We start from the raw sequence: 57671 nt of genomic DNA, 5'->3' as shown, positions 1-57671 counted from the left end.
TCACCAGACAGACCGAGCCATCCCATAGCAAGCGAAAAAATATGAGGCACCACGACAAAAAGCCCCAACGCAAATGCAATGGAAGCCGCCATTGTGAGGACAAGCGCCCAGGGTTTCAACTCCCCGCTCTCCTCATCCATGGCTTCTTTGGCTGAATAGTTCAACGCAGAAATGCCGTTAACGAGGGTTTCCAATAATACAGGAAACCCTCGCAGAAATGGCTTTTGCAAAAGCGGCGAACTGGTCAAAGAAAACCAGGGACGCGTCTGGACCACAATTTCGCCATCTGGCTTACGCACAGCTATGGCCAGGCGGTTTTGGGAGCGCATCATCACGCCTTCCATGACGGCTTGACCGCCAACCGATGCCTGAGCCGCCAAAAGCATGCGCAAAATCCAATTCATAGGCAGGTGATCCTTTTTCGAGGTCGTACCACTCCGTCGAGCAAACGAAACTCTATTTGCCCTTACCGAAATTGGCGTACTTTTTCCGGAAGCGGTCAATGCGTCCGGCGGTGTCGATCAAACGCTGCTTGCCCGTGTAAAACGGATGGCAGTTGGAACAAATTTCAACGAGGACTTCTTCGCCTCGGGTTGAAACCACTTCTGATTCCATGCCGCAGTTGCAGCGCATTTTGGCCTTATACACTTTGGGATGAATGTCTTGTTTCATCTGAAAATCTCCTCATTAATCGCATGGCAAAGCGAAATCAGATAACGCCTCTTTCCCGGATTGGCAAGAGGTTTATTCATTTGTTCCATTTTTGAACATCACATATTTTCAATTTCGACTTTCATCCTTTTCCCTGACATGATAGACTGAGAAAGTTAATACTACACGCAAGAAAGGAAATAATCATCTATGCTGCAAATTGAACACAACCCCCCTCTGTCGGCTCTTTTAGAAAAACAAGCCGATACGATTGCCGCGAGAGAACATCTCGATCCCGCGTTTCTCCGCCAGGCCGTTGGGAATGGAACCATGGTCATTTTGGCTAACCCTTCCCACACCAACGTTATGCCGACGGTCATTGGCCAACCCGCTCCCGTTAAAGTCAATGCCAACATTGGCGTATCTCCCTTGGTCAATGACCCTTCTGAAGAAATAGATAAATTGCGCGCCGCCGAGGCCGCTGGAGCGAATGCCGTCATGGATCTGTCGACAGCTGGCGATCTTGCCGCCATCCGTCGATCCATGCTCGCTGCGACAAAACTTCCTTTGGGGACGGTACCATTGTATGCCGTTGCTGAAAAATATATCGCCGAAGACAAAGACCCAAGTGACTTCTCCTTCGAGGAACTCCTTGAAGAAATTCATGCACAAGCCGAGGCCGGCGTCGATTTCATGACCTTGCACTGCGGCGTCACACAACGTGCTGCCTATCTTGGTGCCGAGACCGACCGTACGATGGGGATCGTATCCCGTGGGGGCTCCATCCTTGCCCGCTGGATGCGACGGCATAAAAAAGAAAATCCGCTTTATACCCATTACGATGCCTTGCTCGACATTTGCTGCAAACACAATGTCGTCATCAGCCTGGGTGATGGATTGCGCCCCGGAGCCGGATGCGATGCCGGAGATGCCGCCCAATGGGAAGAAGTCATTATTCTTGGCGAACTGACGAAAAAAGCCCATACTCGCGGTGTCCAAATCATGATTGAAGGCCCTGGACACGTGCCTATGCACCTTGTTCAATCACAAATTCAGGGAATCAAACGTCTGACCGAAAACGCCCCGCTCTATGTGCTTGGGCCTTTGACGACGGACACCTCTCCCGGTCGCGACCACATCGGAGCGGCTATCGGTGGAAGCCTTGCCGCCTATTACGGCGCCGACTTTTTGTGTTATGTCACTCCAGCCGAGCACTTGACTTTGCCCGATGCATCCGATGTCCATGAAGGTGTTCTCGCATCGCGCATCGCCGCACAAACGGCCGAAACATCTTTGGGCCGACCGTGGGCTCTTGAGCGCGAGAAGAAAATCTCTGAAGCGCGCGCGGCTCTCGATTGGAAAACCATGGCGGATGTTTCGCTGGATCCCTGCCTTGTACGCACACGCCGTGAACCCCATGAGACGCATGAAGAATGCGCGATGTGCGGTAAATTTTGCGCAGTTAAAATGCTCAAAGATCAACCTGCAACTGAACCGTCACACCAAGCAGGCACAATGCCTCAGCATTGTGCAAAGCACCGTTAACGACATCATTCAAAGGAACACGGACCTGGAGGGATCATGTTCACACTCGTGCTTATCCGACATGGCCAAAGCCAATGGAACCTTGAAAACCGGTTCACCGGATGGACCGATGTCGGGCTGACCGATCAGGGAGTTCAGGAAGCCCATAGCGGAGCCAAACTGCTGCTTGATGGCGGTTACACCTTTGATAGCTGCTATACGTCGGTACTCAAACGAGCCGTCAAAACGCTGGATATCGTACTTGAAAGCATGGATCTTATGTGGTTGCCCGTCACCAAAACGTGGCGTCTCAACGAACGCCACTATGGTGCACTGCAAGGGCTGAATAAGGCCGAAACTGCAGCAAAGTACGGAGACGAGCAAGTGTTCACCTGGCGACGCAGCTACGACACTCCGCCCCCAGCGCTGACTTCGGATGATGATCGCTATCCCGGCCATGATCGGCGATACGCTGATTTATCTTCGGACGAACTCCCACTGACCGAGTGCCTTAAAGATACAGTCACTCGCGTCATGCCGTATTGGCACGATGTTCTTGCTCCGGAAATCAAGACTGGCAAACGACTGCTCGTTGCGGCGCATGGTAATTCTCTGCGCGGTCTCGTCAAATATCTCGATGATATGACAGACGACGCCATAACCGGGCTGAATATTCCGACCGGTGTTCCTTTGGTGTATGAACTTAACGATGATTTGACGCCTATCAAGCACTTTTACCTGGGAGACCCGGACGAGATCGCCAAAAGCATCAACGCCGTGGCCAATCAGGCCAAAGCCCAATAAAACTCTTCAACATACGCCTTCCCCGGCCCTCCCGGGGAAGGCTTCTGTTCTCATGAAATCCGAAATTACTGCTCTGCTTCTCGATTGGTTCAATCGAAACAAACGTCCTTTGCCCTGGCGAACTGCCTACGATCCCTACCATGTTTGGATATCGGAGGTTATGCTCCAACAAACTCAGATGGATCGGGTCGTAAATTATTTTGAACGATTCATTCTTCGTTTTCCTGACATTATGACACTGGCTCACTCCCACGAAGACGATGTACTCAAACAATGGGAAGGCCTTGGGTACTACTCCCGTGCACGCAATCTTCAGAAAGCCGCTCAAGAACTCCATCGCAACGGCTTCACCACTGTGCCCGACGATCCCGCCGTGCTCCGGACTCTTCCGGGCATCGGCGACTATACGGCCGGGGCCATCCTCAGCATTGCGTTCAATCGCCCGGTACCGGCTATCGATGCCAATGTCATGCGCGTCTTCGCACGTCTCTTCGACATTGACACGCCCATTAAGGAACGGCCTGGACGCCAACGCGTTCAAGAACTCGTTACGGAGTTGATTCCACAAGATAACGCGAGAGATTTCAACCAAGCACTGATGGAGTTCGGCGCCGTTATTTGTCGTCCGAAAACGCCACAATGCGATACCTGCCCACTGCTTCGACATTGTGAAGCCAAACGTCTCGATATTTTGACGGATCGTCCTGTGTTGACTCCTTCCCCCGAGATTATTCGCCTCAACGTTTGCACAGGAGTTCTTTCACATAACGGATCGATTTATATCCAAAAACGTTTGCCACAGGGTGCCTGGGCCAATCTTTGGGAGTTTCCGGGAGGCCGCATCGAAGAGGGGGAGACCCCGGAAGCGGCAATTATCCGAGAATTCATGGAAGAAACAAGCTATACGACGCAAGTGGACCGCAAAATAGGCATTATCAAACATGGATACACGAAGTACCACGTTACACTGCATTGTTTTCATCTGCGTCTCGACCACCCGACGAACGCCAGTCCTCCGCCTCCTGTCCTGACGGCAGCTACGGCTTCGCACTGGTTGCCGTTCGACAAACTCGCAACGTTTGCCTTCCCCGCCGGACACCGTAAACTCATGGATATCCTGAAACGGGAAGCCAATGTATTGCAGTGGTAGGCTTCTCGTCTGAAAACCGTTACGCCGGAGGCCGAAGAATACTTCCTCTCCGGCTTCCGGCGCAACATCAAACAGCGAGGAGAGCTTGACGAGCAGATGTCGACATTTCTCCCTCGCTAAGCAATGCGTTGTAAAAGCTTACCGCACGAGGGAACCTCGGTATTCATCGAGGTCCGACAATCCTAGTTCTTGGCCAAGTGCTTCCACTTCATCAACGAGGTTGAAGGCAAAATCAGGACGAAAGAAATTGGCTGTTCCAACTTGGACAGCGCTCGCTCCAACAAGTAGAAATTCGTACACATCCTCCGCCGAAGCAATACCGCCCAGCCCGATAATAGGGATGGAAACGGCCTGTGCGGCCTGATAAACACAGCGCAAGGCGACTGGCTTGATGGCCGGACCGGATAGGCCTCCGATAATATTGGCCAGTCGCGATTTCCGCGTATGGATATCGACACTCATTCCACTCAGCGTATTAATCAACGATAAGCAATCGGCACCGGCCGCTTCCACGGCTTTCGCGATGGATGCAATATCAGCCACGTTGGGACTAAGCTTGACGATGACAGGTGTATTTCCCGCCTTGGCTTTGACAGCTTCCGTAACCGCCGCAGCCATGGCCGGGTTCTGACCAAAGAGGATCCCCCCAGCTTTCACATTGGGGCACGAGATGTTGACTTCAAGAGCGGCAATGCCCTCCTCGCTGGAGAGAATAGCAGCAAGTTCGGCAAATTCAACGGCATCACATGCATAGAGATTGGCAATAATGGCCGTATCGTTATACGGCAATAAAGGGAGTTTTTCCTTCAGGAAGACTTCAACACCGCAATTTTGCAAGCCAATGGCGTTGAGCATGCCTGCTGGAGTCTCGGCGATGCGCGGCATGGGATTCCCGGTTCTCGGTTTGAGGGAAAGCCCCTTTACCGCAAGGCCACCAAGCTTTTTGAGGTCGCCATACGGAACGAATTCAAGACCATATCCGAAAGTTCCCGAAGCCGTAATAATGGGGTTGGAAAGTTCCATCCCTCCAAGCGTGACGCGTAAGTCCATTTATTCCCCCTCGTCGAAACACAACTCTGTAGACCAGAAAACCGGTCCCTTGGTGCAGACCTGGGTATATTGCCCTTCGGTCGTCTTACAAACACAACCAAGGCACGCCCCAACACCGCAGGCCATTTTGTTTTCAAGCGACAGTTGCGCACGAGCACCACAGGCTTCGGCAATGCGTTTCACCGTTCGTAAAAATGGTGTCGGTCCGCATGCTAAAACAAGTCCATCGGCATGATCGCGAATATGTGTTTCCATATCCGCTATGAAAACATCAAGATCGGAGGGCTCATGTTCCTGACAGGCGGTTTTCAACGAACACGTTTCCAGTGAATCAAAGGGATAACAAGACAATGGGATGCGATGACCAAATAACAGCGTCAAATTTTCTGGATTCGGGTGTGTTTCGCTATACAAGGCAAAAGGAGCCAACCCGACCCCACCGGCAAGCATGAGCGTCTTTGTGTCAGCTTCGACGGCAAATCCATTACCGAGTGGCCCCCACAAAGTAAGCGTGTCTCCCGGGGAAAGTTCAAGCAAATCTCGCGTTCCACAACCCACGACTTGAAAAAAAATCTCAAGGCTGGATTCACTGATCCGATGAATGGAAAACGGTCGGCCCCACAAAGGACGGCTTGACCACGACGGACGTCGAATCATGACAAATTGGCCACCCAAAGCGGACGAGATTCCTGGATTTTCGAGTTCAAGTACATAAAAGCCATGGTCGTCGCCAAGTGGACCATACGGAGAAAGGCGCTGCACGACGACATCGGCGCACAAGGGGTTGTTCATTTGATATCCTCAAGGTAAATGCTTAACGTTAGTAGAAATGCCTGTACTATACTTGCAAATGACGGAAAAGCCCCGAACCGCGTAGAACCTGAAATCTGAATACGCCTTTATCCACAGGCTTTCTTGAATTTCATAGCATAAACGCGTACTTTTCATCTGCGATTTTTTGCTCACTCCCTAATTTCGAGGACCAACGGCACTCTTGGACTCATGCGAAGGATCTGGACCAAGCTTACAGCAATATTCCGTGCCTTCAACCCCTGTGCGCCCCACGTAAAGGAATGTTTCTCATGACGGATTCTCCCCAGAAAAGTGCTGCAAGAAGCACGGCATTAAGCAATAAACTCAAAATATTTCATCAGGGTCAGAACATTTACCGCGTTGGTCAACCTAGCAATGTCGCATACATGATCAAAAGCGGTAAAGTCTCTATCTATAAAATCGTCAATAACAAGCGTGTTGTGACGGCGACACTGGGGGCAGGACAAATTTTTGGTGAGATGGGTGTCATTTCCGGAGAAAAGCGCACAAGTAACGCCGATGCCTTGGAATACAGCGAGGTACTCATCCTGGATCAGGCAGTTCTGCATACCTTGCTGCTCAAAAGCCCGCGCCCTGTTCAAATCATTACTGGCTACCTTGTCGAGCGTGTCAAATCGCTCAATGAACGCATCACCGACAGGCCATCGGGAAATGTCTACCTCAGTGCGTGTCAGATTCTAGCTCTCCTATACAAAGCTGCCCAGAACGCCCCAGGGGGGCGAACCAAAACCCAGACCGTTGAACTCAGTTATGTTGAAATCAGCAAAAGCATCAAAGAAATCTTACTCATTTCGCAACTTGAAATCGATGAACTGTTTGATCGTCTGGAAAAGTTGACTGTCATCGAGTTTGTGGACATCAAAGGCGCATTCTATAAAACCGACCCCTTGCTTGGCACCAAGAAAAAAACAACGGATTATATCAAAGACCGCACAGTTTTTATTCCGGATGTCGATAAGCTCATGGTCGTCGCACGAAATATGTTCAAGGATATGCCCGCTGAACAGTTCCCGTTTCTCAGCGATCTTGAATTTATCGATATTGGACGTTTTTCCGACATGGTCGGTTCTACACCGGAAATGATCTATAAAAAAATCGCATATCAGGAGATTCCTCCCTCTCTCTTTTTCTTTCACAAATCCGATATTACCGCCTTCGCCAAAGAAAAAGGTCACGACTACTTCCAACGAGCGCGAAAACCCCGAATGAAGGCTTCGGAACTTGAAACTTTGGACGACATTGAGGGTATTGATGATTCCACGCTGGAAGATGCCCTTGCCAAAATGAGTTTCCACAAATTGCCTCTCCTCGTGTCTCTTGCCGGAGGGGGAGCCAGAGAAAAAATATTGGCCAATCTTTCGAGAAAAATGGTAACGATTGTTCAGGATGAGCTTTCTACCAATCCCCATTACGACGAATCAGCCGCATATGACGCCGAGGAAGAATTGATCGACATCATCAAAGAACTCAAAGGGATTCGAAAGTGAACGTCGCGACCGTCATCGGCATTTTTTTCGGTATAAGCATTCTTGCAACTGCCACCTATTTTTCAACTGACAATGTCCGTGTCTTTTTAAATTTGCCCGGGGTGGCCATTGTGCTCGGTGGAACGCTTGCGTCCACGTTTATCTGCTTCCCTCTCAAGGAAGTGATGCGCGTTTCAAGCACATTTCTCATGGCACTCAAACGTGAAGAACTTCCCATCGGAAATTATATCGACGCAATTGTTTCTATTGCACGGGAGGCGTCATCCAAGGGCAAAGTTCACTTGGAAAAAAGCCTTCCCGGCATTGAGAACGAATTTTTGAAACATGCCCTACAAATGCTCGTCGATGGATATAGCGCCGATGAGATCAAAGAAATTCTCGATACTCGCATAGAACAAACCTATGAGCAGGAAATTTCGTCTGCAAGCATTTACCGAACCATGGCCAACTTATCCCCGGCGTATGGAATCATCGGGACGCTCATCGGACTTATCGGTATGATGCAGTCCATGGGGAGCGACATCAGCAATATCGGCCCACAAATGGCCGTTGCCCTGACAACAACATTGTACGGCATCCTCTTTGCCAATATGCTCTTCTTGCCTATCGCCATCAAAGTGGAAAAACGCATTGATGAACGCGTGTTACTCATGCATGTCATTCGTGACGGTGTGCTTTTTATTAAAGACAAGACTCCGGCAGCCATTGTTCTCGATAAGCTGAGGGCCTACTTGCCTCCAAGGCGTTGGGCATCCATCGAAAATAAAAAATAGCTGATTGAACGCATCATGCGCAGAGTACAGCGCACGATGAAAACGTTGTATTTATTGCACACCAAGCAGGAAAAGACACAGAGCTTCTTGTCATGACCAAACTGTCAAAATTGCGCAAAAATCATCATGATACCGGAAACTGGCAACTCAGTCTGGCTGACATGATGACGTTGCTTCTGTGTTTCTTTGTCATTTTACTCTCAGTTTCTCAGTTTGACCCTTCGCGTTTTGAAGAAGTCGCGCAATCGATGGAAAAGGCTATGCAGAAAAAAAAGGGGCAAACAACTCCAACACCACAACCGCAAGTCAAAGTCACGCCAACTCCAATTCCGGTTATTCAAGCAACTAACCAATTCAGAGCTCCTATTTCATCCAAGGAACGAATGAAGAGTTTGCCCGAATTAAAAAATGAACTTTCGCGCAAGCTCGTATCTCAGAAAGATGTTGTTGAAATTCATGCCCGCAGGAACGTTGTTGCTATTGATCTGCGTGGTTCGGCATTCTTCAATTCAGCGAGTGCAGACCTTGCCAAACCAGCCGTCAACATACTCAAAAATATCGCAAATTCACTTGTCGGTTTGCCATATATTATTACTGTTGAAGGCCATACCGATGATGCTCCGATTACATCGTGGATCTATCCCTCAAACTGGGAATTATCTGCGGCAAGAGCCAGTCGTGTCGCACGCTTTCTTATTGAAAGCGGGATCCCCAAAAACCATATCAAAGTTCTTGGATTAGCAGATACGGTTCCCCTTGTTCCCAACCTCGACACCAATGGCGTTCCTATTATGGAGAATCGGGCTCGCAATCGTCGTGTTTCCATCCTGGTCAGTCCTCAAAGCGTCTCGCAATAGCGTTCTTGGACCGCTCTTCTATGTCTCCATCACCATCCGACCATCGCACTCACGAGGATGAATTCGTCCAAATTAAAGGGATCTTCTCAAAAATGTCGGAACAGGACTGCATACCAGGCCAAGCCAACACACAATCCAAGCTCTGGTTTGGAAAAAGTATTGATGCCGATACGGTAATGTTACAAGAACTTGATGCCAACCAGACACCGACCGGGACACAGATCGTCAAAAAGCGAAATGATTTTTTTAGAGAATTCGTGTTGGAACCCGAACTTGGTTACAAATTTCTCACTCAACGGGTTGCACAAGGTGATTTTTATCGCAAACAACAGATGCATGCCGAAGCACAGATTGAATATCAACATGTCCTCAAAATCGACGTCGAGAATATACGTGCCATGTTCGGCCTTGGGCTCGTGTATCTCTCGATGAACCAGACGGGGAAGGGAAAATATATCTTTAAACGTCTCGTCGCACTCGATGAGAGCTTTGAAGAACAACACAAGCATCTCTTCAATGAATTCGGCATTGGATTACGCAAAAAAGGCCTCTACAATGAAGCGCTTGAATATTACTCTCGGGCCTTCGCTTTAAGCCCCGATGATGAACATCTCTGTCTCAACATGGCTCGGGCCAGCTTTGAAAAAGGCGCGTTTGACGATGCCTTTCTTCATCTCAAAAAATCCTGCGAGCTGAATCCTCACTTTGAACAAGCCAAAATGTTTGTGTCCTACCTTAAAAAAGCGGGACATGCCCCAACTGACCCGGAACTCGCCAATTTTTTTGGAATTCGCCCACGAAAAAGACGAACTCGTCAACGAACATCGCGCATGGATTGATGGACAGAGGGGAAGAAGCAAGTACGTTGTGGTGCCTAAATATCTTTCCGGGACTGTGACGCCGTCTTTGAACACCTCCGAGACTCATCTGGTCGATGGGTGCTTGGCGCCCAATCCATTCCAAATATTTTTTTAAACAATACCTTGGCCTCTTCAAAATGAGAATTCATCTCCAGGCATCGCGTGATATGGACGTTGGAGTTCTGCAAATCGCCAAGGATATAATATGCCTTGGCTATGTTGTAATAGATATTCTCGTCGTCCGGGGTGAGCTGTAGTGCTTGCTGATAGGCGTGGAGCGCACCGGGAAGGTCGCCAAGTCGCCTGAGCTTAACTCCTAATGAATTGAATGGATTCGGTGTTTTATTATCGTATTTGAGAATATCGACAAACGCTTCTTTGGCTTCCTCTAAGCGGTTGAATTCGGCAAAAATCTCTGAAGCTTTCTGCAAATAGTAGCGATAATTTTCCGTATCGCTTTTTGCCATATATGCCTCTGCAAGCCCTTTATAGGCATCAGCATATAAATCATTTATTTTAATAGCTTTTTTAAATGCTACAATTGCTTGTCCATAATTTTGCTCTACCAACATTCTGCATCCTAAGTCGTAGAACTGCTGGGCTTCATTGTGTTCGGAGACAATTTCTTCGAACGCTTCAATGGCATCATCGTATTCACCAAGTTTTAACAGTTCTCGAGCATCGCTGAGCTGCTCTTCCTCAATTTCGTTGATGCGATCGATTTGCAATGCCCATGAAAGGTGACGCTTGTACGTCTCAAGAGAATATGGTCGGAGAATATACCCATCACAGCCAGCTGTAATGGCGTCCAGGACTTTATGCTTGTGTCCCTCATTCGTCACCATAACGACAGGAGTACGTTTGAGTTTCATGTTTTGACGAAGCAGCTTCAGCAACTTAATTCCATCCATGTCTTCCAACATGGTATCAAGCAAAACCATATCAGCTGTTTGGCTATTGAGAAAATCAATAGCCTCTGTTGCACTCGTCAATGCGACAACCTGTCGAGGAGCAAACATTTTGATACTCGTGCGATCAAGACGTAAATGCTCTTCTTTGTCACTCAAGAGTAAGACGGTATTAAACTGTAACGAATAATCTCGCATGGCCATTCAAATAATAGAGTCCTTATATTGCAATCAATTACGCGGCTGCGGCTTGCTGTTGAAGATCATGCACAAGCGCACTTTTCAGATGCCCTAATTCTGGGGCTTTGGGAAGCAAATCCGTCAAGCTCTCCAAATATCCTCGTTCAAGATATATTCGACTGCTCTCCGCAAAATTAAGGTCATACACCCAACTCAAGAGCAGCAGTTTAAAATCATTAACATACTGCATCATACTGTACTCACCAATCGCTTTCTTTTGAATTTGCTCCACAATACAGGATGTAAAACGCTGTGGATTATCTTTCACACCAAGCACGACAACATCACTCTTTTTCCCGTGAGGATCAAAATGCTCCAACATGATACTCACGATATCAAGTTTGTCTGCATCTCTGACAACGCCTACCATCGTTTCCAGTTCATGGCCGGACAAGGGAGGAACACAACGCTTGTTGTGCATGGCAATAGAAGACAAAATATATCCACGCTGGCGACTATCGAACATATCAAGTAAATGTGTTTTTTTGAGAACGGAAACACCAAGAATGCCATGATTTATCGATTCAGAATCCTTAAAAGTTTTAAAACGGCGATATTGAGAAAAGCGACCAATGTCGTGATACAAGGCTGCGACACGGCATAATAAACGAATCTCTTCACTCAACGGCAAAGAATCAAGAATACGCGTCGCCTCTTTCATCACACGAAGAGAATGGTCGTACTTCAGTTCAATGTGTTGAATATCTTCCGTCGATCCCTGACGAAACTCTTCAACGTACTCATCAAATCGTTGAACGAATCCATGGAACTCACAAGACATGTCCTCACCGGAGAACAGCGAGTCAGTGATGTTCATTTTCGTTTCTCCTCGAATTCTTGATCAAGTTTTTTCAGTTCTTCCGGAGGGAGATCGAATTCCTTATCTCTCAAAGGACCTCCCGGCCCGAAAAGGAAACGGAGCATCAGTGCGATAAATGCAAAAATTATCGCAATAAACCCATATTTGAGGACAACAGACCAAAAACCTTCGCTATACCCGGGACCAAAAGGCCACGTGTTGGGAAGACTGACATCGGGGAGGATGCTTTTTGACGCCTGGGCTAAGAACTGCAGCATGATATCATATCTCCATTTTCCCTGTGCGTAAGAGAATAAACACAGTAGGCACCAGGGAAATACAAACTGGCCCACTGGCTGGCAAGGGTGTATCCTGATATTGATTTCGATTTCGAGAGCAGATAGTCTGACTAACAGATGTGTCTTGGCTCTCCTACCCAATTTTTGGGGAGCAATAATTTGCTCTTCTCATATCCGATCACTGTATTGAGACCCTTTTAAGTTGCAAAAAGCATTTTTTTCTATCATAGAAACAAAAGGCATTATGGGCTGAAATGTGGAGGATACAATGCGAGCCTTGGTCGTTGAAGACGATTTTACGAGTAGAAAGCTTTTACAAAAAATACTTTCTCCCTTCGGAGAAGTGGATATCGCCGTTAATGGGCTGGAAGCCATTGACGCGTTTAAGCTGGCTCTGTCCGAAAAGAGGCCATATGATCTTATTTGCATGGACATTATGATGCCTGAAATGGATGGCCAACAAGCCCTCAAACAAGTTCGGGCGATCGAAAAAGAGCGAGATATTGCGCCTTCAGACGAAGTCAAAGTTGTCATGACCACCGCGCTTGATGACCCCAAGAATGTGGTTGAGGCCTATTACAAAGGAGGTGCAACCTCCTATGTTCCCAAGCCGATCGACAAACATATGTTGCTTCATCTCCTGAGAAATCTGAATATTATCGAATAATTCATTCGATCGAAGATATGCATATATCAAAAAAGCCGAAGGCCTTGACCGTCTTCGGCTTGTTGTTTTTGATAGGACATCCCAAACGCGTCGGGAGGATAGTATCATGAAAAAACATCCCCTCTTTATTACTCTGCAGTTTCATAACTTCTGTTCTGCTTTTACTGGCATCAATGACAATGCCAAATCCAAATCACGGAACGAAAAGAGCTCTTTTAACGTGAAGCGCTCCCCGTTTCGTTCTTCGATGTTGCCCAAAGCGGAAAAAACGTCATGCATTTCAACTTCGAGCCTGCCTCAAAACGCTCCAGGTCAACACGGTTTCACGGGCACAGGGATGCTCGGAAGCCTGCTTGCTGGCAGCTTCATTGGGTCTTGGCTGTCCGGAGGGGAATTTACAGGAATAAGCATTGTGGACATCGTTGTTGCGGCGCTTGTTATATTCCTCCTTTTTAAACTGTTTTCCAGAAAACGGCCGCAGCCACCGGAATCTCCCTACGAGACAACAGACCATATCCAAGAAAACACGACGCACGAGGAGAAACATTCTCCACCCCACTCCCCGCAGCAGCCGAGCCAGAACGTTTCTCCACCTCTCGACCCGGAAAAAGAAGCAGACCGCGAAGGATTGGAAACAGCGTACCGTGTTGCCGAATCTATGTGGCAACACTTGGAAACGCCGCAAAAACGACGTCCTGAAGACGGTACTCAGATGCCGGCGGGATTTGGTTCCGAACAAGAAACAACATACGATGCTCATCAATCGCAGACATCGATCAATGCAACGGGTGTGAAGGGATTTGATGAAGATGATTTTTTGCGCGGAGCCAAACTCTTTTATGCCAAGCTCCAGGAAGCATGGGATAGACGGAACCTGGAAGACATCCGTCCATACACAACCAATGAAGTTTTCCAAGAACTCTCTCAACAGGCCAAACAAGATCCTAAGCCGGGTCAAACCGATGTACTTCTTGTTAAAGCCAAGTTGATCAACTTGGAACAAAAGGATGGGGAAACACAGTGTGCGGTACAATATGATGCCATGCTTCGTGAAGATCCAACACAAGAAGCAACAAGCAATGTGAAGGAAATATGGCATTTTGTCCGCAGTGAATCTGCTCCTGGGGCGCTTTGGTTACTTGCTGGAATTGAGCAAGCTTAGATTGTCTTGCCGTCTTACGCTGGGGAGCGCTTTCAAGCCTCCCCAGCGAACAATATCTCACTCAAAATATCTGTAATCCGTTGACCACAAGGTCGTGCTTCAATTTTGATCGGAGGCCTTTACTGACGGGACCAGGCGCACCGTCCCCGATGGGCTTTCCATTGTATGTTACAATGCTCAACGCATCGGCGGTGGTTCCAAAAATAATAAATTCCCGAGCAGCGTAAATTTCTTCTTCCGATATAGTATGATAGCGGACGTCCATATCCTCTGAAGCTAATTCCAGCGCACGCATAAGCGTTGTGCCGGTCAGCGAATTGGTCATTTCCGGAATCACAAAGACACCATCTGCATCCACAATACAGACATTTTCGGTTGCGCCTTCAGCCAAAAAACCTTTTTCATCGAAGCACAGCGGGAAATCCGCTCCCTTAGCGTTGGCTTCTTTTTTCATGAGGACATTAGGCAGGTAATCAATAGATTTGATTTTGGCTAAATAGGTTTGTTTGGCTGGAATCGAGGCACGAATAGCACTCACACCACGAGTATAGATGGATTCCGCACGAGGAGTATATCGATAGGCCGCAATGTACAAACTCGTTGTTGGACATTCTTTGGGATCAATGCCGAATCCACCGGGCCCCCTGCCCAGCAAGACACGTAAAAGTCCGGTGCGTTCTTCCCCAGCTCGTGCAAGCTCGACGATAAATTCTTCGAGTTCTGAAAAGGAGCATGGCGGCTCAAGATCAATGGCTCGTGCAGACCGCTCCATGCGCTCCACGTGTTCACGCAACTGATAGAGGCGCCCCCCAACGTATTTCAACGTTTCGAACACTCCATCCCCGCGGTGAACAAGGTGGTCGTCCAACGGGAGCAGCATGAGTGCCGGATCCTTGCAAATACACCCCACTCGATGTTCGTAAAACGCTAACACCTTATCACCTCCCGGTCGGGGAAGGGAAAGCATGCGATTCAGATAGGTCTGGCTGTCGACGATGGTGGTCATACCCGTTCCTTCTGCCGTTGCATCTGCAACGCTCGGTCTTGAAATGAACGAAGGGCAGGCCCATTCGAAATCATCTTCGAATAGGACTACCCTCCGCATACACAATCATGATCTAAGCATTTTCCACAAAGAGAAAATGCCCATCATGATGGCGTTGATTATCCAAGAAGTTTCTTTTGCAAAAGAATCTCAGCAATCTGGACGGCATTCAAGGCTGCCCCCTTACGAATATTGTCGGCAACAACCCAGATGTCGAGTCCATTTTCCAGGCTGCGATCTTCGCGGATGCGACCCACAAAGACCGGATCCTGCCCTGCAGCGGTCAGCGCCATCGGGTATTCATTATTGCTGGGGTCGTCCATGACAACAATGCCCGGAGCCTTGGACAAAATGTCACGTGCTTCAGCAGCCGTCAATTTGCGTTCTGTTTCGATATTAACCGCTTCGCTGTGGCCGTAAAATACCGGGACACGCACCGTGGTCGCTGTGACCCGGATGCTATCGTCGCCCATGATTTTCTTCGTTTCCAGCATCATCTTTTCTTCTTCAAAGGTATACCCATCGTCGAGGAAACGATCGATGTGCGGCAAACAGTTGAATGCAATACGATGCGCATAAACATTCACAGGGATATCGCGATTGTTGTACATGGCACGAACCTGACCATCGAGTTCATCAATGGCTTTCTGCCCGGTTCCGGACACGGCCTGGTAGGTCGAGACAACAACGCGCTTGATGCGGGCAGCGTCATGAATCGGTTTCAGTGCAACCACCATTTGAATGGTCGAACAATTGGGGTTGGCAATGATACCTTTGTGGTTATCGAGATGGTCAGGGTTCACTTCGGGCACAACCAAGGGAACTTCCGGATCCATGCGCCACGCACTTGAATTATCAACAACAATACAACCCGCTTTTGCAGCATGGGGAGCAAAGGTTTTGGATGTACCTCCACCGGCGGAAAAAAGAGCCAAGTGAACGCCCTGAAAGGAATCTTCTTTCAATTCGGAGACAGGGAGTTCCTGACCTTTGTAAGGGACGGTTTTACCAACTGAACGTGAAGACGCCAGGGGAATAACCTTCGTTGCAGGGAAATTACGCATTTCGAGCGTCTTCAGCATTTCTCGGCCAACAGCGCCCGTGGCTCCGGCAACTGCCACCACTAATTCGCTTGCCATGTTCCTCTCCTTTCTATGGGAGGCTCCAACAATGGAGTCTCTAAATGATGATAGACGATACGCGGCTTCGCCGAACATTCCCTTACGGTGCTTTCTCCGCCTACGGCCGATTTCGTCTTTTTCCGTCTTTTCCGATATCGCCGAACTCGTCCGCAAGCAGTGCGACAACGGCCCGGTCGGCTTCAAGAAACGGCAACAGCGGTAACTGTCGTGGACGTTTCCAGCAGAGTTTCTGTCCTTCAAGCGCTTGGGGTTCTCCCGTGAACGCATGAACGTGAAAAAAATGCAGGCGAACCGCTACGTGGGCATAGCAATGCGTTATTTCTCGCCAAAAGGCAAACGTATCTACAGCAATACCGAGCTCTTCATGTAATTCGCGACACAATGCAGTGGAAAGCGCTTCACCCGGTTCCACCTTTCCACCGGGGAATTCCCATGCTCCAGCCTGCGATTTTCCGGGGGGACGAGTCACCGCAAGAATCTCTCCATGACGCCACAACACCCCTGCAACGACATCGATATACCGAGAAGACGATGACATCCTCACTCCGCTCCTAAGGCTTCCCGTTGCATTTCCAGGCGTTTCATATCGCTTTCAAGTGCATCCATACGCTCAAGGAGTTGTTCACTCTCTTCTCCCAGCGCATGATACGATTTACTCAGTTCCGTAAATCGGGCGGCATCGGCATATGTATCCGGATCAGCCATAATCTCTTCCATCGATGTTTGTTCCGCAAGAACGGTTTCTAAACGAACTTCGAGCTTTTCATATTCCGAGCGCAGTGGTTTCAGTTGACGATATATAGCATTACGCTCTTCGGCAATGCGACGTTTTCGTTCTTTATCATCCTTGCGTCCACCAGGACGCCCAGAATCGGTCGCGGTGTTTTGTCCATCGTCAGCCAAGGAACAGGCCCCAGCCGCTTCCTCCTTGAGCGCACGTTCATAATCGGCAAATCCACCCAGATGAACATCCACTCCATGAGGGCTTATGGCCCAAACTTCTTCAGCAACTTCCGACAACAAGTATCTATCGTGAGCAACAAATAAAATTGTTCCTTCGAAATCCAGCAACGCCTGCACCAGCCCTTCACGACTTTCCAGGTCGAGATGGTTGGTCGGTTCGTCCATGACGAAAAAATTCGATCGGGACAAGAACAGACTTGCCAGAACAAGCCGGCTTTTTTCTCCTCCGCTCAAACTCGCCACTCTTCGTTCAAAAAAAGACTCGCCGAGTAAAAACAATCCGAGGACTGAACAGAGTTCTTCATGCGTGGTCTTCGGGTCGGAAAGGCGTTTTATTTCCGACATCACCGTGGCTTCTGTATTGAGAATTTCCGTCTGATGCTGGCTAAAATACGCCATGTCGGTATTCGAACCCATTCGAATTTGTCCGGACCACGGTTTCAGATGTCCGCTAATGAGTTTGAGCAGTGTTGTTTTCCCGGCACCGTTTTTCCCAACCAGTGCCACTTTCTGACCACGGTACAGATTGAATCCGAAATTCGACCAGAGTGGCTTTGTGGGTTCAAAGCCGAATTCAAGCTCGGCAACGGATAAAACTGTTTTGTCGCTACGTCGAGGTTGTGGCAAACGAAATGCAAGTGTCTTTGGTGCTTTCGTTGCCGCTTCCTGCATTTTCGCAAGTTCTTCGCCAAGGCGTTCCGCATTTTTGAGCTTGCTTTGTGCCTGTCGAGCTTTGGTTGCTTTGTATCGAAACCGATCGACAAACATCATTTGCCGTTTGATACGTGCTTCCAGATTGGCGGCTTCACGCATCCGTTGCTCCTCGGTCTCTTTTCTCCAGGCAAGAAATTCTGTTAAATTCCCGGAACGATAAATCGGTCTTTCTTCTCCAAGAAATAACGTCGACGTTCCGATGCGATCCAAAAAGATTCGATCGTGAGCAACAAAGACCAAGACACCTTTGTAACACAAAAGGTATTGTTCCAACCATTCCACGGCTTCAAGATCAAGGTGGTTGGTCGGTTCGTCAAGAAGGAGAATATCGGCTCCAGCAACGAGAACACGAGCGAGCTTGGCCCGTTCGCGCCATCCCCCACTGAGATGCCGTACTGGTTCGGCTTTGGTTTTGTCTTCAAATCCCAACCCGTTCAGAATGGCCATGGCACGATGTTCGGGATTGTACCCAAGCATTGTTTCCAGCCGCGTTTGTTCTTCCGATAAGGCTGCTAATGTCCGTTCATCCTTGGCAGCCACGGCTTTATGCCACTTTTCCCAAAAGGTACTCCATGAGGGAAGACCGGACAGGACGAAATCGCACAAATTCGTTTCAAGATCTTTTTCCGTCAGTTCCTGAACAACATACCCAAGCCGAGCACCGGCCGAAAGGCTGATTCGGCCGGCATCGGCTTCAGATTCCCCGGCAATAAGCCGCAAGAGTGTACTTTTTCCGCAACCATTCGGTCCAACAACACTCACGCGAGAACCAGCCGCGATCTCCAGGCTAAAGTCGCGCAGGACATCACGGCCGCCAAAGCTTTTTGTCAGGGATTGAATACTAATTTTGGCCATAGCCTAGATCTGCTCAACGACCTTCTGGCCCATTTCACGGCACCCAATAAGGGTTTTCCCCGATTCCATGATGTCGCCAGTACGGTATCCGGCATCAAGCACGGCCGATACAGCATTTTCCACGGCCGCAGCTTCCTCTTCCAACGCAAAAGAAAAACGCAACATCATGGCGATGGACAAAATCGTCGCCAACGGATTGGCTTTATCCTGATCTGCAATATCCGGAGCCGAACCATGGATAGGTTCGTACAGCGCCAGTGTGCCATCCCCCATGGATGAGGACGGCAACATGCCGATGGAACCGGTGATAACAGCGGCTTCGTCGGAGAGGATGTCACCAAACAGGTTTTCCGTCACAATAACATCGAACTGTCCGGGATTTTGCACAAGCTGCATCGCTGCGTTGTCCACATACAGATGCGACAATTCGACATCGGGATAATTTTTGGATTCGTCGATGACGATCTCACGCCAGAGCTGGGAAACATCGAGAACATTGGCCTTATCGACCGAGCAAAGACGCTTGTTGCGCTTTTGAGCAGTCTCGAATCCAATCTTGGCGATACGACGAATTTCGGACTCGGAATAGACCATGGTGTTAAAGCCAAAGCGCTCACCGTTACGCACTTCCTGACCGCGAGGCTCACCAAAGTAGGCGCCACCGGTCAATTCACGAACGACCAGAACATCAAGGCCATCACGAACGACATCTGGATGCAAACGGCAGGCATTTTTGAGCTGGGGGAACAACTTGGCCGGGCGAAGGTTGGCGAACAGCCCCAATGCCTTACGGATGCCAAGCAGGCCTTTTTCCGGACGAATTGCAGGATCAATCGTATCCCACTTGGGACCACCGACTGCTCCGAGCAGAACAGCATCGGCTTCCTTGCATGCAGCAACCGTCGCGTCAGGCAGAGGGACGCCTTCGGCATCAATGGCTGCACCACCGATCAGGGCAGACGTCGTGGTAAAGGTGTGACCATATTTTTTTCCGACAGCATGCAGAACCAAAACGGCCTGTTCCACAATCTCCGGTCCAATACCGTCGCCCGGAAGGAGGCAAAGAGAAAATTGCATAATCGTATTCCTTAAATTGTTATAAACAGGACGCGGTCCTTCAAGGACCGCGTCCGAAACAGTTCTGGCAACACTTGGCTAGGCGCTGGCTAACCGATTTTTTACATATGGTACCAGCCCACCCTGATTCAAAATTTCCTGCATGAATGGGGGAACCGGTGCAGTCTTGATTTCAATGCCTTTGGTCAGGTTTTTGATAACCCCAGCTTTCGCATCAATTTCAAGTTCGTCGCCGTCGTCAATTTTGTCGATATCGTCGCCGAGTTCAAGCAGAATCAGCCCCATATTGAAGCCGTTTCTGTAAAAAATTCGGGCAAAATTTTTGGCCAACACCACTGGAATGCCCGCACCAAGGATGGCCAGAGGGGCATGCTCACGCGAAGAGCCGCACCCAAAATTTTCATCGGCAACCATGATGTCGCCTTTGGAAACGCGCGACACCCATCCGGCTTCAAGGCCTTCCATCAGACTTTTGCCGAGAACTTCGGTGTCCGTGGAGACCAGGAACCGGGCCGGAATGATGGCGTCCGTATCGATATGCGCGCCCACTTTATGGACTTTTCCCTTATACATGTGATCCTCCATTGGTCCCTTGGGCGGTTAGATGTCTTTCGGGTGGGTCAGATGTCCGGTGATGGCACTTGCCGCGGCAACAGCCGGGCTGGCCAAGTACACTTCACTTTCCAAGCTGCCCATACGTCCCTTGAAGTTACGGTTCGTCGTGGCCACAGCGCGTTCGCCGCCAGCCAGAATCCCCATATGACCACCTAAACAAGGACCGCATGTCGCAGGACCGACAACAGCATCGGCTTCCATAAAGGTTTCAATCAGTCCTTCTTTGAGCGCCTGCTTCCAAATGGCCGGCGTCGCGGGCAGAACAATGAGGCGAACGTTTTTATTCGCCTTCTTGCCTTTCAAGATGGCAGCAGCTTCACGCAAGTCTTCAATGCGGCCATTCGTGCAGGAACCGATGACAGCCTGATCAATGGTGATATCCGTGACATCTTCCACCGGTTTGACATTGTCGGGCAAGTGCGGACAAGCAATTTGCGGAGAAAGATCGGAGACGTCAATGGTCACTTCGCGGGCATAGACGGCACCTTCATCAGGAGTAAGCAGTTCCGTATCGTTGCGCCCGGCCTGCTTGGTGTACTCCAACGTTTTGGCATCAACCGGGAAGATACCGGCTTTGCCTCCGGCTTCGATGGCCATATTGGCAATGGTCATACGACCTTCCATGCTCAGTGCATCCACGACCGGACCGACAAATTCAAGCGCCATATAGCGAGCGCCGGAAACGCCGATTTCGCCAATCAGTTTGAGGATCAAATCTTTGGCATAGACATGTTTGGGCAGCGTCCCGGTAAATTCTACCTTGATGCACGGTGGTACCTTGAACCAGGTTTTACCCAGTGCCATGGCTCCAGCGATATCTGTCGAGCCCATGCCTGTCGCAAATGCACCGAGGCCACCGTATGTGCACGTATGGCTATCGGCACCGATGACGACATCATACGGGCCAACCAGGCCGATTTCAGGCAGCAGTGCGTGTTCAACTCCAACATTGCCGCCTTCGTAGTAATGGGTAATTCCCATCTTCTTGGCAAAATCACGCACGACTTTGACCTGTTCGGCCGAGTCGATGTCTTTGTTGGGTGTGAAATGGTCACACACAAGGGCTATTTTATCTTTATCGAAGACTTCCTTGGCTCCCATACGCTCAAATGACTTGATTGCCAAAGGAGCTGTGATGTCGTTGGCCAAAACAAGCGACACTTTACAGGACACAATCTGTCCGGCGCCGGTCACTTCGTCTGTCGTGTGCTTTTGCAGGATTTTTTCTGCCATAGTACGCGGCATTAGCGTTCCTCCTCTTTATTTACCAGGCTATTCAAGGCGTTGATATACGCATTGGCACTGGCCACAATGATATCGTCGTGAGAACCCCGTCCCACTGCGGTTCGACCATTTTCCTCAACCCGCACCGTCACTTCACCTTGGGCGTCAGTTCCACCGGTTATGGCGTTAACGGCATATTGCAAGAGTGTCGGAGTACGGCCGGTCATTTCTGCTATAACTTTAAAAGCGGCGTCAACCGGTCCGGCGCCGAAATTGGTATGCTTTTTTTCAACGCCGTCAACTTTCATCACAACAGCCGCATTCGGCGGCATGGGCGTATTTCCAGAATGCACGGCGATGTATCCGAGTTCGAACTTCTTGTCGGCTTTCTCTCCTCGGTAGACCTTCTCCAAAATCAATGCTTCGACATCTTCGTCATAGATTTTGGCTTTCCGGTCGGCCAATTCTTTGACAGCCTCAAAAACCGTATTGAGATTTTCTTCTGTCAGCCATTTGAATCCCAACTCTTCGACTTTCGATTTCAAGGCATGGCGGCCCGAATGCTTGCCAATAACCAAATCGGTTCCCTTGCGACCGATGCTTTCGGGAGTCATGATTTCGTAGGTCTGCCGATTCTTGAGCATTCCGTCTTGGTGAATGCCGGATTCGTGAGCAAACGCGTTGCCACCGACAATGGCTTTATACGGCGGAATGGGCTGCCCGATAATGTGTGACAACAAGCGACAAGACGGAAAAATCTCATTTATTTTAATGTTATTTTTCAAATTGTATGTGTCACGACGTGTGTCGAGTGCCATAATGAGCTCTTCCAATGCGGCGTTTCCGGCACGTTCTCCGATCCCGGTCAGCGTGACTTCAGCCTGTCTGGCCCCGGCATGAATAGCAGCCAAAGAATTGGCTACCGCCAACCCGAGGTCATTATGGCAGTGTACGCTGATCGTGGCTTTGTCGATATTGGAGATGTTCTTTTTCAAATATTGAATCAATTCCGAATATTCATGCGGCTGAATGTATCCGACCGTATCGGGAACATTGATCGTCGTCGCACCGCAATCAATCACTTCAGTAAAAATTCTTACGAGAAAATCCCAATCTGAACGAGAAGCATCTTCCGCTGAGAATTCGACATTTTTCGTCAAGGATACTGCATGGGAAACAGCCGCCTTGGCCATTTCAACAACCTGATCAGGCGTTTTGCCCAATTTGTGTTTCATGTGAATTTCAGAAGTCGCAATAAACGTATGAATGCGCGGATACTTCGCTTCTTTGACAGCCTCGTAAGCCCGGTCAATATCGTTTTTAAGCGCCCGGCACAAACCGGCAACCTGCGGTTTGGTTACAGCCGCGGCAATGGCCTGTACGGCTTCGAAATCTCCCTCACTGGCAGCAGGAAACCCGGCTTCGATGATATCGACACCAAGCGATTCGAGTTGCCGAGCCAAACGCACTTTTTCTTTTTGGTTCATCGTGGCGCCGGGAGATTGTTCGCCATCACGCAACGTCGTATCAAAAATCAAAACGGTATCAGACATGATTATCCCCTTTCTGACATTTCAGTAGATAGGTACACGTAACGTATGGACACAGCTGACTAGCGTGAAGCAGTGTCCGTACGTAGCCGACGGACGGTCCAATGACAATAGGTCACCGGTATGGGTGGGGTAATGTTATGAGAGCTCGCTGGTGAGCCCCCGTAGGAGCTTACGGCAAGGTAGGATAATATACGCCCGGATGGGACCGGACAAGAGGTAGCCCAGGAACAGGGCGAAGCCCAAAACAGCAGGCTGTGAGGCAATGAGAACGAAGAGCAACAACACCGAGACCATGGTGCTGAATGGATGAGCTTTGATGAGACCAAAGTCCTTGAAGGAAAAAAACCGAATACGGCTGACCATCATGTACGCCAAGACAAACACCAGCGCGAGACAAAAACCCGAAATATAGCTTTCCGGAATGTCTATCGATGTCTGCCGCAACCAGGAGACAAAGAAAACGAACGAGGCCAATGTACATCCGGCTGCCGGAATGGGCAAACCGACAAAGTACTTATTACAGCCTTTGGTCGTTTTTGATGCTTGAACATTGAACCTCGCCAAACGCAAGGCTCCACATGCTACCAACAAAAACGAAGCCATTACACCGAGACGACCATACGAACCGAGCATCCATTCGTGAACCATAACCGCGGGCGTGACACCAAAAGCCACGACATCAGCTAAAGAATCGAATTGGACACCGAATTCACTTGTCGCTCCAGTCAAACGCGCAACTTTACCATCCAGCCCGTCGAACAAACAACTTGCCAAAATAGCTGCGGAACACCACTCGAAATGGCCTTCAAGCGCCCAAAGCAACCCGACGAAAGCCGCAAACAGGCTTCCAGTCGTGAGCAAATTTGGGAGGATGTAAACGCCACGGCGTGTCGGGCGTTCGGCCAATTCGTGCATGTTCAACTCGTTTTTACGTTTTTCTCGATCAGACTTTTTTTGCAAGGACAGTCTGACCGGCGACTACATGTTGTCCAAGTGTTACAGCCTCGTGATAACCATGTGGCAGATAAACGTCAACCCTTGATCCCAGTTTAATCATCCCAAAACGGCCTCCACGCGAAACGATGTCCCCCACCTGGGCATGACATACAATACGACGGGCCAGAAGACCGGCAATTTGTACTACGGTCCAATCCTGATCGTCTTCGTCTCGAACAACGATCGTATTCCGTTCATTGTGCTTGGAGGCCTTATCAAGAGAGGCATTGAAAAATTTGCCAGGATGATACCGGATATCGGCCACGGAACCATCTACAGGCGATCGGTTTACGTGGACATTGAAGACATTCATAAAGGTACAGATCACCGTGCGTTCTTCGTTGCTGATGGGGTCGATTTCGCGTTCGATGCGAACGATCTTCCCATCGGCAGGAGCAACAGCAAGACCTGCCCCATGCGGAATGATCCGTGAAGGGTCACGAAAGAAGTTAACCATAAGAAGCAGGCCAACAAGAAGGATAACGGTCAAAAATGTCCACCCGAGCAGGGCCGAGACGATAACGGCCGTCGTCAACGTAAAAACAGGCCTTGCGCCTTCAGGAGCAAACTCGATGGATGGTTTTTGCATGGATCCTCCGGTTGTAGACGTCAGATACGCTTATTGCGCGCACATGCCGCCAGATCAAACAAAGCGAATGAGGCGGACATGCCGCCGGGACCGCTCTTGTATGTATGATCGGGCGCGTTGACAACCCAAAGGAGACAAAAAATGCAAAAAACGTCACGACTCGAAAATTCTTCCGAAAAGACGAGGCACGTATTCCCCGACAATGCGAGGACATATCTGTTCAAAATCGGGCTCATGAAGAGCGGGCACCGTGTTCAAGTCGTCCAGTAACGACGCCCACCCTTTCATCGTAAGAAATCCTACGGAGTCGCTGCCGACTCGCATCAATCGAAAAAACTTAGTAATATCCTGCAACATGCGCATCGGGACGGCCAGACTCTTCCTGCAGCGCTTGGCAATGAACGCACAGCATTGCCGTAGGTTGCGCTTTGAGGCGGGCCAACGCAATATCGTCTCCACATTCATCGCATATTCCATAAGATCCTTCATCGAAGCGCGCCAAAGCATCTTCGATGCGCGCGGCCATTTCGCGATCGCGTTCCCGTAAAAGTAAAACAAAATTGCGGTCAGACTCATAACTCGCCCTGTCATTAGGGTCTGCGCATACATCTTGCGGCGAAGATAAACCAAGCAGGGACTCACTCCCCTTTTGCTGAATTTCGTCCAACTTCCCCTTAAGGATACTGCGCAAAACATCAAGATCATCACGGACCATGTTGTCCTCCCAGGCAGACGGTTGAAAGCCCAATTCCCATGAGCGCACCGAAAATTACGGTACTGTCCTTTTCTTTGCCTTAAAGGATTTGCCTACATTCCGTGATGAGCATGTTTCAAATGAATGAAGACTCTGTTACGCTCAAAAGAATTTCCTTGGATGTATCTCTCGACAGAAACACCTTTTTTCCTTGGAACTCCTTAAGTCAACTACATAATTTTCGGTTGCCATTCTATTAGAAAGTTTTTAATTTACTAAGAATGTATTCCAGATTCACTAAACTTGTTCTTTCGCCCATGTTCCTCTTGAAAATACTTATCATTCACCATAAACGTTTTTTTCTGGCTTCATAGCTCTTTTAAAGCCTCATGCCGGATTACTCTTGATTGAATATGACAAACGAATGATCGAAAAAACAGCGATTTTCAGAATCATTCTACTCGAAAAGAGACGATATGCGCCCCAAACAGTATGACGAAGACGTTCGAGATTTCATTCAGAATCGGCGAGGCATCCTTCTTGTTCTGAGCCCAGATCAACTATTTATTAAAAATCTACGCGCAACCCTTGTTCGGCACCTTCTCATCAAAGAAGACTGTGTTCGTAACATTGCAGGGCCGGATATGTTACAGAAGGAACTCAAAAAAGCTGCATCGGAATCACGAAATATTGTCTTTTTCATTGAGCGTGAGTTCAATGGTCGGCCAACAACCGATCTCATTCAGTATATCAAAAACGATTTTCGGGAGATGTTTATTATTGTGTTAACGAATGAAGTAGCCCGGGAAAAACTCATTCTCCTCCACGAGGTGGGCGCCGAAAATTTCATTACCAAACCGATTTCGCCTGATACACTCATAGAGAAAATTGCCTTTACGGTACGTCCTCGAGGTCAGATCGGAGAACTCATTGAAGCGGGCAAACAGTTTCTCGAACTGCAACAATTCGAACGCGCCGTTGAAATTGGAAAAAAAGTCCTTGAAATAAAAGAAAATAGCCCATCGGGATATATTTTGCTCGGCGATGCGTTCCGTGGACTTGGCAAAAAAGATCAAGCCCTCGCCGCTTACACGCAGGCATCGAAAAGCGCGAAACTCTATCTTGAACCCCTCAAGCGCATTGCTCTCGTCCATAAAGAAGAAGGAAACGTTCAAGAAGAACAAAAGTATCTCGAACAACTCGATAAACTCAGTCCACTCAATATTGAACGCAAGGTGAGTATTGGAGCCAATTTTATCAAGCTTGGGCAAGAGGACAAAGCCAAAACCGTTTTCGATTCTGCTCTCAAACTCGCCACGAAAGAAGCGATGTCTTCCATTAGTAAGGTGAGCCGAGCGATTGCAGAACAATGTATGCAAACCAATCCGAAATTGTCCGAACATTACTTACGCCAGACGCTTGAAGCCAAGGCCAATTTCCTCGATAAGTCTGACATCGATACCTTTAACCGCTTAGGCATCACCTTGCGCCGACAAGGCCGTTGGGAAGATTCCATTACGGAATATCGCAAAGCGCTCAAAATTTCGCCGAATGATCCCGGGCTCTATTACAATATCGCGATGGCATTCACGGAAGGAAAAAACTATCAAGAAGCATATAACCATCTGGTCAAGGCGATCAAAATCAATCCTCAAATCCATCGAACAAGCGAGACGGTATGCTACAATATCGCTGCGGTGTTTCATCGTGCAGACAAAAAAGACCTCGCCTTGGAATATGCGCAATACACGCTTAAGATGAAACCCAACTTCACCAAGGCCATGACCTTATTACGCGAAATTCAACAATCGCAATAGCCCGTCTTTCTTCTTTTCGAACCATACCGGCCAGTTCGTGCTATGGGCGGAGTGCGAACGATACATAACGTCATACTATCACGTCGCCGCGTGTGCACGGACTCCTCGTTATGATTCTCCGGACACTTTCCACCGCAGTGGCAGTCCTTCTCTTCACCACAAGTACTGTGCTGTTATGCCTACTGGCGTTATTACTTTTTTCTCCACAAAAAGCAGGACGCCTTGCAACCGAAATTTGCACATTAGCCGGTGCCGATGTGCGAATGGAATCCTTGGCTCTTTTAGCGAACAATCCGGGCGTGGTCATTGACGGTGTGCATATCCGATCGGCCAACTCGTTTGCCTTAAATGCCCACAGTATCCATGTGCACCTGATACAATCGGAATCACATTCCATTCTTCCCGATATCAACATTACTCTTTTTTCACCGCAAGTGCGGCTCTCTCCAGGAGCCCCGCATCAAACGGCACCGGCCGCTCTCCCTATTCCGCGTTTCATCTTGTCCGCCATTCACTCTGTTCAATTCGACAACGCCGGTCTCGACTTGCGTACTCCTGCCGCCTTTATCACGGCCGAAAAATGTACCGGCCAGATTCGTACTCGTCCGGGTGACGAGATGGACACCAACGGCATGTCATGGGATGTCACAGCAACTGGTCGTCTCCACACCAGAAGCGCAAACGAGATCGAACTCGTTCTTCCGGTCTCTTTGGAAAGTCTCCTGACCGTTACGCCCGAGACAGGACAGTTTCATGTTCTTCAGCTCTCGGTGCAAAGCCACAACGCAATCCTTTCGACGCCATCAGGCCGTGTCCCTTTGAAGCTCAATGCGAAACTCCAGCCCTCGGAAGACAGCTCAGGGCAATTTGAACTGCATGCAGTGGCACAGGCTCCCACCATGTTTCTCAAGTCCTCCCCACACGCGCAACATCTCATAGACCCGATATTTCCATTAGAAATACATGTAATCGCGAATGCGCAGCCCAACCCAAATTGGACAGTACAGCTAACTGGAACGACGCCCCACCAGACTTTTATGTTGCATGGTGATGGGGTGGTCTCTCCTGACTTGCATTTCACCGCCGACGCCAACGCAACAATTCAGGCGCCCTTCCCTCAGGCATTGCTCGAATTGTTTTTTCCTCCATCGCTTACCGCCTCTTCAACAGGGCAAATTGGGGTTCATCTCCATGCCGAATATGACCAATCCCTTCAGACGTCTACAACAGTACACTTTGATCGTATGCAGACCGTATTGCAACACCATGCACAAACTCATAATGTATATGGAGCACATTCCTCGTTGACCGGTGCTCTCCATATCAAAATGCAAGCCGATTCTATGACGCTGCTTGAAGGTGATGTCACCGTTGACGGTAACCTCGAATCAAAGCAGGACAAGACCAACGCCCATCACACCACGTCATTCCATATCGAACGTGATGAGGATACCGGAAACCTGACAGCCGCAGGACATACGCAATTCAATATATCTCACCCCTATATCGCTCTCACATCAGGAGAACTTGAATTCTCCGTATCCAAAGATGCACAACAAGAATGGGGAGCCAATCTCAAGATACGTGTGCCCAACTGGAAAATAAAATCAGAATCCGACTCAATTGCGATGCCTGCCATAACACTCCGCAGTCACGCCCATCTGGATAATGCCAATATTCTATCATTGGACGAGCTCCGCGTGGAAAGTCCCAACATGCTTTCTAGTTATGGCAACGTACGTATTCCCCTCTTCGATCCCTTGTCGGGAAATGGAAAAATGCACGTTTCGCTTCCGCTTCGCGGATTCCCTCACATCGTGGGGGCCGCCTTGGGTGAAGAAGGTCTCAGGCGTGCACAAACACAGGGAGAACTTGTCGGACAAATCGAATTGACGAAACAAAACGGGCGTCCCGCGGCGCTTGCGTCACTCACAGGCAAAGACCTTGCGATCAGTACACAAGACGGGCGTCTCATGACGGCAGGATTGGGCTTGCAGATGAAAGGACGATTTTCACAAGAAAAACTGTCCGCAACGTTGACAATGCCGACCGGTGAAATGCTCTTCGACCAGTATTATATGAATCTGGAGCATTTTCCTCTTCATCTCGACATCCAGTATATGTTGAACAAACGATCAGGAAAAACTTCACTAGTTTTTGGGCAAGCCATGCGCACATCCTCAACGTGGTCGTTGAATGCGGCACACAACCTCCAGCATGCCGAGGTCACCCTTGAACACGCCAACATTGATCCCCTTTTTCGTTTGATTGTGCGTGATCCATTTGCCGATTCGACTCCTCTCTTGAAAAAAACCGACGTGGGTGGATATCTCACAGCTCGAGGTTCAATAACTCCGCGTAGGAACGGCTTCGTGACGTCAGGACAGCTCACCCTTCACAACGGTCTACTTCGCGTTCAGCAAGATGAAACAAACCAGGTGAATCTTCGACAAATCAATCTGGACTTGCCATTTGCCTATGCATTCGGAGAAACCGGGCCCATCGAGAAAATATCCTCTCCTCAGGCTGGACATTTCAACGCACAACTCGTTCCACCGCATGGAGGCCCCGAAAAACCGATTGACCTTCGCGTTATACTCCAACCCGAGTTACTGACGGTGCACCCTTCGCATGGCGATCATTTCGATGTCTCCTACTCCGGCTTTCACGGACAGGTTGGCCCTTTGTATGTTCAGCATCCTCTTTCCCGGAAGTTTAGTGCGCGCTCAAAGGCTGTACTGGACGTAAACCTTGACACCTTCTCCGTGGGAGATATTCGGCTTACGGGAATGCTACACGCCGACTTTCCCGAAATCATTCTCACTCCCGAACGGCTGCAACTCCATGGCGATGTCACTGGTACAGTCTTTGGAGGAAAACTCATGGTAAACAACCTTTTTGCTCTTCACCCATTGAGTCAAGACCGTGTCTTCGGCGCCGATGCTTCGATAACCGGCTTGAATCTCGCGGAGGTATCTCAGGCCACAGGCATCGGTCATGTCACCGGACGTTTGAATCTCGATCTCGACAATCTCACCATCGCGCATGAAGAACCGGTAACATTCATCCTCCGTGCCGAAAGTCCTGAAACAGCAACGGATTCCCGTTCCATCAGTCTCAAAGCTGTCAATGCCATCTCCATTCTGGGAACAGGGTCAGCAATTACCGACGCAGGTGCAAACATCTTTCTCGGTATCTTCAAAGAATTTTCGTATTCGCGTATAGGATTTCTGTGCGCCTTGAAAAATGATGTCTTCACCATCCGAGGGTTGATTCAGGATGACTCCGTGGAGTATCTCGTCAAGCGCGGGCTCACCGGCATCAACGTGGTCAATGGCAATCCCAACAATACGATTGGCTTTCATGACATGGCCGAACGCGTTGCTCGTGTCGTGTCTCCACCGCGCATCGAGCAATAAAAGCAGTCCTATTTTCACCCCATAACAAGGAACAAACACTATGCGACTTTTCATCCGGTTGTTTGTGACAGCCCTTGTGGCGACGCTTGTTGCCGCTTGTGTAACGGTCAATGTCTATTTTCCCGAAGCAAAGGTGGAAAAAGCGGCGGAACAAATCGTCAACGATGTCTACGGGCAAGACGGACAACAATCGAGCATGCTCAATATTTCGTCGTTCCTGCTTTGCATGTATGAATACCTTGGTCCATCATCGGCATGGGCTCAAAATCCGGCCACAGTCGAAAACGCGACCATCAGATCCATCAAAAATCGTCTGGCCAACCGGCATAGCCAACTGGTTCCTTTCTATCTCTCCGGTGCGGCCGGTTTGGATAACAAAGGATTCGTCGCCTTTCGTCAAAATGGAGCACGAACATTGTCCCTGGCGGACCAAGCAAAATTGCGCCGCCTTGTCGATGCTGACAATGCCGATCGCCGCCAACTCTACGCCGAGGTTGCCAAAGCCATGAACCTTCCCCCCAATCAGACGTCACAAGTTCAGCGTGTTTTCGCCGATGTCTGGCGCAGCAAAGCCTCTGCTGGCTGGTTTGTTCAATCAAACTCGGGAAGTTGGAGTCAGAAGTAGCATACCTCTCCGGAAAGACCGGATCACGGATACGTGAAGACGAGTGAAAACCGTCTCCCGCAGGCTCGCCGAACAGCCTTCAAGTGGGAAGAGGAACACTCGTTCTTCACGGTCAGATTTTTTTGCCCAACAGTTGCCCTTCAACACCACTGTCACGAGAGAGACTCATGATTATTTATCCCCAAATTGATCCTACAGCGATCAGCATTGGCCCTCTGCATGTTCGCTGGTATGGCCTTATGTATCTTATCGGATTTCTCGGCGCATGGATGCTCGGGAGATATCGTGCATCCAAACCCGAATCAGGTTGGACAGCTAACCAAGTCGATGACCTCATCACATATTGCGTCTTGGGTGTCGTGGTTGGAGGAAGATTTGGATACATCTTTTTTTATGACCTCCATGCATTTCTTCAAGATCCGCTTGTCCTCTTCAAAGTCTGGCAGGGAGGGATGTCGTTCCATGGCGGTGCCATCGGCGTTGCGATCGGTTTTTGGTTATTTGGCCGTAAAACCGGAAAAACATTTTTCACCGTCGCCGACTTCATTGTTCCTCTCGCTCCGCTCGGTCTTTTTGCAGGGCGCATAGGCAATTTTATCAATGCAGAACTCTGGGGAAAGCCTACCGATCTCCCATGGGGCGTTGTGTTTCCCGGACCGTTGGCTGGCGGTGTTCCTCGCCACCCTTCTCAACTCTACGAAGCATCCCTTGAAGGTCTGGTTCTGTTTACCGTCTTATGGCTCTATTCCAGTAAACCTCGTCCTCGGGGTGCTGCCTCCGGGTTGTTTCTTCTTTTATATGGATGTTTTCGTTTTTTGGTGGAATTTGTGCGGGAACCGGATGCGCACATCGGGTATATCGCATTTGGATGGCTGACGGAGGGACAAATTCTGTCCTTCCCCATGATCATTCTTGGAATTGTGGTTCTTGCCTGGTCAATCTCTGCCAATAAACAACGGACAACCAAGTCAGTCACACGATAGCTGGGAATGCGCGAAGCAATCTAATCTTCTTTATACAACGGTAACTTCACGTAATCTCCACAAATATCACCGGCTGTGGTTTCCGGCCAAATGGTTATATATGTTTTCCCCCGTGCAGCCTCGACTGGCACCACTGCCGGTCGAGGTGCATGGCGTTTACAAAACCCAAACTCCCCGCGTAAAACTTCTTCTGGAGGGCAGTAGCGAGAAGCGGGGTCAATGGGCCCTTGCCAAAATTTGCACGTCATGCACCGTTTTTTCATGGAGCTCATGGTTTATTTCCGGTGGTTCTACATTGGTTGTTTGTCAGTGCATCAAGGCCATCGACAGCAATGACATAAATCTGTGGCCACAACTTGCCGGTTACATACAAAAGACCATGATTCTGGTCGTACGCAATACCATTCAGTACAGCTTCAGCAGATCGTCTTCCCGGTTGCAGACCTTCCAAAAAAGACAGATCAATCCAAGCAACAACCTGACCATTTTGGGGTTCAATGACTGCAATATCATTCTTATGCCAAACATTCGCTAAAATGTATCCACAAAATGATTCGAGTTCATTAAGTTCCAGCACTGCCACATCACCATCGTGGACGTGTATACTCTTCATGAGCTGAAATGTGTTGGGGTCATAAAACGAAAGGGTGTCGCTGCCGTCGGAAACGACGACCATATCATCAAACACCGTGGCTCCCCACCCTTGCGTCGGCAAGGGCCACTCGCCTACAGGCTCCAAGTCCTTCAGTCGATATTCAAAAACAACACCTGCACGCCATGTCAGTTGAAACAAGCGATCACGATACAGAGTCAAGCCTTCTCCAAAAACATCCCGAGACAGGCGGTATTCTTTTTCTTTGTTTCCTGTGATCGGATCAATCTGGCGCACGCTTGACCGGCCATACCGCCCGGTCGATTCAAAAAGCTTTCCCTTATGGACAACCAATCCTTGGGTAAAAGCTGTTTTGTCGTGAGGTAACATCTGTATGACTTCTGCCGTATATCGCGGTGCGCCCCACGCCATGTTCCCGCAAACGACGAGGCTCAATAGCCCGCTCATCCCCCACACACATCCACAAAAGGCAATCTTTCGTAAGGTCGTCCACCAGGATTTCACGCTGAAATTCCTCATTTTTCCGATCAAGTGAGACAGTTATTTCGTAATAGTCTTGGCTAAATCCACGCCGTACTTCCGCATACGATTCAGAACGGTTCCTCGGCTGACACCAAGCAACCGCGCCGCCTCCGATTTATTCCCATGCGCTGCTTCCAGCGCACCGACGAGTGCTTCTCGTTCGTTGAGATCAGATGGAAATACGCGGGTCTCAGGTTGAGAACAATCCTGTGTATCTCCAAATTGAATCGGTAAATCTTCAACTGTGATGCGATCTCCTTCACATACCACAAATGCATATTCTAGAACGCTTCGCAATTCACGGATATTTCCCGGCCATGTCCATTGCGTAAATCGACGCATGGCCGCAGAATCAATGCCGTGAATGGGCTTTCCCGTTTTTATCTGAAGTTGCTTGACGAAATGATCGACGAGGAGCGGCAAATCTTCCAGGCGATCTTGAAGCCGTGGCAAGGCAATAGGAATGACGTTGATACGATAATAAAGATCCTCACGGTAGGTGCCTTCTTCCACGAGCTTGGCAAGATTTTTGTTCGTCGCAGCGATAATGCGCACATCAGCCGCGATAGGCTGGTTATCCCCCACGCGTTCAATGTATTTCGTTTCGAGGACGCGAAGAAGTTTCACTTGAATCGAAAGGGGAACATCCCCAATTTCATCAAGAAACAAGTCTCCCTTATGAGCAGCTTCAAACCGGCCTATGCGGTGACGATGTGCGCCTGTGAACGCTCCTTTCATGTGCCCAAAAAGCTCGCTCTCCAATAATGCCTCATTGAGCGCGGCGCAGTTGAGCTGAACATACGGGCCTGCTTGACGGCTTCCAAGTTCATGAATGGCTCGAGCAGCCAGTTCTTTCCCAGTCCCCGACTCTCCAAGAAGAAGAATCGGTGCATCACTCTTCGAAGCTTTATCCAAAAGGGTAAACACACGGAGCATAACTTCGCTTTGACCGACCATGCCGTGAAAACTTCCTTCGTGTCCAAGCCGCCGCGATAAATCTTCAATCTGACGTTCTCGTTCGTCGAGGTCGGAAACATCGAACAAAGTTTCGACCGCGCCAACAATGGCTCCTTCTTCATCAAAAAGATGTGCTTGGTTCTTGAGGACAGGTAGAAAAGAACCGTCCTTACGTCGAATCGCGCAACGTTTCGGCATGGATCGCGATACCGTAAAAAGTTTACACCATGCCCCATCCAACGATCGCTCTTTTTCACAGACATCACACTCGAATATATGACATGTTGTCGAAAGGAGTTCTTCACGTGAATATCCGGTTAACGAGCACATTGCATCGTTGACGAGCAGTATCTTTCCGCTTGTACTCACAACAAACACGCCTTCAACCATCGCGTTGACAATGCGTTTCCAGTGTCGATCCAGGTCCACGAATCCTCCTCCATATATTTGTCTCATATTGTCCAAATATACAATTGTTTAAGCAGGTGTGCAATCACCTGCTCATTTGTGTACACGATATTGTTCGGTATTTCTCTCTATTCCCCATGTTTCAAAGGGGTTTTGTTAAATCCCTTCAAACGGCACGAAATCTGCTTATTCGGCGCAGAAGAAAGCTCATTCGGTTCGCCAACACTTTTTCCATCGAACCACAAGCCAGGAAATGAAATAACGAATATGACAACCCCATCTTCGCCTCTGCTTTCACGACGATCTTTTCTCAAGACTTTGGGCGTTTCTGCTGCCGTCACTGCCATGCCGAGCGTTGCGGCAGCTGCAACCGATAGCACTTCCAGCTCTCAAGAGCTGGCCACAGTGCTCGACCTGGAAAAATGCATTGCCTGTGGCGCATGCGTCGATGCCTGCCACGAAGCCAATGCGGCCAAGTTTCCCGAGCCCCAAAAGCCTTTTCCTACAATGTATCCGCCGCGTGTAAAAGTGTCGGACTGGTCAGATAAACGTGATGTCAATGACCGGCTGACACCGTATAACTGGCTCTTCATTCAGTCTGCTCAGGTGGAACATGAAGGCCAATCCTATGACATCAATGTCCCCCGCCGGTGTCTTCATTGCACGAACCCACCTTGTGCCAACCTATGCCCTTTTGGCGCAGCCAGGAAACAAGAAAACGGCGTCGTTCGTATTGAAACCGATTTGTGTCTTGGTGGAGCCAAATGTAAAACGGTCTGTCCTTGGGACATCCCCCAACGACAAACCGGGGTCGGGCTGTATCTGCGATTACTGCCTAGTTTTGCGGGCAACGGCGTCATGTACAAATGCGACCGGTGTTACGATCGCCTGACCAAAGGTGAAAAACCGGCCTGCATTGAGGTATGTCCACAAGAAGTCCAAACTATTGGACCGCGCGACGAAATGCTTGCCTTGGCTCAACGCATGGCCAAAGAAAAAAACGGATACCTGTATGGCGTTGAAGAAAACGGCGGGACCAATACATTCTACGTCTCTCCTGTGCCGTTTGAAAAACTCAACGCGGCAATTGACAAAGGGCCGGGAAAACCGAGTTTGTCTGTAGTTCCAAACTCCATGGAAAACGAAGAGAACATTGGCTATGCCGTTATGGTTGCTCCTGTCGCTGGTATGGTTGCCGGATTATGGAAAGTGAAAAGCTTCTTATCCAATCAAGGCGGGAAGGAGAATCATCATGACTAATACGGTGGTCAAGGCAGAGGCGCTGGTTTCCCCTGCAATGATTCGGGTGTGGAAATGGCTTGTTTTTGGTCTTGCACTGACCGGCTTTGCCCAAATGCCCATTTTCAAACGGTATTATATTGCCGACATTCCCGGAATGGGTTGGTTAGCCGATTTTTACCTGACGAATATCCTGCATTATATCCTCGCCGCGGTGTTTTTATACATCACTTTTAATCTCGTCACTCGGTATATCACCGTCTTGAAAACACAGTTCGCTGTGACGTCCGTCGGGATAGCGAAGTTTAGTCTCATCGGTCTTATCATTGTCACAGGAATTTTCCGAGTATTGAAAAATGAACCCAATATTTTCTTTAGCCCAACAACAACCTTGTTGATCGACTGGATTCACCTCTTTTCCGTTATTATATGGGGAGTACTGTCACTGACAACACTGCTCCTGAAAAAACGAAACTTCCGCGTCATCACTTCCTAATATATTTTCTTCGCCTCCCAACCTTCCAACCAAAGGGCCGGGCATCATACGATGTCCGGCCCTTTGGTTGGAAACACATGGCAGTACGTCCAAAAGAAACAGCGTGCTGCCCCATACATATCAAAAACGGCCGCCATGCTTTAGGCATGACGGCCGTGATATTTGTTACACAACGACTATTCCATTCAACATCTTGTCATCGTTGATTTATTTTTCAATCAATTGGGCTTGCGGAACGACATTTCGCCGTAAGGTTTTCTTCCAATCCGGGCCATCAGTGCGTTCAGCAAGATATTCCAACGAATGCATGACCGTATTTTTTCGCTTCATGTCAATCAAGCTTCGTTTAATACCGATCTTGCACGAGGGGCAACCGACGATCACAGGCCCCGACTCCGGAATCTTTGTGAAATCCTTTTCGAGTTGTTCCTGCTTTTTCTCACGAATCTTGTTGTAAATTTCCGGCGACGTCATCGCACCAAGTCCGGATTCTCCGCAGCACCCCGGAGACAGGAAGACGTTATCTCCCGTCAGATCGCTCAATGTCTGGCGATATGCTTCCGGAACTTTGGAGGAAGAAATACCGCTCCACTCACTATGACAGGACGCATGGTACAAGATGTCTTCCGCAGAAAAAGTGCTCGGTGCGTCAAGTTTCGTCATAAGATATTGCGTGACATCCTGATGAATAAGGTCAACGCCGGCATCACCCTTGAAGTCATAATGCGACAGACCTTCGCGGCAGGTTCCACACGACGTCAAAACATATTTGGGTCGCAGGCCCTTGTTTCCAGCCTTATGAAACAATTCAAGAAGATTTTCCAAATTACGCCGTTTATTCTTAGCATAGGCTTCTTCGCATCCGCTCACGAGCAACGGATAGCCACAACACAGATGCACATCGGGCATGATGACCGACGCACCGACTTTGAGCAACAAATGCAATGCAGCCATGCCAATGGATCGATAAAACAACCCGGCACCGCAACCAGGAAAATAAAAGACCGTTTCCGACAACAGTGCAGCATTCTCTGGAACAAAACACGACCCTTTGTCCAGATGCAGTGTCTCGGAAAGATTCTTGAATCCTACAAGCGGACCGGGACCATGTAACATGGGATTTTCAAAGCGGTTCCGCCACGCTGCCGGTATCAAACCAGTGATACGATTCTGGAAGGCTTGTCCCCATGCAGCCGCTTTCGCTGCTTTTGGAATGCGATTGGCTGGATCATCGGCCAGAAAATTCAAAACACGCATTTTTAGCGGATGGCCAGCGGCCCCTTTTTCATGCAAAAAGGCACGCATGTGCAGGGTTGCATCCGGCGTATTAATCTTGACCGGGCAGGCCGCCACACATTTTCCGCATCCTGTACAATGTTCTACCAACTCACGCAGCTTATCGAGCAAAAACGGGTCAGGTCGACCGTGCTGTAATTGGGAATAATACACGGCTTCGATGAGTGCCCCTAAACTGATATTTTTATTCCGGGGATGGAACATGAGGCCGCGTTCAGGGTTGTACATGGGACAAACCTGTTTGCACTTCCCACAACGCGTGCAGACTTGAATATTTGTCAACAGTGCAATGAGCCTGTCTTTTTCCGGCAATGCCGTTTTCTTCAAGTCGCGGATAAGACGGTTGAACGAAAAAGTATACGGCTCGAATGCAAGTTCACGTGTGACGAGCTTTCCCGGATTGAGCACATTATTCGGGTCAACCCTCTCCTTGTATTCCCGAAGAGCACGAATCTTGTCCTCGGCCAAAAATCCAATTTTCGTGATGCCAATGCCGTGTTCGCCCGAAATCGCACCACCAAGCTCCGTAACTTTTTCAAAAACTTTGTCTGCTGCTTCCAGAGCCTGACGCATCATTTCCGCGTCATTGGAATTGACCGGAATATTCACATGGCAGTTGCCATCTCCGGCGTGCATATGGTTGGCCACTTCGATTCGCGTTGCCAGCATGTTATCAAAAATTGCAGCAATAGGCTTGGCTTCTTTGGGATAACGGCTTTGCAGATCTTTAAAGAAAAAGGATGTCTGCACTTGCAGCTCGGTATCGCTTAAGTCTTTGGCGTTATGGGTTCCGCGTAAGATACCGGCCGCGAACTGCATTTCCATACTAACAAACTCGTCCGAAGGCGGAATACCGGCAAGTTGACTGACCTTCTGCAGGGCCAGACGATATGCTTTGGACGTATAATACAAATTGAGTTGTTCAAGAAAATCGGAAAACTCGGGAACAACACTCAAGGGAATAACGATATCTTCGTTAATCTTAAATCCGGATGTTCTCTTGGAAATAGCAGACAATTTATGCCGGTCTTCCCAAAACAGTTCCGACTCTTTTTCGTCATGGGCTACAAAGATATCGACCTGCTCATACGGAGTGGCGATATCCACAATTTCACCGACGGCTTTGTCCAGTGCTTCTTCGTCATTGGAATCCAGTTGCAACAGCAGAACGGAGATTGGATCCCCTTCGTACTGGCCGGACTTCTTTTGGTAATCAATGGCAGTGACATATTTGGGGCCAAATTCTTCCAAGGCCGATATTTTAACCAAATCGCCTTGTGTCCGAATTGTATCGCGAAGGCCGACAACGTCGCGAATAACAAGCATGGCTTTATGCATGCTTCGACCATAGAATTCCAAGCAAAGCGTCCGCGAGTACGCAAGTTTTTCATACAGCGTAAAGCATGCTTCGCAGACAATTCCATCCACGCCTTCTTTTTGGACAATAGGTAGACCGCCAAGAAATTTGTTGGTAACGTCTTTGCCCAATGCTTTTCCGCGAATTTCATCGCCACTCAACCGAATTTCATCGATAATCTCATCCGACTCATTGCGAACATCAAAAATCGCCGTTTCATCAGGCATGATTTTGTGGCGAGGATGGTCGCGACGTGCCACGGAAACAAGCGACCCATCCGGACGTACGACTTTGTAGCTTTCGATATTGTCCAAAGTGGTCCCATATTCAAACGCAAAGGGACCACCCGCATTTTCCGAAATATTCCCACCGAGCGACGATGCCGCCTTGGATGCCGGGTCCACCGTCAACAAAAGATTTTTCTCAGCGGCGGCATTGATGGCATTCAAGGTGAGAACACCAGCCTGCGCGCATAATAATTTTTGCTCTTCGTCGATATCCAAAATCTTTTTTAAACGAGAGAGACTCAACACCACGGCACGACCATCTCCAGGAATGGCCCCACCGGTCAAACCGGATCCGCCACCGCGGGGAATGACGGCAAAATGCATTTCATTGGCCAACCGCAGTATCGCTTGAATCTGATCAATAGAATTCGGGGTAAGCACGGCCATGGGAAGTGCCATACGAAGATCGGTGGCATCGGTGGCGCACTCAACACGATGATTCGCACTGGTGAGAATATTCTTTTCAGGAAGATGCTCGCGAAGCCGTTCAATAACACTCGTAATGAAAGCCCGGTCTTCTTCGTACTGCTTCCAAAACAATGCCACGCTTTGCCGCAGAATCTTCATATAGTCAGACGACGTCACATTGCTCGCTTTCTGCAACCGTTTATTGGCACTGGCACGAACGTCTTCAGCATCAATAAAGGGATTGTAAATCACGAGAAAAAGTTCGGCAGCCAGACGTTTCGTGAGTTCAGCTACGTCTTCAGGGAAGGCATCGACTTCTTGCAGCGAAATCCCGAGAACTCTCGGGATCAGACGTTCCAAAGGAAGAGAAATATGAGGTTTTTTTTCTGGCATGGCATTTTGCCTTTTCGCTTAAGAGGTGTGGAGGAGAAGAAATAAGGACCGAAGCGGCGAAGGACAAGATATCAAGAAGATCGGCAACACGAGCCGGTCCACCATGAATCTTGGAGGCAAGCAGATGAATAGTTATTCAGACAGAGCGTGCGCATAGTGCTTCGGATACGGCTTGAATTGTACATGAAAGAGGGGGGAACTCTATCCGAAAAAAAAATGAACTGCAACCCAAGGTATAATGACATGCTTCCAATGCTCCTGAGATATCTCAGGTCCGATGACATCGGGCACTCTATGCATTGCATGTTTCATAACGGAAGAAACAAAAGAAAAGGCCCGGAACAATGGAGTTGTTCCGGGCCTTCAAGAGGACTTAGACGTCGTGAATCTCAAGATACACGAGCGTTTGATTTAATAATTGGTAAGCGATTTCGCCGAAGGTGATTGGCCCAACCATGGGGTCAGTCTTTTTACCTTCAAGTTCCGAGTAGAGGTAATTGAGGATGCAGTTGCAGGAAAAAAGAAGGCGATTCTCATCCAAGCCGCATTCACTTTTAAGTTTTTCCGTGAATTCATTAACATAATCGCCAACAGGTTTGGCGTGCTTGTAACGAATAGAGCTGAAAACCGGCGCATAGAATTTCACTTCACCGGCGTCTGTATCAACGGCCTGAAAGCTAATATTCACCGAGGCGCCGTAATAGTCTGCAACCAAAGGCAACTTCGTATCAAAATTATTTTTCGTCAGATATTCCGCAAAGTTCTGCTTTTCGCCATTGACGAAAACATCGGTGGCAGAAAATCCATCCTGCGGAAAAGTCAAAATGTCGCCGTCGCCTTGCTCAAACAAATTGATGATGCCGATATCAGCGGCTTTGCCTTGAGGCAACTTGGCTTGCATCACCAAGGCTGCATCTTCCAAAAATTTGCCTGTTTCACCATTTATGACTTTGGGAGCCACTTTCCCCAAATCGTCCAAGTGCACACCGGTAATCCAGCCGATCAGCGGGCGTACACCGAAATCTTTATAATTCGGGGCGTTCAAAGCAAAGGTCAAATGAGTTTGAGACAGTGCGGGGATCAAAACAAAACAGAATCCATCTTCCGGAGCCTCAGAATACACTTTGGCCAAAGAGTTTTCATTATATTCTATGATGTTGGCACTTTCAACCGCATCGCTTAAATCAGTGCAAAACACCATTTCCTTGGTGGAGATTCCACCGTGTTTCTTAGACATAAAATATGGAATGGTTCCCCCGATCCACTTCCCTTGAGGCAACTGTCCAAGTACGGCTTCGTCTCCGGAGAGAAGCAGGATCCGGCCCTTTTCAATAAGTCCCTTCACCTCATCGATCGACATGATGGCCTGGCTCATAGCTCCTCCTAGCCAAAAATAGTTTTAATATCTTCCTGAACGTTCGGCATATGGGCGTTTTTAGAAAACAATGCATGCAGTTGATCGATACTTTTTTGGATGTTCCCAGGAGAAGGGTCATCCTTAACAGCATGTGTCAGTCTTCCGAGAAGAATCTTTGCAGCAAGAAACTTCAACTGATACGTCTTCTTACCCGTTACAATGTCTGTCCAAGTCTTGTTTGACTTGCTTGGAACACTCATGGCCATCCCTCCGTTAAGTCGGCGTTGTTAAAATCCGAAAGGGGAATAAACTCCATTTATATCTACCATTATGCAATAATCCTGTAAAGATAGAAGCGAAAAAAAAGGAACGCTACAACACTCTTTTCCATCAGAATAATTTTCAAATAATGTGTACGACATACTCAACAAAAAAGTGAACATTCCAGTATAGTATTTTTCTTTTAACAGAACATCCCCGTGAATACTATCAGAATTCTTCTCAAGCTGAAAAAATAATTTTCAACTTACACTACCATAATATATTCGACGATGAAAAGTGCGTAATACGACTCAAGAAACGAGGTGAAGCGCATACCAAAGCATTCTCATTTCAATCCTGTCATACTACCTAATAAGCGAGTAAATAACTCTGAATTCATGAACAAAACAACAGAGTACCGACACGTCAAGATTGACAAAAACAGCATTTTTTCTATTGGAGCAGTTCCATTCGGCATCAATGCTCAAGAGAGATGCTCGTTTTCTAGATCAATATGACAAGAAACAACCAACTCTAATCCCAGTAAAGGCTTAAATCGTTACCGAGAGTAGACAGAATCGATCGCAATCGGTAAACCGAGTCAACGCTTTGATCTTCAAACTCGTTTTATCGAGATGTTTGAATCTCATGAAACAGGTCACTTTAGGACATTTTCCATCAACGCCTTGGATACGGCATGAGCAAAATACTTTCTCAAGATGAAGTCGATACCCTATTACGAGGGTTGACAGGCGGCGAGGTCGAAGCCGAAAGCGACATCCTGGAAGATGAGTCAGGGATTGTTCCTTTCGATTTGTCCAATCAGGATCGTATTATCCGTGGGCGTATGCCAGTTATGGAAATTATCAACGACCGCTTCGCCCGGCTAGCAACCAACGCGATGGCAAATGCTATGCGGAAGCGTGCCGATGTGAACCCCATATCCATCGATATGTCCAAATTTGGCGATTTCATGCGCTCTCTGCCCGTGCCGACATCCATTAATATATTCAAACTTGATCCTCTGCGCGGCAATGCCATCATGGTCGTGGATTCGCGTCTCGTTTTTGCCCTTGTCGAAAATTTTTTTGGAGGAGCCGGCTCACAACCCAAAGTCGAAGGACGAGACTTCACCCCTATTGAGCAGGCTATTATAGGCAAGGTGGTCAAACTCGCCCTGGCCAATCTCGAGGATTCATGGCGTCCAGTGCACGAAGTGCACGTTGAATTGGTGCGTTCGGAGATCAACCCCCAGTTTGCTGCCATTGTCCCGCCATCAGACGTTGTCGTTGTCGTGACGTTTGAAGTGGAATTGGAAAACGCTATCGGCTCGCTTATTCTGTGCCTTCCTTACGCCACTATTGAACCTATTCGATCAAAGCTCTATGCATCGTTCCAGACAGAACGCCTTGAAGTAGACCACGCATGGATAGCCCGCTTCAAAGAACGTTTGATGGAAACGCCGGTTGAAATGGTTGTCAGACTTGGACACACACAAATTACAGGACGTCAACTCTTAAGTTTACACGAAGGCGATATTCTGTTGCTTGATACCGATGTCGATGATCTGCTTGAAGCCGAAATCCAAGGTGTTCGCAAATTCCAGGGTATGCCTGGTCGCGTCAAATCAAACAAAGCAATCCAAATTTTCAAGGAAGAAGAAACCCATTTTTAAATTTTCATTGCCGATATCCTCAGGCTTTTTGCAAAGAGTGCGACAGGGCAAATTGTATTACACTGCAATCAATAGAATACCTCTTTTCATGGCCGTGGACATTCGTTTCTTTTCCTGACATTTCAATCTATACACAGTGTACACAATAAACGAACGACGGCACCAATAGCCACAAGATCCTCAGTCTACCTTCCACCACAGATACAGGTCCGGCATGAGCAAAATTCTTTCTCAAGACGAAGTCGATACGTTACTCCGCGGGTTGACCGGTGGCGAAGTTGAGGCCGAAAGCGACATCTTGGAAGATGAGTCGGGAATTGTTTCATTTGACCTCTCCAACCAAGACCGCATCATTCGTGGCCGCATGCCCGTATTGGAAATCATCAACGATCGATTCGCTCGATTGGCAACCAATGCCTTAGCAAATGCTATGCGAAAACGTGCAGATGTGAATCCCATCTCCATCGACATGTCAAAATTCGGTGATTTCATGCGGTCTTTACCCGTACCGACATCCATTAATATTTTCAAACTCGACCCTCTGCGTGGCAATGCCATTATGGTCGTGGATTCGCGACTCGTTTTTGCCCTGGTTGAAAGTTTTTTTGGTGGAGCCGGCTCGCAGCCAAGAGTTGAAGGGCGGGATTTTACTCACATCGAACAAGCCATCATCAGTAAAGTTGTCAAACTCGCACTGGTTAACCTCGAGGATTCATGGCGCCCAGTCCATGAGGTCCATATCGAATTGGTCCGTTCGGAGATCAATCCCCAGTTTGCTGCCATTGTCCCACCGTCAGACGTTGTCGTCGTCGTCACCTTTGAGGTGGAGTTGGAAAATGCGATAGGTTCCCTTGTTGTTTGTCTCCCATACGCCACCATCGAACCCATTCGCTCCAAATTATTTGCGTCCTTCCAAACCGAACGTTTGGAAGTGGACCATGCGTGGATAGCTCGTTTCAAAGAACGACTGATGGAAACACCGGTTGAGATGGTTGTCAGACTTGGGCACACACACATCACAGGACGACAACTGTTAAACCTGCATAAAGGTGACATCCTTTTACTTGATACTGATGTCGACGACCTGCTTGAAGCGGAAGTTCAGGGCGTACGCAAATTCCAGGGGATGCCCGGCAGGGTCAAATCGAATAAAGCAATTCAAATCATCAAGGAAGAGGAAACACACTTCTAACCCTGTGAAGTGCAAGATTTGCTTGTCATCTTAGTGTAACCATTCAAAAATATCAGTATTTTTCTATACCCATCCCCTCAACGTAAACCAACCCGTTGAGCACATTTATGAATACGATAAGTGTCCTCTGGCTAAACATTCACATACGCAAGGTATTCCCTCTGAACATAATGAAGGGCGCGATGCAAAACGTATGGCGTTTTTTCTTTCTATTGCGGTTGGCTTGCGAACAGCAGCGTGGTCATGTTTGCAACCAAAATTGTCAGCAATCAGAAGATTTCACGCTTCTTCCCCCCTGCCTTGCCCGGCAGGGCAAATCAACGTATCTTCCCTAAAAAACCGGCTAGGGTTTGTACGTTCAACTTGCCGCTAAGGATTATTCCTATGAAACAATATGCATTCTTGCTTCTTTTCCTCATGACGTTTGGTATCACATCTGCGTTTGCCGGAGACTGCGCACTTTATGGCACTGTAGTGGAACGCAAAAGTGAGACGTGTTACCTCCTCAATGTTGACTATGGCGTCACCGATATGCCGGGTTCAGCTCCTGCCGGAACAGCTCCCTTACCATTTGAGGAAAATGGACACATCGAAGTCTGCTCCGATGACTCCAAATTGCAACGCGCACTCAATAAAGCAATGACGAAAAGCAGTTCTGTACGCATAGAAGGAAATTGCGTGTATTCGCCCAAATATCTTGCAGTAGAAAGTATCAAAGAGAACAACTAGGGCGTGTTTCCAAATTACCGCAATCAGATGAGACATGAGGCGATAGTAATCATTGCCAAGAAAGTAATCTGCAATCTCTCGTAACGAGTAGCAATTCGTCTAAGCCTTTGAGTTTGCAAAAAAAAACACTCTACGAGATGTCGTTCTTTATAAATGTGCTTGTCGTATTTCCGCTGGTTGGGACGCTTCTTCTTGGGCGGAATAACGGGCTTGGCATTTTGTCCGATAATGAGACTTATGAAGCTGTTGCAGTCATAAGCCTTGTCGGCGGCAACGAATTCAGCCTGAAGGCCCTGAATTAACTCTGGAGCCGGAACGCTGTCATGTACCTGCCCACCGGCGAGTTTGATACGAAGGGGATTCCCCAACGCATCGACGACGGCATGGATTTTGGTTGTCAGCCCACCGCGGCTACGACCGATTGCTTGGGCATCGTGCCCCCTTTTGCCCTGGCCGCATGCTGATGAGTGCGGACATAGGAGGTATCCAAGTGAATCACTTCGAGGGCCGCTTCTCGGGGAAAAAGTAGCAAGAACTCTCTGCCCAATATGAGGCTTGGCTAAAGCATTGAACCATTTATAAACAGTTTGCTAAGGGCCAAAATCCCCCCTGGGAGATCACGCCATGGGGCTCCGGAGCGAAGAATCCACAATAAGCCGTCGAAGCTATAACCAATCCCAATATCTAGGATTTTTAGAAACACGTCGTAATGCAATCCAACAATTATCATAAGCAATAAAACGATGCATCTGAATTACGACAAATATGTGTCCAATCATTTTGCATTTTTTTGATTGAGCTCTTTGTTATTTCCTTAAGGGAAAGACCAAGTCCTCTCTTCATTTTCCACAATGTTGGACTGTGAAGCAAAGTCAGAACGATTGCCTTTCCAAGAAATTCAGAACCGGGTATACACAAGTTACCGTTCAATATTATGAAGGAGCCAACGTGTTACATACCCTCTCCGCTCTTGTACGCAATCGTCCCGGCGTATTGGCCGATATGGCTCTGGCGTTCAAGACCCAAGACCTCAACATTACAAGCATTGCCTGCGGTGAAACGGAAAATCCTGAAGTCTCCCGCATGGTTTTGTGCCTGGAAGCTGAAGATGGCCAAGTCGACGCAATAACCAAGGCTATTGCCGACATGGATTTCATTATTCAAATGGACGATCTTGCCCGTAAAGAGTTCGTCGATCGCGAATTACTGCTCGTTAAAGTGGCCATGGAACCAGAGAGCGTGAGCCGGCTTATGCAAGTACTTGAAGTCTTTCGAGCCTCTGTGGTCGGCATGGGGGAAACCTCCATCACTGCCGAAATGACCGGAGATCGGGAGCGGGTTGATGGACTCATTCGACTCCTCAAACCATTTGGCATCAAAAGTCTCTGTCGCACCGGAATGATCGCGCTCAAGCGTGGCGACGAATAAGGGGCATCATGCATATTACCTGCCTCGACGATCTTATCACGGCCTGCGCGGGGCTGCCCGAGATGCCGCGTGTTGCTGTTGTCAACCCGGTGGATGGTTTTGTTCTGCGGGCTGCGGTTGAATCCATGCAACGCAATGTCGCTATCCCTGTGTTTGTTGGCGATCTAACCACTGCCAAGGCCAAAGCCAAAGACATCGGTTTAGATATTGATGGATTTCAATTTTATGATGAACCTGATACGGGGAACGCCCTACGGTTTGCGTTGCGTTTATATCGGCAGGGTGAAGTCGGCCTCATGATGAAAGGGCTTGTTCCCACGGCTGACCTCCTCAAAGCGGTCCTGGACAAAGAAACAGGCGCCCCTCCACAGGGAGTTTTAAGCCACGTGGCGCTCTTCGAACGCCCAATGACACACCAACTTATGATTTTGACCGATGCTGGAGTCAATATTCGTCCGAACCTGCAGCGCAAAGTCGATATCGTCAAAAATGCCGTTACCGTCATGCGCGCAATCGGTGTTTCCCGTCCCAAAATCGCCTTTTTAGCCGCAACGGAAAAAGTCAATTATCCGGCGATGCCTGCCACCCTTGATGCTGATCTGCTCACCAAAATGGCCGAACATGGTGAATTCGGCGAGGTAGACGCGGCTGGGCCCATGGCCTTGGATATTGCCGTGTCGCATGAAGCAGCCCAGATAAAGGGAATAACCAATTCTGTAGCTGGATCGGCCGACATACTGGTCGTACCGGCTATTGAAAGCGGCAATGTCCTGTATAAAAGCCTCAACAGCTTTAACAAAGTCCCGATTGCCGGAATTGTTGCCGGGAGTGCCGTGCCATTGGTGGTACCATCACGCGGTGACAGTGAAGCAACCAAGCTCCATTCTTTGGCTTTGGCAGCCTGCCTGACAAAACCGGAGACATTGCAGGCTTTATAACCACCAACGACCTTGTTCCCGGCTTCTGCTTCAAAAACAAAAAATCACCACTCAGAATGTCATCGCAAAACCGGGCCCTTTCGGACCCGGCTGCATCTGTATGAACGAGTTTATACTGCGAGAAGCTAGAATTGATATTTCAATCCCAAGGAAACTTTCCACATATCACTGGCTTGATTGTAAAAACGTCGTCCCCAAACGTCCTTATCGAATTCACCGTGCGCCCAACCCGTTTCAGCAATGAGGGCTAAATTTTCGTAGATCATATATTGATGATCGAACGATAATCCGAGAACATATTCGTCTACTGTAAGGTCCTTGCCCATGATGAAAAAGTTGTTGGTTCCAAGGATAAGATTAGCATCTCGTAAGGCTGTCTTTGAATTGGTCCCGCGAGCATACGTGAAGGTCAGACGGTGAGTCAGGTCTTCGATAAACGAAATATCATTCAGAGACGCCGTAATTCCCCAGCTTCCGATGGGATTGACCCCAACAAAACCATTTTCGAACTCCTGACCACCGTCAAACAGGAACGAGGTAGATGAATTCCATGAAGAAACAAGATAAGGCATGCGCTCGGAACCATTTCGCGTGCTTCCATCTTCACCAGAACTCCACCAAGCGGACAATTGCGGCGTCAGCATATCGAGTCCGGTGTATTCAATGGCGCCATCGATAAACCAGCCCCATCGCTTGCTTTTGTCACGATCACCAGAATTACCTTCACCATAAAGAACGTCAGCATACAATTTGATCGGATCGAGTGCGTCCACTTCAAACGCACCTCCAACCCACCAATACACATTCTGGTTATTCTTCAGCCCAACGGGAGCGATCATGTACGTGCCAGCAGTGAAGAGTTCCGCACCATTGCCGTCACCAAACGCACCGTAGTTCCCATTGATACCAGCAACGGCAACCATGCCCCACGGCACAATGGTTGCGCCGTCAAGTGTGATGGGCAATGCCAGAAAATAGGCATCGAGCTCATCAGCGACTTGCGTCGTAGTGAAATCATCCTGGCCATTATCCAAAAAACGAATGAAACCAGCATTGATGGCCAATGTATCGTCGATTAACGGCGAAGTGACGACCAAAGCAGCAGCTTCGGAATCAAAAACAATGCTGCCATCAAAAAAAGCGCTCTGAGGCAAAGCCAAAGGTTGGTAACCTGCGGTGATCTCAATATCCGTATCAGGCCATTTAAATTTCAGGTAGGCCTGATAAACTTCAAGCGAGACATCCGAATTGTCTGCCGTAAAAGTTCCGTGTCCCCAAACTTCTTCTACTTTAAGTCCTAACCGGAACTTCAATGATTCGTTTGCAATAAAATCGGTACGCAAACGAAAGCGTTCCCAAATCGTGACAGGATCAACGGTTTCGGTTCCATCACGGTTCCAGCCTGTAAATTGATAGTTTGCATACCAGTTCGCATGAATGCGAGCATCCCCTACCATACGAATCTCTGTGGTAGCACTGGCAACAGTGAACATGCCGAAAAGAAGCGTAAAGAACGAAGCAACGAACAGTAGTCGTTTCATAACAAACAATCTCCTTCAACATACTGAATTGACACAGCATAAACTAAAAAATGCCATCACTTGAGAATGATAACTAATCTCAATTAAAAAGGAAGTCAAAAATTTTTTACTAAATCAAATAATTTTCTCTATTCTCCATCATGACGGAGACACCATCCTGATCACTCACCAGGTATCATTCTCCTACGAGACGGATGCCCTACATACTGAAGATTTGGATACCACGACGAAAACCACCTTTCTTTGACTCGCTCTTTTCGACCACATTTTTCACGCACAGTGGTTCATATTAATAAACTTGAGACACCATATACAAAACGGCCGGGAAATATAATTTCCCGGCCGCCATTATGAATTTTACTTCAAGTATGGATATTTATTTACGCTTCAGGTCGAGTTCGGCTCTCGATAAGCCGAATTGATGTTGCCTGAAGCCCCTTTTCTCCCTGTGTTACCTCTAAAGCAACGCCGTCGCCTACTGTCAGATCTTCAAAGTCGCCATACACGACACTGTTGCGATGAAAGTACACATCACGCTCATTCAAGGTGCGGACAAATCCGTAATCCTCTCCAGGAAACAGCTTCGAGACAACAGCTTGTACTTCATGCTCGGGATGGGGCTTAACCCGTCCCCCTTGCTTTTGATTCAGCTTGCTTGCCTTTCTCTTCGCTGCGTCAAACGTTTCCCGAACAAGCAGATAAAGGTCATCGTTTGCGTTTTGACCGGTGGACTCCCTCTTTACACACAATTCATGTCCCGGAGGTACAGTAAAATCCAGGCGTACCCGGAAACTCATCGTGGAGCGTTGTCGCTTGTGATCAACCTCAAGAGCGACCCGAAGACTGTTAATCTGATTGCATACCTGCTCCAACTTGGCTGCCTTCTTATGAATAAGTTCGTCAATGGCAGCCGACTTTTCCATGCCACGGTAGGAGATATCAAGAGGCAGTTTCATCAGTCGTAATCCCTCCTTCTGGAATGGAGTCCTTGCAAGGCCTTCCCTGCGTCTCTAATGACATTACCGCTGATCCTCTTTTAGGATGCGAGCTTAATTTAACAATAACGCCGGTTTGCCCTTTCGTCCAATAAAACTGTCATAAAAATGAAAACTTTTTGACAACACGCTGTAATATTTTGCCTTTTATTCTAAAATACCAATTTATATCTCAATCAGAAGAACCTTCTGCAAGAAAGGACTGCTCAATTTTCTCTGAGAACAAATACAAACAATCAACCATGAAGGCATATTCCGGACACTCCTCACGCCATAACGACATAAGATCTTTAACAATCTCCCGAGCCGAGGCAAGTTCTTCCGCAGATTGGGCATTGTTTACGTGTTCCAATGCCTCTAAATACTCGTCGCTCATATATGCCAAAACAACACCACGAGATACCCGTTCTTTGTCCAACCCATCCCATACGCCTTTCATCACTGATCTCCTTCCAGATTTACGATACATTTTGCTAGGCTCATAAAACATGTCCATTTGCTCTGTTCATGAGAACGAGACAATATGTATTCTTTCCTCGCCATTTTTCCTCAATTCCTGTAAGAGACAACACAACTCGTTGTTTTCACAAGAGTTCGCGACGCCATAAACTTTGCCTGAAATTCATGAAGGCTCACATTAAATTCGCGGAGCATAGGGAGACAACCCCACTCTCAATGACGCTTTATCGCATGTATTGCTCAACTATTTCATCCCAATTTTTCCCAAGGAGGCGAAATATGAACGTTTCAATGCATTTGCAACCTGTCATTGCTATTATTGCCGGTATCGTCATTCTCATCAAGCCAACCATTCTCAATTACGTTGTCGCAGCATACCTCATTATCACGGGAATTCTCGCCCTGCGATAAAGAGAATCACCACGTCATTCCTTCAATCCATTCAGGAAACTTCACCCTATGTAGACCGTCTGTCCCGTTCTTGATTCACGAAATGTGATTCGCGTCATGCGATGTAACCGTAAATAAGCTCGACAAACAAACGGTATATGGAGAGAAGGAGCCTGAATGGATTCGAAGAATATTGTACGCTTTACACAGAAAAGAGGTCAGGGCACGACCTGCGGTATTGGGCACTTATCTCCACCAGTGTTCGAAACAATGCCCGATGTGATGCCTTTTGCGGAAGAAATTCAGGGTGCCATTGCACACCAATAAAAAACGGCAACGATTGATCCTCAATAGCCTGCACAACGCCGGTATCTTCAACAGCAGTGACGTCGAGTCCGGCACCAAGCGTATCGACAGCTTGGTTGTGAAGTGCGTTAACTTTGGCTGATGGAGCATTGAACACTCGTCGAAGAAGACTTTTCTCCACAAATTCGACGCGTTTTCTTGGAAAGATTGTCCGTATCTGCGTGGTTTCTGTATAAAATGCAGTCAAGTCACGGTGAAGGCTGCCACCACGAACAATATTCATCAACTGTGCACCACGGCATATCCCGAGAATCGGTATGCCTAACTGCTCTGCTTCGTTCAGGGCCGCCATTTCCATTGCATCTCGTTCGTGATCAAGACGATTGGGGTGCTTTGTTCGAAAAAGCCAACGCACCAAAGCTACAAGCGGGTACACAATATAATGCGCAAGAGCGCGCAATATACGCGTTTCTTGGCCAGCCTCTTCCATCGTCAAACGACCAAGGCTCTCTGCGGCGTCGTCCGGGTTCATATCGACATCGACTCCTCCACTTATAATAAGCCCATCATATTCATCGAGAGAGAAACGATGTCGTGGTGTCATTCTCGTTGGTCGGCCCCCAGCCAGCACCACAGCGAACCAAAGAAATATCCACATGGCGATACCACCATTTTCCGGACCAGTGACAGCGATGCGAGGTGGCATAGAATGAATGCGGGGCCTGGGCACAAGCTCTTTCGAGACTTGTTGCCCACGCCCCAGCATGTGTCTCCTCACGTAATCGTACTGGTGACTCATATGTCTTTTTCGTTAAGTCGTCTGTTGTCCTTTGTCTTCTTCAATCGTTTGTGAAGCTTGTTGAAACAGTTTCGCCAGCTCGGCAAGTGTTTTCTCTAAACCGTTCCGAATCTGTTCCAAGGTCGGTTGAGCCGATTTCGCCAATTCCGCAATTTGCTCTTTGGCTTTCGCGAGAAGATCATTCATTTGTTGTATCGTCGTGTCCAACTTGGCTTTGCCTTCCTCGGACAGAGTGGCAGACTTCTCTTTGAACTTTTCGATTTGAGGTTGCATGGCATCAACCTGTTGACGAGCCTGTTCCAGAACAACACCGGACTGTTCATTAGCGTATTCCATGGCTTTATCAGCGGCTTTCCCCGCTTCTTCCATGGCCTTACCCGCAAGATTCTTGGCAGCTTCAGCAGTTTGCTCGGCTTGTTCCTGGGTCTTTTTGGCCAAGTCGGATAACGACTCTTTTGCCTTGTTCATAGTGTCATCCGGAGATTGTTCGGTTTTTGCCGGAGTTTTTTCAGCCTCTGTTTTGGCCTGTTCACCGGAATCACACGCGCTCACCCCCACAATAAGAAAAACGCCCAAAACAACCCATATTATATATCGCATATCTTTCTCCTTTTCTCCTGAGCAAGCGAATAATACTGCACTCACTCCTGGACATAAAACCAGTCTCAAAGGCACTGATGATGTTATTTACTGACGAGAACCATAGGTTCCCCACAGCAGACCAATTCTCCGCCTCCACCTTGTTGCACCAAAACGACAGCCCCACAAGACTCACACGTGTAAACTTGACCTTCTTGACTCGGCATACGCACTCCTGTGTTTACGGACAATGATATCTGCCTTGTCCGGATATAAGAATCTTTCAAGGATACACGAGTTTGGCTCATGTGCAAGTGCGAGGAAAATTCTTGAGATAGAGGGGAACGAAACCTTAAACAAAAAAGTCACCAAGAGAAGGAAAGAACCGCACATTTCCAGGGTGATCCATCCCTTCTCTTCACTCTATCTAAAGGCGGTATTATGAGAGATTCAGGTGAGATTCGAGCGAAGACAGCGTTTCATGATCAGTGAAATCAAAACGGAGCGGTGTTAACGTGATGTAGCCTTGCGTCAACAAGCCTCGATCCGAGTCCGGAGCCACACGTTCAGCCGGAATCACTCCATCAAGCCAATAATATGAGCGACCGCGAGGATCTTTTTTTTCTTCAAACCAATCTTCATACGTCGCATCGGTTTGTGGACACAATTTGAGGCCTTTCACTTCATCTATGGAATGTTTGGGAAAATTCAGGTTGAGCACGCGAAACTGGGGCAATGTGCTCCAGTCTATTGTATCTAGAAACGATGCCACATAACGACCTTGCGGCAACAGATCCACGGGAGCAAAATCGTCATACGACACAGCCAAAGCCGGGTATCCCATGAGGGCACCTTCCGTGGCGGCGGATACAGTCCCGGAGTACAAAATGTCGACTCCGACATTCGCGCCGCTATTAATACCGGAGACAACAATGTCGGGAGGTGTTTCCAGCAACGTTGTCAGGCCAATTTTAACACAGTCGGCCGGAGTACCGGACACCCCAAGTCCGGAAAAATTCTCTTCATGAAACTGTTTGACCCGTAGCGGAGAAGCAATTGTCACGGCGTGTCCCACGGCCGATTGCTCTGTGACCGGGGCCACACATGCGACATCGTGACCAGCCTCGACTAAAGCCTTGTATAGGCTACGCAGACCAATAGCCTGAATTCCGTCATCGTTGGTGAGAAGAATACGCATAAGAAAATCGTCCTTTACATTTTTGCAATTGAAATCGAGAACACACCGCATAAACAATGAAGGTTCGGCCAACTCTCGCTATCTTTTCTCTTTGGTTTAAGTGTGATACCTCAAACAAGCATCTGCGATGCAAGCCATCGCAAAGAAAAAGGCATCCTTGGCTGGGGCCTATCGTAAGACATGGGGGAACGCAAGGACGTGACCGTCAAAAGTATTTTTATTGAAAATCTGGCTCGCGGCATGGTGATTGAGGACATGTTTCTCATTACATCTGCCAGACCTGGCCAAGCAAAGAACGGACCCTTTTGGTCTCTGGTTCTAGAAGATGTCACCGGAAGTATTGAAACCAAAATTTGGAGTCCGCTCAGTCAAGCGTTTTCCGATATTCCACCAGGAAGCTTTGTTCTCGCCGGAGGGGCTGTAGGAGAATACCGGGATAAGCTTCAGCTTACTCTGGATCATATGACATTTCTTGATCCTGAAGCCGACGGTCTCGACATGGCCGATTTTATCCAGCAAAGCGCCATTCCACCACAGGAACTCTATGACGCGCTCCTTGCACTGTGTAACGATGAGTTTCAGCATAAACCCTGGAAGCGTTTTTGTAAAAAAGTGCTGACGAACGACACGATCCGTGAACGAGTTCTCGCCGCTCCTGGAGCCAAAAGCATTCACCATGCCTACCGAGGAGGCCTCCTCGAACATACGCTCGGGGTGTGTCGACTGTGTCTTGCTATTTGCGCGCTCTATGATCAACTCGATCGAGAAACATTGCTGGCAGCAGCAATATTCCACGATTTGGGCAAAGCCTGGGAACTTGTTGCTGATGTTTCGCGAGACTATACCAGTGAAGGCCGGCTTTTGGGACATATCACCATCACGCAGCAGATACTGGACCCTTTTTTACAGAAAGCCAAAGATCTTGACGAAGAACTCAAGCTCCATTTTCGACATCTCTTACTCAGTCATCATGGGGAACTCGAATTCGGTTCCCCCAAACGGCCCAAAACCCCTGAAGCATTCGTGCTTCATTTCGCCGACAACATCGATGCCAAGCTCAAAACCGGTTTTGAAGCCCTGGCCGATACTGAAGAAAACGGGCAGTCGTGGTCGGCCTTCGTGCCATCACTTGGACGAGCGCTGTTTTGTGCCACCAAAACACCCTGCGCCAACTCGGCAGGCCGGGGGAACAAGACCGAAGACAACAAGGGGGTACAACAATGTTTATTACCTTTGAAGGCATAGAAGGTTCAGGAAAATCTACTCAAATTCAATTCCTCACGGCATTGTTGGAAGAAAAAGGACACGATGTCTTGGTCACTCGCGAACCGGGAGGTTCCGAACTCGGTCAACAATTTCGTTCCATTCTCCTTGATGCCAAGAACACCCATATTGCACCGGCATGTGAGCTATTCCTCTACTTGGCCGATCGCGCCCAGCATATGGGTGAAATCGTAGGGCCAGCCCTGAAAGCTGGAAAAACTGTCATCTGTGATAGATTCGCCGACTCCACCATCGTTTATCAAGGCTACGGTCGAGGTCTTGATGTCCATCTTCTCCGCACACTCAATGATACAGCTGTTGAAGGCCTTTGGCCCGATCTCACTCTTCTGCTTGATTTAGCTCCGGAGAACGGCCTCCGACGAGCAGTGGCACGCAATCTTCGTGACGGTATGGACAATTCAGAAGGTCGCTTCGAAGCGGAGAGTATTGAATTCCATACTCGCGTTCGTGAAGGCTATCTGACATGGGCAGCTCTGAACCAGGAACGTATGTGTATCGTGGATGCCGAGGGTAATGAAGAGACCGTGTTTAACAACGTGCGTTGTGCGGTGGAAAGTCGAATTTCAAGGTAAAAATTCAACTCGAAATACAAAAGCCGGTTCTGGGGTTTCCTTCTCTGCCTTTTATGGTATAGGAATTCTCTGATATCGGCTTTTCTTGTAGCCAAGGTTTGGTATCTGTCGCCCAACTCGTTGTGTTGCGACATCCTCTCGTATGAAACCTAAGGAGACCACCATGGTAAAACGCGTTGGTATGACGCTCTTCGTGTTCGCCCTGCTGATGGCCATGACCGCGCCAGCGTTTGCAGTGACACCGTACGACATTTTCGAAGGGAGTGATTTACGCAAAATTGTGAAACGTGGGAAACTCATCGTTGGCATGGAACTCAAATTCTGGCCCTTCGAATACACCGACGAACAAGGTAATGCAGTTGGTTTCGACGTGGATATCGCCAAACAGGCAGCCAAAGAACTCGGTGTCGAACTCGAAATCAAAGACATGGAATGGACTGGGCTTATTCCTGCATTGCAAGCTGGAAAGATCGATATCATCATCTCCGGTATTACCGGTACGCTTGAGCGTGCGAAAAGTATGACATTCACGGATGCGTATTTTACGACAGGGCTGTGCACCTTACTCAGCACCAAACGAGCGAACGATGTAACCGATGTCGATCAACTCAATGCCGAAGGACGTATTCTTGCGGTAAAGACGGGGACAACAGCTGACCTGGTTGCGAGTAAACGATTCCCCAAAGCCAAAATCAATCGCTATAAAGATGAAACTTCTTGCGTTCAAGAAGTGGTTAATGGTCGAGCCGACGCTTTTTTTTATGACCAAATTTCCATTGGTAAACACCACAAACAATATCCCAAGGAAACAAAGGCCATCTTGAAGCCCTTTACCTACGAGCCGTATTGCATAGCGATGCGCAAAGGCGATTTTGACTTATGGCAATGGCTGGAAATGTATCTCCAAACGATAAAAAATAACGGTACGCTCGATACCTTACGCGCGAAATATTTTGGCGATATTCTTCCAGATGCAAGACAATAGAATCATATTGCGCGGACTGCGGGGAGACTTCGTATGAGTCGCTTTACAGTCCGTGTCATTTTGATCGGCTCATTCACGGTAATTCTCGCTCTACTGCTCAGCACATTGCGATATCATTGGGATTTTCGCGCTGTATGGGCATACCGTGAATTGTATTACCAAGGATTGATCAATACAATCCTTGTATCCTTCGGTGCCATTGTCTTGGGTCTTGCCATCGGTCTTTCTGCAGGTTTGGCACGTGTTTCGCGTAACGTCTGGCTCAGTGAAGCTGCATCACTCTATGTAGGAACTTTTCGTGGCACGCCCCTGCTCACACAGATCTACATTTTTTATTTCTGTGTGGCAGTGGTCGTGCACTATGACAACCCCTTTATCATTGGCATGATTACTCTGGCCATTTTTTCCGGCGCGTATATAACGGAAATGGTTCGTGCCGGCATTGAATCCATTGATAATGGTCAGTGGGAAGCAGCGATGTCTACTGGCATGACACACCATCAGACGTTACTCCATGTCATTTTTCCTCAGGCATTTCGACGAATAGTACCGCCGGTCACTGGTCAATTTGTGTCTCTCATCAAAGACTCTTCCCTCCTATCTGTTATATCTGTACGGGAACTGACCAAGG

At 48.4% G+C, this 57671-nt stretch carries 56 protein-coding genes and 1 pseudogene (2 of these 57 running past the window's edge); 25 read left to right on the top strand and 32 right to left on the bottom strand.

Translation table 11 applies throughout. From position 1 onward, the window contains the following. Nucleotides 1–404, bottom strand: partial view of a DUF1385 domain-containing protein gene (locus G451_RS0121285; RefSeq protein WP_027185821.1) — the start only. The gene continues 544 nt to the left of window position 1, outside the view; the window shows 404 of its 948 coding nt (coding positions 1–404); its start codon is at nt 402–404; the stop codon falls past the left edge of the window. Nucleotides 405–456: 52 nt separating this feature from the next. Beyond that, complete coding sequence (rpmE, locus tag G451_RS0121280) at nt 457–672, bottom strand: 50S ribosomal protein L31 (RefSeq protein WP_027185820.1); 216 nt, start codon at nt 670–672, stop codon at nt 457–459. A gap of 189 nt (nt 673–861) precedes the next feature. Between rpmE and thiC the strand changes: the two genes are divergently transcribed. The 3 genes from thiC to mutY are packed head-to-tail and all read left to right on the top strand — an operon-like array spanning nt 862 to nt 4129. Next, nucleotides 862–2196 (top strand): phosphomethylpyrimidine synthase ThiC, encoded by a 1335-nt coding sequence (gene thiC / locus G451_RS0121275; protein ID WP_027185819.1) that lies wholly within the window; start codon nt 862–864, stop codon nt 2194–2196. A 36-nt stretch (nt 2197–2232) separates the two neighbouring features. After that, on the top strand, nt 2233–2979 hold the full coding sequence (gene gpmA / locus G451_RS0121270) for a 2,3-diphosphoglycerate-dependent phosphoglycerate mutase (RefSeq protein WP_027185818.1): 747 nt from the start codon (nt 2233–2235) through the stop codon (nt 2977–2979). A 52-nt stretch (nt 2980–3031) separates the two neighbouring features. Beyond that, nucleotides 3032–4129, top strand: a complete 1098-nt coding sequence (gene mutY / locus G451_RS0121265; protein ID WP_027185817.1) for an A/G-specific adenine glycosylase — start codon at nt 3032–3034, stop codon at nt 4127–4129. A gap of 138 nt (nt 4130–4267) precedes the next feature. Here the strand turns inward: mutY and G451_RS0121260 are convergent, their stop codons facing one another. Together G451_RS0121260 and G451_RS0121255 are read right to left on the bottom strand one after the other, a co-directional pair. Beyond that, nucleotides 4268–5179 (bottom strand): dihydroorotate dehydrogenase, encoded by a 912-nt coding sequence (locus G451_RS0121260; RefSeq protein ID WP_027185816.1) that lies wholly within the window; start codon nt 5177–5179, stop codon nt 4268–4270. Then, nucleotides 5180–5971, bottom strand: coding sequence for an iron-sulfur cluster-binding protein (locus G451_RS0121255; protein ID WP_027185815.1), 792 nt, complete (start codon nt 5969–5971; stop codon nt 5180–5182). Between the two features lie 290 nt (nt 5972–6261). Between G451_RS0121255 and G451_RS30940 the strand changes: the two genes are divergently transcribed. The 4 genes from G451_RS30940 (at nt 6262) to G451_RS30935 (ending at nt 9969) form a co-directional block, all read left to right on the top strand. Beyond that, nucleotides 6262–7500: a cyclic nucleotide-binding domain-containing protein gene (locus G451_RS30940; protein ID WP_034643359.1), complete on the top strand. Its 1239-nt coding sequence runs from the start codon at nt 6262–6264 to the stop codon at nt 7498–7500. Further along, nucleotides 7497–8273 (top strand): motility protein A, encoded by a 777-nt coding sequence (locus G451_RS0121245; protein ID WP_027185814.1) that lies wholly within the window; start codon nt 7497–7499, stop codon nt 8271–8273. The genes G451_RS30940 and G451_RS0121245 overlap by 4 nt, the downstream gene beginning before the upstream one ends. Before the next feature lie 92 nt (nt 8274–8365). Beyond that, a complete protein-coding gene (locus G451_RS0121240; protein ID WP_027185813.1) occupies nt 8366–9130 on the top strand; it encodes an OmpA/MotB family protein in 765 nt (254 codons plus the stop codon). A 20-nt stretch (nt 9131–9150) separates the two neighbouring features. Next, the gene (locus tag G451_RS30935) at nt 9151–9969 is read left to right on the top strand and encodes a tetratricopeptide repeat protein (protein ID WP_156921758.1); all 819 of its coding nucleotides are present in this window, start codon (nt 9151–9153) and stop codon (nt 9967–9969) included. Between the two features lie 35 nt (nt 9970–10004). On the opposite strand, the gene G451_RS30930 is transcribed toward G451_RS30935, so the two are convergent. Genes G451_RS30930 through G451_RS0121220 form a run of 3 tightly spaced genes read right to left on the bottom strand, consistent with a single transcriptional unit; the run spans nt 10005 to nt 12215 of the window. Beyond that, on the bottom strand, nt 10005–11096 hold the full coding sequence (locus G451_RS30930; protein ID WP_034643477.1) for a tetratricopeptide repeat protein: 1092 nt from the start codon (nt 11094–11096) through the stop codon (nt 10005–10007). 37 nt (nt 11097–11133) lie between these two features. Next, the gene (locus G451_RS30925) at nt 11134–11955 is read right to left on the bottom strand and encodes an HD domain-containing protein (protein WP_084448704.1); all 822 of its coding nucleotides are present in this window, start codon (nt 11953–11955) and stop codon (nt 11134–11136) included. Next, the gene (locus G451_RS0121220) at nt 11952–12215 is read right to left on the bottom strand and encodes a hypothetical protein (RefSeq protein WP_027185812.1); all 264 of its coding nucleotides are present in this window, start codon (nt 12213–12215) and stop codon (nt 11952–11954) included. Before G451_RS0121220 ends, G451_RS30925 begins: the two co-directional genes overlap by 4 nt. Before the next feature lie 289 nt (nt 12216–12504). Here G451_RS0121220 and G451_RS0121215 point away from each other — a divergent pair, with 289 nt between their 5' ends. Both G451_RS0121215 and G451_RS33245 read left to right on the top strand, forming a co-directional pair. Continuing rightward, nucleotides 12505–12903, top strand: a complete 399-nt coding sequence (locus G451_RS0121215; RefSeq protein WP_027185811.1) for a response regulator — start codon at nt 12505–12507, stop codon at nt 12901–12903. 106 nt (nt 12904–13009) lie between these two features. Continuing rightward, a complete protein-coding gene (locus G451_RS33245) occupies nt 13010–14065 on the top strand; it encodes a TIM44-like domain-containing protein (protein ID WP_027185810.1) in 1056 nt (351 codons plus the stop codon). Nucleotides 14066–14126: 61 nt separating this feature from the next. Here the strand turns inward: G451_RS33245 and G451_RS0121200 are convergent, their stop codons facing one another. The 11 genes from G451_RS0121200 to G451_RS0121145 form a co-directional block, all read right to left on the bottom strand. Continuing rightward, on the bottom strand, nt 14127–15071 hold the full coding sequence (locus tag G451_RS0121200; RefSeq protein WP_027185809.1) for an aminotransferase class IV: 945 nt from the start codon (nt 15069–15071) through the stop codon (nt 14127–14129). Between the two features lie 158 nt (nt 15072–15229). Next, a complete protein-coding gene (locus G451_RS0121195) occupies nt 15230–16249 on the bottom strand; it encodes an aspartate-semialdehyde dehydrogenase (RefSeq protein ID WP_027185808.1) in 1020 nt (339 codons plus the stop codon). 100 nt (nt 16250–16349) lie between these two features. After that, a complete protein-coding gene (locus G451_RS30915) occupies nt 16350–16790 on the bottom strand; it encodes a (deoxy)nucleoside triphosphate pyrophosphohydrolase (protein WP_034643356.1) in 441 nt (146 codons plus the stop codon). 2 nt (nt 16791–16792) lie between these two features. Continuing rightward, entirely contained in the window at nt 16793–18784 is a 1992-nt protein-coding gene (gene abc-f / locus G451_RS0121185) for a ribosomal protection-like ABC-F family protein (RefSeq protein ID WP_027185807.1), read from the bottom strand. Between the two features lie 3 nt (nt 18785–18787). Next, nucleotides 18788–19861: a 3-isopropylmalate dehydrogenase gene (gene leuB / locus G451_RS0121180; protein WP_027185806.1), complete on the bottom strand. Its 1074-nt coding sequence runs from the start codon at nt 19859–19861 to the stop codon at nt 18788–18790. A 78-nt stretch (nt 19862–19939) separates the two neighbouring features. Continuing rightward, nucleotides 19940–20434 (bottom strand): 3-isopropylmalate dehydratase small subunit, encoded by a 495-nt coding sequence (locus tag G451_RS0121175; RefSeq protein ID WP_027185805.1) that lies wholly within the window; start codon nt 20432–20434, stop codon nt 19940–19942. Between the two features lie 27 nt (nt 20435–20461). Next, entirely contained in the window at nt 20462–21721 is a 1260-nt protein-coding gene (leuC, locus tag G451_RS0121170; RefSeq protein ID WP_027185804.1) for a 3-isopropylmalate dehydratase large subunit, read from the bottom strand. After that, complete coding sequence (locus G451_RS0121165; RefSeq protein ID WP_027185803.1) at nt 21721–23253, bottom strand: 2-isopropylmalate synthase; 1533 nt, start codon at nt 23251–23253, stop codon at nt 21721–21723. Before G451_RS0121165 ends, leuC begins: the two co-directional genes overlap by 1 nt. 135 nt (nt 23254–23388) lie before the next feature. After that, nucleotides 23389–24168: a CDP-diacylglycerol--serine O-phosphatidyltransferase gene (gene pssA / locus G451_RS0121160; protein ID WP_027185802.1), complete on the bottom strand. Its 780-nt coding sequence runs from the start codon at nt 24166–24168 to the stop codon at nt 23389–23391. Nucleotides 24169–24196: 28 nt separating this feature from the next. Next, complete coding sequence (locus tag G451_RS0121155) at nt 24197–24838, bottom strand: phosphatidylserine decarboxylase family protein (RefSeq protein WP_027185801.1); 642 nt, start codon at nt 24836–24838, stop codon at nt 24197–24199. A gap of 337 nt (nt 24839–25175) precedes the next feature. Continuing rightward, on the bottom strand, nt 25176–25553 hold the full coding sequence (locus G451_RS0121145) for a TraR/DksA family transcriptional regulator (RefSeq protein ID WP_027185799.1): 378 nt from the start codon (nt 25551–25553) through the stop codon (nt 25176–25178). Between the two features lie 455 nt (nt 25554–26008). Here G451_RS0121145 and G451_RS0121140 point away from each other — a divergent pair, with 455 nt between their 5' ends. The 4 genes from G451_RS0121140 to lgt all read left to right on the top strand — a co-directional run bounded on the left by G451_RS0121140 (nt 26009) and on the right by lgt (nt 32376). After that, entirely contained in the window at nt 26009–27349 is a 1341-nt protein-coding gene (locus G451_RS0121140; protein WP_027185798.1) for a tetratricopeptide repeat protein, read from the top strand. Nucleotides 27350–27459: 110 nt separating this feature from the next. Beyond that, on the top strand, nt 27460–30768 hold the full coding sequence (locus G451_RS0121135) for a hypothetical protein (protein WP_027185797.1): 3309 nt from the start codon (nt 27460–27462) through the stop codon (nt 30766–30768). 40 nt (nt 30769–30808) lie between these two features. Further along, nucleotides 30809–31393 carry a DUF1318 domain-containing protein gene (locus G451_RS0121130; RefSeq protein ID WP_027185796.1) on the top strand — a complete coding sequence of 195 codons (585 nt, stop codon included), beginning with the start codon at nt 30809–30811 and terminating at the stop codon, nt 31391–31393. A 167-nt stretch (nt 31394–31560) separates the two neighbouring features. Next, entirely contained in the window at nt 31561–32376 is an 816-nt protein-coding gene (gene lgt / locus G451_RS0121125) for a prolipoprotein diacylglyceryl transferase (RefSeq protein ID WP_027185795.1), read from the top strand. 20 nt (nt 32377–32396) lie between these two features. Here the strand turns inward: lgt and G451_RS0121120 are convergent, their stop codons facing one another. Genes G451_RS0121120 through G451_RS0121110 form a run of 3 tightly spaced genes read right to left on the bottom strand, consistent with a single transcriptional unit; the run spans nt 32397 to nt 34897 of the window. Continuing rightward, nucleotides 32397–32648 carry a hypothetical protein gene (locus G451_RS0121120; RefSeq protein WP_245587856.1) on the bottom strand — a complete coding sequence of 84 codons (252 nt, stop codon included), beginning with the start codon at nt 32646–32648 and terminating at the stop codon, nt 32397–32399. Beyond that, the gene (locus G451_RS30910) at nt 32645–33493 is read right to left on the bottom strand and encodes a glutaminyl-peptide cyclotransferase (protein WP_245587855.1); all 849 of its coding nucleotides are present in this window, start codon (nt 33491–33493) and stop codon (nt 32645–32647) included. Before G451_RS30910 ends, G451_RS0121120 begins: the two co-directional genes overlap by 4 nt. Nucleotides 33494–33529: 36 nt before the next feature. Then, nucleotides 33530–34897, bottom strand: coding sequence for a sigma-54 interaction domain-containing protein (locus G451_RS0121110; protein WP_027185793.1), 1368 nt, complete (start codon nt 34895–34897; stop codon nt 33530–33532). A 246-nt stretch (nt 34898–35143) separates the two neighbouring features. On the opposite strand from G451_RS0121110, the gene G451_RS0121105 reads away from it, so the two are divergent. Together G451_RS0121105 and G451_RS30905 are read left to right on the top strand one after the other, a co-directional pair. After that, nucleotides 35144–36136, top strand: a complete 993-nt coding sequence (locus G451_RS0121105) for a 4Fe-4S dicluster domain-containing protein (protein WP_027185792.1) — start codon at nt 35144–35146, stop codon at nt 36134–36136. After that, nucleotides 36129–36611, top strand: a complete 483-nt coding sequence (locus G451_RS30905) for a hypothetical protein (protein WP_245587854.1) — start codon at nt 36129–36131, stop codon at nt 36609–36611. Before G451_RS0121105 ends, G451_RS30905 begins: the two co-directional genes overlap by 8 nt. 207 nt (nt 36612–36818) lie before the next feature. On the opposite strand, the gene G451_RS0121095 is transcribed toward G451_RS30905, so the two are convergent. The 3 genes from G451_RS0121095 to G451_RS0121085 all read right to left on the bottom strand — a co-directional run bounded on the left by G451_RS0121095 (nt 36819) and on the right by G451_RS0121085 (nt 41969). Then, nucleotides 36819–40352 (bottom strand): FAD-binding and (Fe-S)-binding domain-containing protein, encoded by a 3534-nt coding sequence (locus G451_RS0121095; RefSeq protein ID WP_027185791.1) that lies wholly within the window; start codon nt 40350–40352, stop codon nt 36819–36821. Between the two features lie 373 nt (nt 40353–40725). Further along, the gene (locus G451_RS0121090; RefSeq protein ID WP_027185790.1) at nt 40726–41727 is read right to left on the bottom strand and encodes a DUF6976 family protein; all 1002 of its coding nucleotides are present in this window, start codon (nt 41725–41727) and stop codon (nt 40726–40728) included. Between the two features lie 8 nt (nt 41728–41735). Next, nucleotides 41736–41969, bottom strand: a complete 234-nt coding sequence (locus G451_RS0121085) for a hypothetical protein (protein ID WP_027185789.1) — start codon at nt 41967–41969, stop codon at nt 41736–41738. Nucleotides 41970–42667: 698 nt separating this feature from the next. Between G451_RS0121085 and fliM (G451_RS0121080) the strand changes: the two genes are divergently transcribed. The 3 genes from fliM (G451_RS0121080) to G451_RS0121070 all read left to right on the top strand — a co-directional run bounded on the left by fliM (G451_RS0121080) (nt 42668) and on the right by G451_RS0121070 (nt 45566). After that, nucleotides 42668–43645, top strand: a complete 978-nt coding sequence (gene fliM / locus G451_RS0121080) for a flagellar motor switch protein FliM (RefSeq protein ID WP_027185788.1) — start codon at nt 42668–42670, stop codon at nt 43643–43645. A 214-nt stretch (nt 43646–43859) separates the two neighbouring features. After that, nucleotides 43860–44837: a flagellar motor switch protein FliM gene (gene fliM / locus G451_RS0121075; RefSeq protein ID WP_027185787.1), complete on the top strand. Its 978-nt coding sequence runs from the start codon at nt 43860–43862 to the stop codon at nt 44835–44837. 384 nt (nt 44838–45221) lie between these two features. After that, a complete protein-coding gene (locus G451_RS0121070) occupies nt 45222–45566 on the top strand; it encodes a hypothetical protein (RefSeq protein WP_027185786.1) in 345 nt (114 codons plus the stop codon). 23 nt (nt 45567–45589) lie between these two features. Here the strand turns inward: G451_RS0121070 and G451_RS35445 are convergent. Next, nucleotides 45590–46144: pseudogene (locus G451_RS35445) on the bottom strand (IS5 family transposase); the annotation flags it as partial. 370 nt (nt 46145–46514) lie between these two features. Between G451_RS35445 and ilvN the strand changes: the two are divergent. Together ilvN and G451_RS0121050 are read left to right on the top strand one after the other, a co-directional pair. Then, nucleotides 46515–46994, top strand: coding sequence for an acetolactate synthase small subunit (gene ilvN, locus G451_RS0121055; protein ID WP_027185784.1), 480 nt, complete (start codon nt 46515–46517; stop codon nt 46992–46994). 8 nt (nt 46995–47002) lie between these two features. Further along, nucleotides 47003–47932: a phosphate acyltransferase gene (locus G451_RS0121050; RefSeq protein WP_027185783.1), complete on the top strand. Its 930-nt coding sequence runs from the start codon at nt 47003–47005 to the stop codon at nt 47930–47932. Between the two features lie 125 nt (nt 47933–48057). Here G451_RS0121050 and G451_RS0121045 read toward each other — a convergent pair whose 3' ends face one another. The 3 genes from G451_RS0121045 to G451_RS0121035 all read right to left on the bottom strand — a co-directional run bounded on the left by G451_RS0121045 (nt 48058) and on the right by G451_RS0121035 (nt 50907). Next, a complete protein-coding gene (locus G451_RS0121045; RefSeq protein WP_027185782.1) occupies nt 48058–49473 on the bottom strand; it encodes an outer membrane homotrimeric porin in 1416 nt (471 codons plus the stop codon). A gap of 380 nt (nt 49474–49853) precedes the next feature. Beyond that, nucleotides 49854–50429: an HPF/RaiA family ribosome-associated protein gene (locus G451_RS30900; protein WP_034643347.1), complete on the bottom strand. Its 576-nt coding sequence runs from the start codon at nt 50427–50429 to the stop codon at nt 49854–49856. A 211-nt stretch (nt 50430–50640) separates the two neighbouring features. Further along, a complete protein-coding gene (locus tag G451_RS0121035) occupies nt 50641–50907 on the bottom strand; it encodes a hypothetical protein (RefSeq protein ID WP_034643344.1) in 267 nt (88 codons plus the stop codon). A 299-nt stretch (nt 50908–51206) separates the two neighbouring features. Between G451_RS0121035 and G451_RS33870 the strand changes: the two genes are divergently transcribed. Then, the gene (locus G451_RS33870) at nt 51207–51338 is read left to right on the top strand and encodes a DUF3096 domain-containing protein (RefSeq protein ID WP_084448701.1); all 132 of its coding nucleotides are present in this window, start codon (nt 51207–51209) and stop codon (nt 51336–51338) included. Between the two features lie 181 nt (nt 51339–51519). On the opposite strand, the gene G451_RS30895 is transcribed toward G451_RS33870, so the two are convergent. From G451_RS30895 to surE, 4 genes are all read right to left on the bottom strand, one after another. Then, entirely contained in the window at nt 51520–52389 is an 870-nt protein-coding gene (locus G451_RS30895) for a gamma-glutamyl-gamma-aminobutyrate hydrolase family protein (protein ID WP_051261752.1), read from the bottom strand. Between the two features lie 45 nt (nt 52390–52434). Then, the gene (locus G451_RS0121020; RefSeq protein WP_027185780.1) at nt 52435–53022 is read right to left on the bottom strand and encodes a sll1863 family stress response protein; all 588 of its coding nucleotides are present in this window, start codon (nt 53020–53022) and stop codon (nt 52435–52437) included. A gap of 83 nt (nt 53023–53105) precedes the next feature. Beyond that, complete coding sequence (locus G451_RS33865; protein WP_084448699.1) at nt 53106–53228, bottom strand: desulfoferrodoxin FeS4 iron-binding domain-containing protein; 123 nt, start codon at nt 53226–53228, stop codon at nt 53106–53108. Nucleotides 53229–53440: 212 nt separating this feature from the next. Further along, on the bottom strand, nt 53441–54199 hold the full coding sequence (gene surE, locus G451_RS0121010) for a 5'/3'-nucleotidase SurE (protein WP_027185779.1): 759 nt from the start codon (nt 54197–54199) through the stop codon (nt 53441–53443). A 180-nt stretch (nt 54200–54379) separates the two neighbouring features. On the opposite strand from surE, the gene G451_RS0121005 reads away from it, so the two are divergent. From G451_RS0121005 to G451_RS0120990, 4 genes are all read left to right on the top strand, one after another. Then, nucleotides 54380–55444, top strand: a complete 1065-nt coding sequence (locus G451_RS0121005; protein ID WP_051261751.1) for a 3'-5' exoribonuclease YhaM family protein — start codon at nt 54380–54382, stop codon at nt 55442–55444. After that, complete coding sequence (tmk, locus tag G451_RS0121000; protein ID WP_027185777.1) at nt 55420–56055, top strand: dTMP kinase; 636 nt, start codon at nt 55420–55422, stop codon at nt 56053–56055. The genes G451_RS0121005 and tmk overlap by 25 nt, the downstream gene beginning before the upstream one ends. A 163-nt stretch (nt 56056–56218) precedes the next feature. Next, nucleotides 56219–57040: a transporter substrate-binding domain-containing protein gene (locus G451_RS0120995; RefSeq protein WP_027185776.1), complete on the top strand. Its 822-nt coding sequence runs from the start codon at nt 56219–56221 to the stop codon at nt 57038–57040. 33 nt (nt 57041–57073) lie between these two features. Then, nucleotides 57074–57671, top strand: partial view of an amino acid ABC transporter permease gene (locus G451_RS0120990; RefSeq protein WP_027185775.1) — the 5' portion only. The gene runs 173 nt beyond the window's last position; only the first 598 of its 771 coding nucleotides appear in the window; its start codon is at nt 57074–57076; the stop codon falls past the right edge of the window.

The sequence above is a fragment of the Desulfovibrio inopinatus DSM 10711 genome (assembly GCF_000429305.1).
Taxonomy (GTDB): Bacteria; Desulfobacterota; Desulfovibrionia; order Desulfovibrionales; family Desulfovibrionaceae; genus Alteridesulfovibrio; species Alteridesulfovibrio inopinatus.
This window is presented reverse-complemented; position numbering and strand designations above follow the sequence as displayed.

Coding starts and splice junctions, on each gene's coding strand:
- G451_RS0121195 (WP_027185808.1), bottom strand. CDS start 16,249: ATGGCAAGCGAATTAGTGGTGGCAGTTGCCGGAGCCACGGGCGCTGTT.
- G451_RS0121240 (WP_027185813.1), top strand. CDS start 8,366: ATGACCAAACTGTCAAAATTGCGCAAAAATCATCATGATACCGGAAAC.
- G451_RS0121095 (WP_027185791.1), bottom strand. CDS start 40,352: ATGCCAGAAAAAAAACCTCATATTTCTCTTCCTTTGGAACGTCTGATC.
- G451_RS0121035 (WP_034643344.1), bottom strand. CDS start 50,907: ATGAAAGGCGTATGGGATGGGTTGGACAAAGAACGGGTATCTCGTGGT.
- G451_RS30900 (WP_034643347.1), bottom strand. CDS start 50,429: ATGAAACTGCCTCTTGATATCTCCTACCGTGGCATGGAAAAGTCGGCT.
- G451_RS0121135 (WP_027185797.1), top strand. CDS start 27,460: ATGATTCTCCGGACACTTTCCACCGCAGTGGCAGTCCTTCTCTTCACC.
- G451_RS0121005 (WP_051261751.1), top strand. CDS start 54,380: ATGGGGGAACGCAAGGACGTGACCGTCAAAAGTATTTTTATTGAAAAT.
- surE (WP_027185779.1), bottom strand. CDS start 54,199: ATGCGTATTCTTCTCACCAACGATGACGGAATTCAGGCTATTGGTCTG.
- gpmA (WP_027185818.1), top strand. CDS start 2,233: ATGTTCACACTCGTGCTTATCCGACATGGCCAAAGCCAATGGAACCTT.
- G451_RS30905 (WP_245587854.1), top strand. CDS start 36,129: ATGACTAATACGGTGGTCAAGGCAGAGGCGCTGGTTTCCCCTGCAATG.
- leuC (WP_027185804.1), bottom strand. CDS start 21,721: ATGCCGCGTACTATGGCAGAAAAAATCCTGCAAAAGCACACGACAGAC.
- G451_RS30925 (WP_084448704.1), bottom strand. CDS start 11,955: ATGAACATCACTGACTCGCTGTTCTCCGGTGAGGACATGTCTTGTGAG.
- G451_RS0121105 (WP_027185792.1), top strand. CDS start 35,144: ATGACAACCCCATCTTCGCCTCTGCTTTCACGACGATCTTTTCTCAAG.
- tmk (WP_027185777.1), top strand. CDS start 55,420: ATGTTTATTACCTTTGAAGGCATAGAAGGTTCAGGAAAATCTACTCAA.
- abc-f (WP_027185807.1), bottom strand. CDS start 18,784: ATGGCCAAAATTAGTATTCAATCCCTGACAAAAAGCTTTGGCGGCCGT.
- G451_RS0121050 (WP_027185783.1), top strand. CDS start 47,003: ATGCATATTACCTGCCTCGACGATCTTATCACGGCCTGCGCGGGGCTG.
- G451_RS0121155 (WP_027185801.1), bottom strand. CDS start 24,838: ATGCAAAAACCATCCATCGAGTTTGCTCCTGAAGGCGCAAGGCCTGTT.
- lgt (WP_027185795.1), top strand. CDS start 31,561: ATGATTATTTATCCCCAAATTGATCCTACAGCGATCAGCATTGGCCCT.
- G451_RS0121165 (WP_027185803.1), bottom strand. CDS start 23,253: ATGTCTGATACCGTTTTGATTTTTGATACGACGTTGCGTGATGGCGAA.
- G451_RS30940 (WP_034643359.1), top strand. CDS start 6,262: ATGACGGATTCTCCCCAGAAAAGTGCTGCAAGAAGCACGGCATTAAGC.
- G451_RS0121140 (WP_027185798.1), top strand. CDS start 26,009: ATGCGCCCCAAACAGTATGACGAAGACGTTCGAGATTTCATTCAGAAT.
- thiC (WP_027185819.1), top strand. CDS start 862: ATGCTGCAAATTGAACACAACCCCCCTCTGTCGGCTCTTTTAGAAAAA.
- G451_RS0121145 (WP_027185799.1), bottom strand. CDS start 25,553: ATGGTCCGTGATGATCTTGATGTTTTGCGCAGTATCCTTAAGGGGAAG.
- G451_RS0121120 (WP_245587856.1), bottom strand. CDS start 32,648: ATGAGCTCCATGAAAAAACGGTGCATGACGTGCAAATTTTGGCAAGGG.
- G451_RS33870 (WP_084448701.1), top strand. CDS start 51,207: ATGAACGTTTCAATGCATTTGCAACCTGTCATTGCTATTATTGCCGGT.
- G451_RS33865 (WP_084448699.1), bottom strand. CDS start 53,228: ATGCCGAGTCAAGAAGGTCAAGTTTACACGTGTGAGTCTTGTGGGGCT.
- rpmE (WP_027185820.1), bottom strand. CDS start 672: ATGAAACAAGACATTCATCCCAAAGTGTATAAGGCCAAAATGCGCTGC.
- G451_RS0121260 (WP_027185816.1), bottom strand. CDS start 5,179: ATGGACTTACGCGTCACGCTTGGAGGGATGGAACTTTCCAACCCCATT.
- G451_RS0121070 (WP_027185786.1), top strand. CDS start 45,222: ATGAAACAATATGCATTCTTGCTTCTTTTCCTCATGACGTTTGGTATC.
- pssA (WP_027185802.1), bottom strand. CDS start 24,168: ATGCACGAATTGGCCGAACGCCCGACACGCCGTGGCGTTTACATCCTC.
- fliM (WP_027185788.1), top strand. CDS start 42,668: ATGAGCAAAATACTTTCTCAAGATGAAGTCGATACCCTATTACGAGGG.
- G451_RS0121020 (WP_027185780.1), bottom strand. CDS start 53,022: ATGCGATATATAATATGGGTTGTTTTGGGCGTTTTTCTTATTGTGGGG.
- G451_RS0121130 (WP_027185796.1), top strand. CDS start 30,809: ATGCGACTTTTCATCCGGTTGTTTGTGACAGCCCTTGTGGCGACGCTT.
- G451_RS0121215 (WP_027185811.1), top strand. CDS start 12,505: ATGCGAGCCTTGGTCGTTGAAGACGATTTTACGAGTAGAAAGCTTTTA.
- G451_RS33245 (WP_027185810.1), top strand. CDS start 13,010: ATGAAAAAACATCCCCTCTTTATTACTCTGCAGTTTCATAACTTCTGT.
- G451_RS0121090 (WP_027185790.1), bottom strand. CDS start 41,727: ATGAGCCAGGCCATCATGTCGATCGATGAGGTGAAGGGACTTATTGAA.
- G451_RS0121085 (WP_027185789.1), bottom strand. CDS start 41,969: ATGAGTGTTCCAAGCAAGTCAAACAAGACTTGGACAGACATTGTAACG.
- G451_RS30930 (WP_034643477.1), bottom strand. CDS start 11,096: ATGCGAGATTATTCGTTACAGTTTAATACCGTCTTACTCTTGAGTGAC.
- G451_RS0121175 (WP_027185805.1), bottom strand. CDS start 20,434: ATGTATAAGGGAAAAGTCCATAAAGTGGGCGCGCATATCGATACGGAC.
- G451_RS0121220 (WP_027185812.1), bottom strand. CDS start 12,215: ATGCTGCAGTTCTTAGCCCAGGCGTCAAAAAGCATCCTCCCCGATGTC.
- mutY (WP_027185817.1), top strand. CDS start 3,032: ATGAAATCCGAAATTACTGCTCTGCTTCTCGATTGGTTCAATCGAAAC.
- G451_RS30895 (WP_051261752.1), bottom strand. CDS start 52,389: ATGCTGGGGCGTGGGCAACAAGTCTCGAAAGAGCTTGTGCCCAGGCCC.
- G451_RS0121255 (WP_027185815.1), bottom strand. CDS start 5,971: ATGAACAACCCCTTGTGCGCCGATGTCGTCGTGCAGCGCCTTTCTCCG.
- G451_RS30915 (WP_034643356.1), bottom strand. CDS start 16,790: ATGTCATCGTCTTCTCGGTATATCGATGTCGTTGCAGGGGTGTTGTGG.
- G451_RS30935 (WP_156921758.1), top strand. CDS start 9,151: ATGTCTCCATCACCATCCGACCATCGCACTCACGAGGATGAATTCGTC.
- leuB (WP_027185806.1), bottom strand. CDS start 19,861: ATGCAATTTTCTCTTTGCCTCCTTCCGGGCGACGGTATTGGACCGGAG.
- G451_RS0121200 (WP_027185809.1), bottom strand. CDS start 15,071: ATGACCACCATCGTCGACAGCCAGACCTATCTGAATCGCATGCTTTCC.
- fliM (WP_027185787.1), top strand. CDS start 43,860: ATGAGCAAAATTCTTTCTCAAGACGAAGTCGATACGTTACTCCGCGGG.
- G451_RS0121045 (WP_027185782.1), bottom strand. CDS start 49,473: ATGAAACGACTACTGTTCGTTGCTTCGTTCTTTACGCTTCTTTTCGGC.
- G451_RS0120995 (WP_027185776.1), top strand. CDS start 56,219: ATGGTAAAACGCGTTGGTATGACGCTCTTCGTGTTCGCCCTGCTGATG.